The organism is Streptomyces sp. NPDC050422, assembly GCF_044458665.1.
Lineage (GTDB): Bacteria > Actinomycetota > Actinomycetes > Streptomycetales > Streptomycetaceae > Streptomyces.
On record NZ_JBITIE010000001.1, the window covers coordinates 1 to 54,669 of the forward strand.

At 70.9% G+C, this 54,669-nt stretch carries 44 protein-coding genes and 1 pseudogene; 28 read left to right on the forward strand and 17 right to left on the reverse strand.

Translation table 11 applies throughout. From position 1 onward, the window contains the following. Positions 1-103: 103 nt before the first annotated feature. The 8 genes and pseudogenes from ACIBJG_RS00005 to ACIBJG_RS00040 form a co-directional block, all read right to left on the reverse strand. A pseudogene (locus ACIBJG_RS00005) lies at positions 104-499 on the reverse strand (rhodanese-like domain-containing protein); the annotation flags it as partial. Further along, entirely contained in the window at positions 496-1,029 is a 534-nt protein-coding gene (locus ACIBJG_RS00010) for a cysteine dioxygenase (RefSeq protein ID WP_399302225.1), read from the reverse strand. The pseudogene ACIBJG_RS00005 and the gene ACIBJG_RS00010, both read right to left, overlap by 4 nt. A gap of 74 nt (positions 1,030-1,103) precedes the next feature. Beyond that, on the reverse strand, positions 1,104-1,190 hold the full coding sequence (locus ACIBJG_RS00015) for a putative leader peptide (RefSeq protein ID WP_311307652.1): 87 nt from the start codon (positions 1,188-1,190) through the stop codon (positions 1,104-1,106). 32 nt (positions 1,191-1,222) lie between these two features. Further along, positions 1,223-2,836: an FAD-dependent monooxygenase gene (locus ACIBJG_RS00020; RefSeq protein ID WP_399302226.1), complete on the reverse strand. Its 1,614-nt coding sequence runs from the start codon at positions 2,834-2,836 to the stop codon at positions 1,223-1,225. A gap of 239 nt (positions 2,837-3,075) precedes the next feature. Further along, the gene (locus tag ACIBJG_RS00025; protein WP_399302228.1) at positions 3,076-3,966 is read right to left on the reverse strand and encodes an amino acid ABC transporter permease; all 891 of its coding nucleotides are present in this window, start codon (positions 3,964-3,966) and stop codon (positions 3,076-3,078) included. Beyond that, entirely contained in the window at positions 3,963-4,628 is a 666-nt protein-coding gene (locus tag ACIBJG_RS00030; RefSeq protein ID WP_399302230.1) for an amino acid ABC transporter permease, read from the reverse strand. The genes ACIBJG_RS00025 and ACIBJG_RS00030 overlap by 4 nt, the downstream gene beginning before the upstream one ends. Before the next feature lie 74 nt (positions 4,629-4,702). After that, the gene (locus ACIBJG_RS00035; RefSeq protein WP_399302232.1) at positions 4,703-5,545 is read right to left on the reverse strand and encodes a glutamate ABC transporter substrate-binding protein; all 843 of its coding nucleotides are present in this window, start codon (positions 5,543-5,545) and stop codon (positions 4,703-4,705) included. A 69-nt stretch (positions 5,546-5,614) separates the two neighbouring features. Beyond that, entirely contained in the window at positions 5,615-6,403 is a 789-nt protein-coding gene (locus ACIBJG_RS00040) for an amino acid ABC transporter ATP-binding protein (protein ID WP_219571647.1), read from the reverse strand. Positions 6,404-6,718: 315 nt separating this feature from the next. On the opposite strand from ACIBJG_RS00040, the gene ACIBJG_RS00045 reads away from it, so the two are divergent. Together ACIBJG_RS00045 and ACIBJG_RS00050 are read left to right on the forward strand one after the other, a co-directional pair. After that, on the forward strand, positions 6,719-7,411 hold the full coding sequence (locus ACIBJG_RS00045) for a response regulator transcription factor (RefSeq protein ID WP_399302234.1): 693 nt from the start codon (positions 6,719-6,721) through the stop codon (positions 7,409-7,411). 16 nt (positions 7,412-7,427) lie between these two features. Beyond that, positions 7,428-8,822 carry a sensor histidine kinase gene (locus ACIBJG_RS00050; RefSeq protein ID WP_399302236.1) on the forward strand — a complete coding sequence of 465 codons (1,395 nt, stop codon included), beginning with the start codon at positions 7,428-7,430 and terminating at the stop codon, positions 8,820-8,822. Between the two features lie 79 nt (positions 8,823-8,901). Here the strand turns inward: ACIBJG_RS00050 and ACIBJG_RS00055 are convergent, their stop codons facing one another. Continuing rightward, positions 8,902-9,900, reverse strand: coding sequence for a TAXI family TRAP transporter solute-binding subunit (locus tag ACIBJG_RS00055; RefSeq protein WP_399302238.1), 999 nt, complete (start codon positions 9,898-9,900; stop codon positions 8,902-8,904). A 123-nt stretch (positions 9,901-10,023) separates the two neighbouring features. Between ACIBJG_RS00055 and miaB the strand changes: the two genes are divergently transcribed. Together miaB and ACIBJG_RS00065 are read left to right on the forward strand one after the other, a co-directional pair. Continuing rightward, positions 10,024-11,544 (forward strand): tRNA (N6-isopentenyl adenosine(37)-C2)-methylthiotransferase MiaB, encoded by a 1,521-nt coding sequence (gene miaB / locus ACIBJG_RS00060; RefSeq protein WP_399302241.1) that lies wholly within the window; start codon positions 10,024-10,026, stop codon positions 11,542-11,544. A gap of 55 nt (positions 11,545-11,599) precedes the next feature. Beyond that, positions 11,600-12,313: a class III extradiol dioxygenase subunit B-like domain-containing protein gene (locus ACIBJG_RS00065; RefSeq protein WP_399302243.1), complete on the forward strand. Its 714-nt coding sequence runs from the start codon at positions 11,600-11,602 to the stop codon at positions 12,311-12,313. A gap of 118 nt (positions 12,314-12,431) precedes the next feature. On the opposite strand, the gene ACIBJG_RS00070 is transcribed toward ACIBJG_RS00065, so the two are convergent. Beyond that, positions 12,432-12,695 carry an antitoxin gene (locus ACIBJG_RS00070; RefSeq protein ID WP_399302245.1) on the reverse strand — a complete coding sequence of 88 codons (264 nt, stop codon included), beginning with the start codon at positions 12,693-12,695 and terminating at the stop codon, positions 12,432-12,434. Between the two features lie 241 nt (positions 12,696-12,936). On the opposite strand from ACIBJG_RS00070, the gene miaA reads away from it, so the two are divergent. The 6 genes from miaA to hflX all read left to right on the forward strand — a co-directional run bounded on the left by miaA (position 12,937) and on the right by hflX (position 20,915). Then, complete coding sequence (gene miaA / locus ACIBJG_RS00075; RefSeq protein WP_399302247.1) at positions 12,937-13,875, forward strand: tRNA (adenosine(37)-N6)-dimethylallyltransferase MiaA; 939 nt, start codon at positions 12,937-12,939, stop codon at positions 13,873-13,875. Between the two features lie 107 nt (positions 13,876-13,982). After that, positions 13,983-14,423, forward strand: coding sequence for a hypothetical protein (locus ACIBJG_RS00080; protein ID WP_399302249.1), 441 nt, complete (start codon positions 13,983-13,985; stop codon positions 14,421-14,423). A 77-nt stretch (positions 14,424-14,500) separates the two neighbouring features. Continuing rightward, the gene (gene dapF, locus ACIBJG_RS00085; RefSeq protein ID WP_399302251.1) at positions 14,501-15,373 is read left to right on the forward strand and encodes a diaminopimelate epimerase; all 873 of its coding nucleotides are present in this window, start codon (positions 14,501-14,503) and stop codon (positions 15,371-15,373) included. 195 nt (positions 15,374-15,568) lie between these two features. Further along, a complete protein-coding gene (locus ACIBJG_RS00090) occupies positions 15,569-17,701 on the forward strand; it encodes a RelA/SpoT family protein (protein ID WP_399302253.1) in 2,133 nt (710 codons plus the stop codon). A gap of 96 nt (positions 17,702-17,797) precedes the next feature. Next, positions 17,798-19,261, forward strand: a complete 1,464-nt coding sequence (locus ACIBJG_RS00095) for a M1 family metallopeptidase (protein ID WP_399302255.1) — start codon at positions 17,798-17,800, stop codon at positions 19,259-19,261. Positions 19,262-19,394: 133 nt separating this feature from the next. Continuing rightward, the gene (gene hflX, locus ACIBJG_RS00100) at positions 19,395-20,915 is read left to right on the forward strand and encodes a GTPase HflX (protein ID WP_399302257.1); all 1,521 of its coding nucleotides are present in this window, start codon (positions 19,395-19,397) and stop codon (positions 20,913-20,915) included. 72 nt (positions 20,916-20,987) lie between these two features. Here the strand turns inward: hflX and ACIBJG_RS00105 are convergent, their stop codons facing one another. Both ACIBJG_RS00105 and ACIBJG_RS00110 read right to left on the reverse strand, forming a co-directional pair. Further along, the gene (locus tag ACIBJG_RS00105) at positions 20,988-22,157 is read right to left on the reverse strand and encodes a trypsin-like serine peptidase (RefSeq protein ID WP_399302259.1); all 1,170 of its coding nucleotides are present in this window, start codon (positions 22,155-22,157) and stop codon (positions 20,988-20,990) included. Positions 22,158-22,403: 246 nt separating this feature from the next. Further along, positions 22,404-23,633 (reverse strand): trypsin-like serine peptidase, encoded by a 1,230-nt coding sequence (locus ACIBJG_RS00110; protein ID WP_399302261.1) that lies wholly within the window; start codon positions 23,631-23,633, stop codon positions 22,404-22,406. Between the two features lie 361 nt (positions 23,634-23,994). On the opposite strand from ACIBJG_RS00110, the gene ACIBJG_RS00115 reads away from it, so the two are divergent. The 5 genes from ACIBJG_RS00115 to ACIBJG_RS00135 are packed head-to-tail and all read left to right on the forward strand — an operon-like array spanning position 23,995 to position 32,118. Further along, positions 23,995-25,437 carry a diaminobutyrate--2-oxoglutarate transaminase family protein gene (locus ACIBJG_RS00115; RefSeq protein ID WP_399302263.1) on the forward strand — a complete coding sequence of 481 codons (1,443 nt, stop codon included), beginning with the start codon at positions 23,995-23,997 and terminating at the stop codon, positions 25,435-25,437. Positions 25,438-25,466: 29 nt separating this feature from the next. Continuing rightward, the gene (locus tag ACIBJG_RS00120; RefSeq protein ID WP_399302265.1) at positions 25,467-27,356 is read left to right on the forward strand and encodes an IucA/IucC family protein; all 1,890 of its coding nucleotides are present in this window, start codon (positions 25,467-25,469) and stop codon (positions 27,354-27,356) included. Positions 27,357-27,412: 56 nt separating this feature from the next. Next, positions 27,413-28,132 (forward strand): GNAT family N-acetyltransferase, encoded by a 720-nt coding sequence (locus tag ACIBJG_RS00125; RefSeq protein WP_399302267.1) that lies wholly within the window; start codon positions 27,413-27,415, stop codon positions 28,130-28,132. A gap of 60 nt (positions 28,133-28,192) precedes the next feature. Continuing rightward, positions 28,193-30,097 carry an IucA/IucC family protein gene (locus ACIBJG_RS00130; RefSeq protein ID WP_399302269.1) on the forward strand — a complete coding sequence of 635 codons (1,905 nt, stop codon included), beginning with the start codon at positions 28,193-28,195 and terminating at the stop codon, positions 30,095-30,097. Positions 30,098-30,147: 50 nt separating this feature from the next. Beyond that, entirely contained in the window at positions 30,148-32,118 is a 1,971-nt protein-coding gene (locus ACIBJG_RS00135) for an ATP-dependent DNA helicase (protein WP_399302270.1), read from the forward strand. 82 nt (positions 32,119-32,200) lie between these two features. Here the strand turns inward: ACIBJG_RS00135 and lexA are convergent, their stop codons facing one another. Then, positions 32,201-32,995 carry a transcriptional repressor LexA gene (gene lexA, locus ACIBJG_RS00140; protein ID WP_326657450.1) on the reverse strand — a complete coding sequence of 265 codons (795 nt, stop codon included), beginning with the start codon at positions 32,993-32,995 and terminating at the stop codon, positions 32,201-32,203. 576 nt (positions 32,996-33,571) lie between these two features. On the opposite strand from lexA, the gene nrdR reads away from it, so the two are divergent. Both nrdR and ACIBJG_RS00150 read left to right on the forward strand, forming a co-directional pair. Further along, on the forward strand, positions 33,572-34,084 hold the full coding sequence (gene nrdR / locus ACIBJG_RS00145; protein ID WP_148021323.1) for a transcriptional regulator NrdR: 513 nt from the start codon (positions 33,572-33,574) through the stop codon (positions 34,082-34,084). A gap of 165 nt (positions 34,085-34,249) precedes the next feature. After that, a complete protein-coding gene (locus ACIBJG_RS00150; protein WP_399302273.1) occupies positions 34,250-37,150 on the forward strand; it encodes a vitamin B12-dependent ribonucleotide reductase in 2,901 nt (966 codons plus the stop codon). 96 nt (positions 37,151-37,246) lie between these two features. Here ACIBJG_RS00150 and ACIBJG_RS00155 read toward each other — a convergent pair whose 3' ends face one another. Next, positions 37,247-37,783, reverse strand: a complete 537-nt coding sequence (locus tag ACIBJG_RS00155) for a TerD family protein (protein ID WP_399302275.1) — start codon at positions 37,781-37,783, stop codon at positions 37,247-37,249. Positions 37,784-37,912: 129 nt separating this feature from the next. Continuing rightward, the gene (locus ACIBJG_RS00160; RefSeq protein WP_399302277.1) at positions 37,913-38,869 is read right to left on the reverse strand and encodes a DUF1152 domain-containing protein; all 957 of its coding nucleotides are present in this window, start codon (positions 38,867-38,869) and stop codon (positions 37,913-37,915) included. Between the two features lie 90 nt (positions 38,870-38,959). Here ACIBJG_RS00160 and ACIBJG_RS00165 point away from each other — a divergent pair, with 90 nt between their 5' ends. The 4 genes from ACIBJG_RS00165 (at position 38,960) to ACIBJG_RS00180 (ending at position 43,340) form a co-directional block, all read left to right on the forward strand. Beyond that, complete coding sequence (locus ACIBJG_RS00165; protein WP_399302279.1) at positions 38,960-39,565, forward strand: YdbC family protein; 606 nt, start codon at positions 38,960-38,962, stop codon at positions 39,563-39,565. Positions 39,566-39,647: 82 nt separating this feature from the next. Then, positions 39,648-40,307, forward strand: a complete 660-nt coding sequence (locus tag ACIBJG_RS00170) for a histidine phosphatase family protein (RefSeq protein ID WP_399302281.1) — start codon at positions 39,648-39,650, stop codon at positions 40,305-40,307. A gap of 10 nt (positions 40,308-40,317) precedes the next feature. After that, positions 40,318-41,214: an ADP-ribosylglycohydrolase family protein gene (locus ACIBJG_RS00175; protein ID WP_399302283.1), complete on the forward strand. Its 897-nt coding sequence runs from the start codon at positions 40,318-40,320 to the stop codon at positions 41,212-41,214. Between the two features lie 647 nt (positions 41,215-41,861). Next, positions 41,862-43,340, forward strand: a complete 1,479-nt coding sequence (locus ACIBJG_RS00180) for a DUF4153 domain-containing protein (protein WP_399303244.1) — start codon at positions 41,862-41,864, stop codon at positions 43,338-43,340. Between the two features lie 214 nt (positions 43,341-43,554). Here the strand turns inward: ACIBJG_RS00180 and ACIBJG_RS00185 are convergent, their stop codons facing one another. Next, complete coding sequence (locus ACIBJG_RS00185) at positions 43,555-45,108, reverse strand: MFS transporter (RefSeq protein WP_399302285.1); 1,554 nt, start codon at positions 45,106-45,108, stop codon at positions 43,555-43,557. Between the two features lie 253 nt (positions 45,109-45,361). Between ACIBJG_RS00185 and ACIBJG_RS00190 the strand changes: the two genes are divergently transcribed. From ACIBJG_RS00190 to ACIBJG_RS00200, 3 genes are all read left to right on the forward strand, one after another. Then, a complete protein-coding gene (locus ACIBJG_RS00190; protein ID WP_399302287.1) occupies positions 45,362-45,988 on the forward strand; it encodes a TetR/AcrR family transcriptional regulator in 627 nt (208 codons plus the stop codon). Positions 45,989-46,127: 139 nt separating this feature from the next. Then, complete coding sequence (locus ACIBJG_RS00195; RefSeq protein ID WP_399302289.1) at positions 46,128-46,838, forward strand: ribonuclease HII; 711 nt, start codon at positions 46,128-46,130, stop codon at positions 46,836-46,838. A gap of 60 nt (positions 46,839-46,898) precedes the next feature. Beyond that, complete coding sequence (locus ACIBJG_RS00200) at positions 46,899-47,516, forward strand: hypothetical protein (RefSeq protein ID WP_399302291.1); 618 nt, start codon at positions 46,899-46,901, stop codon at positions 47,514-47,516. A gap of 184 nt (positions 47,517-47,700) precedes the next feature. Here the strand turns inward: ACIBJG_RS00200 and ACIBJG_RS00205 are convergent, their stop codons facing one another. Then, a complete protein-coding gene (locus ACIBJG_RS00205) occupies positions 47,701-48,330 on the reverse strand; it encodes a hypothetical protein (RefSeq protein ID WP_399302293.1) in 630 nt (209 codons plus the stop codon). Positions 48,331-48,833: 503 nt separating this feature from the next. On the opposite strand from ACIBJG_RS00205, the gene ACIBJG_RS00210 reads away from it, so the two are divergent. From ACIBJG_RS00210 to ACIBJG_RS00225, 4 genes are all read left to right on the forward strand, one after another. After that, positions 48,834-50,993, forward strand: a complete 2,160-nt coding sequence (locus ACIBJG_RS00210; RefSeq protein WP_399302295.1) for a RecQ family ATP-dependent DNA helicase — start codon at positions 48,834-48,836, stop codon at positions 50,991-50,993. A gap of 71 nt (positions 50,994-51,064) precedes the next feature. Further along, positions 51,065-51,691 carry a TetR/AcrR family transcriptional regulator gene (locus ACIBJG_RS00215; RefSeq protein WP_399302297.1) on the forward strand — a complete coding sequence of 209 codons (627 nt, stop codon included), beginning with the start codon at positions 51,065-51,067 and terminating at the stop codon, positions 51,689-51,691. 618 nt (positions 51,692-52,309) lie between these two features. Continuing rightward, positions 52,310-53,116 carry an SDR family oxidoreductase gene (locus tag ACIBJG_RS00220; RefSeq protein ID WP_399302299.1) on the forward strand — a complete coding sequence of 269 codons (807 nt, stop codon included), beginning with the start codon at positions 52,310-52,312 and terminating at the stop codon, positions 53,114-53,116. A gap of 153 nt (positions 53,117-53,269) precedes the next feature. Further along, positions 53,270-54,589 carry a DUF4192 family protein gene (locus tag ACIBJG_RS00225; RefSeq protein WP_399302301.1) on the forward strand — a complete coding sequence of 440 codons (1,320 nt, stop codon included), beginning with the start codon at positions 53,270-53,272 and terminating at the stop codon, positions 54,587-54,589. The last annotated feature ends 80 nt before the right edge of the window (positions 54,590-54,669 follow it).

The following is a 54,669-nucleotide window of genomic DNA, read 5'->3' on the forward strand; positions in this document are numbered from 1 at the left end:
GGGGGGCCGGGGGGGGCGGCCGGGGGGCCCCCCCCGGGGGGGGGCCCCCCCCGGGGGGGGCGGCCCCCCCCGGGGGGGGGGGGCCCCCGGCCCCCCCCCCCCCGGGCCCCCCCGCCGCACGCCAGGCATGGAAGCCGCCGATGAGGTCCGTCGCCCGGTACAGCCCGAGGCGGTGCAGGGACTCGGCGGCGAGGCTCGACGCGTACCCCTCGTCGCAGATCACCACCACCCGCAGACCGTGGCTCACGGCCTCCGCCGCGCGATGGCTGCCCTGCGGGTCCAGCCGCCATTCCAGTTCGTTGCGTTCGACGACCAGCGCCCCCGGAATCAACCCGTCACGTGCCCGCAGTTCCGCGTAGCGGATGTCCACGAGGAGCGCGCCGTCCTCGGCCGCAGCCTTCGCCTCCTGCGGTCCGAGCCGCTCGTACCCGTCCCGGACCCGCTCCAGGAGCTCGTCGATCCCGACCCGGTCGTCGCCGTCGTGCCGTGCGTCGCTCACTGCCAGTCCTCCGGGCGTTCGGTCTGCTCGAGGCGGAGCACCGCGCCGATGCGGCTGTAGCGCCGGATCTGCGGCAGCGGCGGGTAGTACGCGTGGACGGAGACGGCGTGCTCCGTGGCGGACTCGTTCAGCACCTCGTGGACATGGTGGCGGCCGAATGCCTTGCCCTGGCCTGCCGCCAGTTCCCGTGACCGGTCGATGTCCTCGGCCAGCTCCAGGGTCTTCCAGCCGTCGGTGGGCAGCCGCGCCGCGAGTGAGTGCTCCTTCAGCGTGCCGGCCGCCGTGAGGAAGGCGCCGATCGAGTCGGCGTGGTCGTGCCAGCCGGTGCCGGTGCCGGGCGGCCAGCCGATCAGCCAGGCCTCGCTGCCGCCGGGCCCGTCGAGCCGGATCCAGGTACGGCCCTCGGGGTCGAGGGGGAGCGAGGCGACGAGTGCGGTGTCGGCGGCGGTACGGCGGACGAAGTCGAGCAGTTCCGCAGCGGTCGGACCGGCGGACGTGCGTACAGGCGCAGGGGAGGGGGAAGCAGACACAGGGACCGTCCTGAGAGTTCGCGTGGACGCCCCGGCCGCACGTCACAGCGCGCGGCGGAGCGGAGGAAGGCGATTCAGCAGGACGGGCGACACACGCAGCCCGCATAGCGGAGCAGGTCCATATGGACCCTCCGCCACAGGCGCACATCGGTGTCGGTCATGTTCCGGAGTAGACCATGCGCGCCTGCGTCGGTCAATTGACGTCTGCGGTGCGGTCGGAGCGTACGGAAGCGAGTGCCGCGCCGCCGCGGGCCGCGTCCGCCGCCGCGCGGAGCTCCGCCGGCCGGACCCCGCCGAACGACTCCACGAGATGACCGTCCGGCCTGACCAGCAGCACCGTGTGCGCGGAAGCACCCGGATAGCTCTCGGCGACCAGCAGTTCGGCCTTCACCGGGAGGGCGTCGACCGTCTCGACGAGCCGCGGCATGAGCCCGGCCCGCATCCAGTGCCGCCGGTCCCAGACCCCGGTCCCCGGCGCGACGAGCACCACCAGCAGATGCCCCTGCCCCAGCCGCTCACGTAGCCGTACGGCAGTTCCGTCCGGCGCCGTGACCCGCACATCGGCGACCGGCGCACCGGGGGGCGTACCCACCGAGGTGTGCGCCTCGGCGCGTGGGGGCGCAAGGGGGGAATGGGAGTAGGACGGGGGCGCACCGAGTGGGCCGCAGCCCAGATGTCCGTCGGTCAGCAGTGAATCGTGCCCCCGTGCGCTCCCCGGGACCAGGGTCCGCAGACCTCCGCCGCCCCGCAGTATCGGCAGCGACTGGTCGGCGGCGCGCAGGCGGGAGGCGACGGCGGCCCGGCGTTCGGCCTGGTAGCTGTCGAGGAGCACCTCGGACGCGCCGTGGTGCCAGGCCAGTGCCAGTTTCCACGCCAGGTTCTCGGCGTCCCGCAGCCCCTCGTCGAGCCCCTGGGTGCCGAGAGCGCCCAGCAGATGGGCGGCGTCCCCGGCCAGGAAGGTCCGCTTGACCCGCCACCGCCGGGCGAGCCGGTGGTGGAGCGTGTAGACGCCGGTATCCAGCAGCTCGTACGGGGGCGTCTCGCCGCACCAGCCCTCCAGGGTGTCCCGGACCCGGGTGACCAGCACGTCCGGCGTGACGAGCTCACCGCGCGGCGGCAGCAGCCAGTCCAGGCGCCAGACGCCGTCCGGCAGCGGTCGCGCGGTGACCTCGGCGCCGCCGGTGCGCCAGGGCGGCAGCCGGTGAAGGACGGCTTCCCCCGGCCAGGGGAGCTCGGTGCGCAGCGCGGCGACGGCATGCCGCTCCACCGCCGTACGCCCGGGAAACCGGATGTCGAGGAGCTTGCGCACGGTGGACCGCGCCCCGTCGCAGCCCACCAGGTAACTCCCGCGCCACCAGGTCGAACCGGGTTCCCGGGTGTGCACCGTGACGCCGTCGGGGTCCTGCTCCAGCGTGTCGATCCGGCTGAGCCGCGCCGTCTGTACGAGTTCCTGCGCGGCCACCGCGTCCCGCAGCCCCCGCACCAGAGCGTGCTGCGGAACGTGGACGGGGGCGGCCGGCAAGTCGCCGGCGGGAGAGCGTTCGCCGAGCGGCAACTCGCGTACGAGCTGCCTGCGCCGCATGGAGCGCCAGCCGGACCAGCGAAGGCCCTCGTCCTCGAGCGTCTTGCAGCCGAGCCGTTCCACCAGGTCGGCGGTGTCCTCGCGCAGCACGACCGTGCGGGCCGGACGTGTCTCGTCCTTGCCCGGGTCCTCGTCGAGGAGCACGGAGGGCACGCCCTGCGCCGCGAGGGCGAGCGACAGCACCAGGCCGACCGGCCCGGCCCCGACGACGATCACCGGGTCCACGGCGAGGCCCCCGGAACACCTGTGGCCGGACGCGCGGAGGCGCACGGGAAGGGGGAGGAGGCCGGGACGGCCCCTGAGACGGAGGGCGGCGTCGAAGGAGATGCGGCGGCGGAGGCTCGGGGCGCGATCACAGAACGTATGCAACCTACTGGGGGTGCGTGCGTCAAGTGACACCGGAACGCGGCGAGGGGCGGGGGCTCATGCGCCCCCGCCCCTCGCGGGCATCTGTCGACGAGCCGTCAGGTGGACGCCGAGTCCATGACGAGCACCGGCTCACCGACCGTCGTCGGTGCGCCCTTCTTGCCGTCGCTCTTCTTCCGTTGCCGCAGCCGCCGCTCCAGCCAGCTCGCGAACGAGGTGAGGGTGAAGTTCAGCGCGATGTAGATCACGGCGATGATCGTGAAGCACGCGATGGTGTTCGCGCCGTAGTTCGCGGCCATCGGCCGGACCGACGCCAGCAGCTCGGGGAACGTCATCATCGCGCCGCCCAGGGCGGTGTCCTTCACGATCACCACGAGCTGACTGACGATCGCGGGGAGCATCGCGGTGACCGCCTGAGGCAGCAGCACGAAGACCATGGTCTGGCCCTTGCGCATCCCGATCGCCTTGGCTGCGTCGGTCTGCCCCTGCGGAAGGGTCAGGATGCCCGCCCGCACGATCTCGGCGAGCACCGACGCGTTGTAGAGCACCAGTCCGGTGATCACGGCGTACAACGGACGGGTGTCGGTACTGATGTTCGTGTACTCGGAGTACACCGCGTTCGCGATGATCATCAGGATCAGTACGGGAATGGCCCTGAAGAACTCCACCACCACACCGGACGGCACCCGCATCCACCGGTGGTCCGACAGCCGGCCGATACCGAACAGGGCGCCCAGTGGCAGCGCGATGATCAGCGCGAAGAACGCCGCCTTGAGCGTGTTCCAGAGCCCGGGCCAGATGTACGTCTCCCAGGGCTGGGAGCTGGTGAAGAAGGGCTTCCACTTGATCCAGTCGAGCTGGTGCTTGGAGGCGAGGCCGTCGTACACCCACCACACCACGACCGCGGCGACGAGGACAAACAGGACCGTGTAGAGGATGTTGCGCCGTTTGGCGCGCGGTCCCTGGGCGTCATAGAGGACGGAGCTCATCGCTTCACCGCCACCTTCTTGCTCACCCAGCCGAGAAGGAGGCCGGTGGGGAGGGTCAGAACGATGAATCCGAAGGCGAAGGTGGCCGCGATCAGCAGCAGTTGGGCCTCCGCCTCGATCATGCCCTTCATCAGGTACGAGGCCTCCGCCACGCCGATCGCGGAAGCCACCGTGGTGTTCTTCGTCAGCGCGATCAGCACGTTGGAGAGCGGGTTGACGACCGAACGGAAGGCCTGCGGGAGGATGATCAGCCGCAGTACCTGAGCGAAGCTGAGGCCGAGAGCGCGCGCAGCCTCGGCCTGACCGACCGGCACCGTGTTGATGCCGGAGCGCAGTGCTTCGCAGACGAACGCTGCGGTGTACGCGCTCAGGGCGAGCACCGCGAGCCTGAAGTTGATGTCGGTGAAGTCACTGGCACCGAGCTTGATGTCGAGCGTCTGGAACAGACCCAGCGACGCGAAGATAATGATCACGGTCAGCGGAATGTTCCGGACCACGTTGACGTAGCCGGTCGCGAAGCCGCGCATCAGGGGGACCGGGCTGACCTTCATGCCGGCCAGCAGCGTTCCCCATATGAGGGAGCCGAGGGCGGAGTAGACGGTGAGCTGCACCGTCACCCAGAACGCCCCAAGCAGGTCGTAACCATCAAGAAAGTCGAACACGATCTCCCGCGCTTCCGCGTGTAGGAGGGCACGGCGCGCCGCCCTCAGTGGCGGCGCGCCCGGTCAGCCCTGCTTCACTTGACGACGTTGCCGATCTTCGGGGCCTCTTCGTTCTTGTAGCCCGCCGGACCGAAGTTGGCCGTCACGGCCTTCTCCCAGGAACCGTCCGAGACCATCTTGGTCAGCGCGTCGTTGATCTTCTTCTTGAGGTCGGCGTCGCCCTTCTTCAGGCCGATGCCGTAGTTCTCGTTGGTCATCTTGAAGCCGGCCAGCTTGAACTTGCCCTTGTTGGCATCCTGCGAGGCGTAGCCGGCCAGGATGCTGTCGTCGGTGGTCAGTGCGTCGACGACCTTGTTCTCCAGGCCGGTCAGGCACTCCGAGTAGCCGCCGAACTCCTGGAGCTGGGCCTTCGGGGCAAGCTTGTCCTTCACGTTCTTCGCCGAGGTCGAGCCGGTGACCGAGCAGAGCTTCTTGTTGTTCAGGTCCTCGGGCGACTTGATGGAGGCATCGTCCGCGCGGACCAGGATGTCCTGGTGGGCGAGGAGGTAGGGGCCGGCGAAGTCGACCTTCTGCAGCCGCTCGTCATTGATCGAGTACGAGGCGGCGATGAACTTCACGTCACCGCGCTCGATCGCCGTCTCACGGTCGGCGCTCTTGGTCTCCTTGAACGTGATGTCCCCGGCCGCGTAGCCCAGTTCCTTGGCGACGTACGTGGCGACATCGACGTCGAAGCCGGTGTACTTGCCGTCCGGGGTCTTCAGGCCGATACCCGGCTGGTCGATCTTGATGCCGATCGTGATCTTCTTGCCGCCGCCCGACCCGGCCGAGTCGTCCTTGTCGTCGGAACCACAGGCGGTGGCGGTCAGGGCGAGGGCGAGCACGGCGGCCGAGGCGGCGGTGACCTTACGAAGCTGCATGGTGAAATTCCCTAGAGTTGACGCGATGTGAGTGATCGGCCGGTCCGGAGACCGGCGCCGAAGGCTCCATCAGTGGTGAAGGATCTTCGACAGGAAGTCCTTGGCCCGGTCACTGCGCGGGTTGCTGAAGAACTGGTCGGGCGTGGCCTCTTCGACGATCTTTCCGTCCGCCATGAAGACGACCCGGTTCGCCGCGGAACGGGCGAAACCCATCTCGTGGGTGACGACGACCATGGTCATGCCGTCTCGGGCGAGCTGCTGCATGACCTCCAGCACCTCGTTGATCATCTCCGGGTCGAGCGCGGAGGTCGGCTCGTCGAAGAGCATGACCTTCGGGTCCATCGCCAACGCCCGCGCGATCGCCACACGTTGCTGCTGGCCGCCGGAGAGCTGGGAGGGGTACTTGTCGGCCTGGGTTCCGACGCCCACCCGGTCGAGCAGTGAACGCGCCTTGTCCTCGGCAGCCTTCTTGTCCGTCTTGCGGACCTTGAGCTGGCCGAGCGTCACGTTCTCGAGCACCGTCTTGTGCGCGAAGAGGTTGAACGACTGGAAGACCATGCCGACATCGGCACGCAGCCTCGCCAGCTCCTTGCCCTCCGCGGGCAACGGCTTTCCGTCGATCGAGATCGCGCCCGAGTCGATCGTCTCCAAGCGGTTGATCGTGCGGCACAGCGTGGACTTCCCGGACCCGGAGGGCCCGATGACGACCACGACCTCGCCGCGGGCGATCGTCAGGTCGATGTCCTGGAGCACATGCAGCGCGCCGAAGTGCTTGTTGACGTTGCTCAGCACGACCAGGTCGTCGCCGGCCGCGGGTGCAGCGTCCTCGGCGCCCTTGGTCACTGAAACTCCGCTCATCGGCTTAATGCTCCGTCCTCCTCGGTTGGGAAGGACCTTAGTGACGCAGTGCGACCAGCGTCATTACATCTGAGCGGAAATTGAGCATAACGATCCGGCCGCAACCGGACACTCCGCGTGAACAGGGCGCCTTTCCGGGCCTCGGGGCGTACCGGGTGCATAACGGAAACCCGGATGCAACAGGCGGGCACTTGACTGGCCCCCCGTCATCGGAGTGGATGCTCTGGTACACCCTGACGTGAAACGCCCCGGTACGGGGAAGTAACCCGAGGTGTACGTGACCGTACGAACAACGCGCGTCCGGAGAGGGGGGCCATGAGACTGCTGCTCGTCGAGGACGACAACCACGTCGCCGCCGCCCTGTCCGCGATCCTCGCCCGGCACGGCTTCCAGGTGGTACACGCCCGCAGCGGCGAGGAGGCCCTGCAGGCGCTCCTGCCCGCCGATACGGAACCCTTCGGCGTCGTGCTCCTCGACCTGGGCCTCCCCGACCAGGACGGCAACGAGGTCTGCGGGAAGATCCGCAAGCGCAGCTCCGTACCCGTGATCATGGTGACGGCGAGGGCCGACGTCCGCTCACGGATCCACGGGCTCAACCTCGGCGCCGACGACTACGTGACCAAGCCGTACGACACCGGCGAGCTCCTGGCCCGTATCCACGCCGTCAGCCGGCGCAAGACGGGCACCGAGGACACCGCGCCCACGCCCGTCGCCGCACTGCGCCTGGGACATGTGCACATCGAGCTGCCGACCCGCCGGGTCAGCGTCGACGGGAGCGAGGTCCAGCTCACCCGCAAGGAGTTCGACCTGCTCGCACTGCTCGCCCAGCGGCCCGGTGTGGTGTTCCGCCGGGAGCAGATCATCAGCGAGGTGTGGCGTACGAGCTGGGAGGGGACGGGGCGCACGCTGGAGGTGCATGTCGCTTCCCTTCGCTCCAAGCTGCGGCTGCCCGCCCTGATCGAGACCGTGCGCGGGGTCGGCTACCGCCTCGTCGCGCCGGTCGCGTAGAGGGCGTACGTTCCCGTTGCGCACCCGGCTGCTTCCGCTGCTCATCGTCCTCATGGCGGGCGTCCTGCTCGCGCTCGGCTTCCCGCTGGCCGTCAGTGTGGCGGCGGCCCGGCAGCAGGGTGTGGTCATCGACCGCATCGACGACACGGCACGCTTCGCCGCGCTCGCCCAGTTCATCACCGAACGCACCAGCGGCTACGACGAACGGCGCCGCACACTCCAGACCGAGCTGGAGACGTACGACTCCGTGTACGGCATCAGGGCCGGCGTCTTCTACCGCGACGACTCCGCGATGGCCAAGGCTCCGGGGTCCTGGCGGCTGCCCGTCGAGGGTGAGGGCCGCGAGGCGTTCAAGGAGGCACTGCTCGGCCGCCGCAGCCACGATCCGCCCCAGGTCTGGCCCTGGCAGGACGGCAGGGTCGTCGTCGCCTCGCCCGTCGTGCGGGACGGTGACGTGATCGCCGTCGTCGTCATCGACTCGCCCACCGGCCAGATGCGCGCCGCCACGCTCCGCGGCTGGCTGGTGATCGCCGCGGGTGAGGTGGTCGCGATGCTGGTGGCCGTCGGCGCCGCGAACCGGCTCACCGGCTGGGTGCTGCTCCCCGTGCGGACACTGGACGCCGCCGCCCACGACATCGCCAGCGGCCGGATGCGGTCCCGGGTGGCGGCCTCCGGCGGCCCTCCGGAACTCAGGCGCCTGGCCCGCTCGTTCAACGAGATGGCCGACAACGTCGAGGACGTGCTGGAGCAGCAGCGCGCCTTCGTGGCCGACGCCTCGCACCAGTTGCGCAACCCCCTGGCCGCCCTGCTGCTGCGGATCGAGCTGCTCGCCCTCGAACTCCCCGAGGGCAACGAGGAGATCGCCTCCGTGCGTACGGAGGGCAAGCGCCTCGGCCAGGTCCTCGACGACCTGCTCGACCTGGCACTGGCCGAGCACGCCGACGCCGATCTGCAGCTCACGGACATAGGCGCCCTCAGCGCCGAACGGGTCGCCTCCTGGCGGCCGGTGGCCGAGGAGAAGGGCGTACGGCTGCGGGCGGACGGCATCGGGGCCGTCACCGCCTGGGCGGACCCCATCGCCCTGTCCAGCGCACTCGACGCCATCATCGACAACGCCCTCAAGTTCACCCCCGAGGACGAGGAGGTCCGGATCACGGTCGCCTCCGATGCCGCGTCCGTCACCGTGGTCGTCGCGGACGGCGGACCGGGGCTCACCGAGCAGGAGATGGAGCGCGTCGGCGACCGCTTCTGGCGCAGCTCCCAGCATCAGAACGTACGGGGGTCGGGCCTCGGCCTCTCCATCTCCAAGGCACTCCTCGCCGCGAGTGACGGCTCGCTCTCCTGTGCGCGCAACGATCCGCACGGGCTGCGCGTGACGGTCTCGGTGCCGCGCAACGGGCCGCAGGGCTGAGGAGCCGGGCCTGCGGGGGGAGGTCTCAGGGCTCGGACCGAAGGGGGGCCTGAGGGCTTGGACCGAATGGTGGGGCCCCTCAGGGCTTGACCGAGCGGTAGTAGCGCTTGGCCCCTTCGTGCAGCGGCAGCGGATCCGTGTAGATCGCCGTCCGCAGGTCCACCAACTGCGCGGCGTGCACCTCGCGCCCGATCCGGTCCCGGCTGTCGATCACGGTCCGGGTGAACGCCTCCGTCATCGCCGCGTCGGTACGGTCCGTGGTCACCAGCACGTTGGCGACCGCGACCGTGGGCACGGCCTGCCCCTGCTGCGCGTTGCCGTACGCGTCGGCCGGCATCACGGCCGAACGGTAGAAGCGGGTGGACCCGCCGGCCGCCTGCAGCTGCCTGATGAGCGCGTCCTCCAGCGGAACCAGCCGGATCGAGAACCGGGCGGAGAGATCCGCGACCGCAGTGGTCGGCAGCCCGCCGGACCAGAAGAACGCGTCGAGCCGGCCGTCCTCCAGTAGTTCCGGCATCGTGTCGATGCCCGCCGGAACGGCCGTGACGTCGGCGACGGGGTCCAGCCCCGCAGCCGTCATCAGCCGGTCGGCGACCAGCCGGACCCCGGACCCGGGCTGTCCGACCGCGACCGTCTTGCCGCGCAGATCCGCGACCTTGCGGATGTCCGAGCCCCGCTTCACGACCAGCTGTATGTAGTCGTCGTACAGGCGGACACAGCCGCGCAGCCGGTCGGCACCCGGCTTGTGACCCCGGAGATACGTGGCGACGGCGTCGGTGGTGGCGATGGTGAAATCGGCCTTGCCCGTCGCCACCCGGGCGATGTTCTGCTGCGAGCCCTCGCTGGTCTGCAGCTGTATCGAGACCTTGGGAAGATCCTTGGCGAGTGCGCCCTTGAGCCGCTCGCCGTAGCGCTCGTAGACGCCGCTGCGCACCCCGGTACTGAACTTCAGCGTCCCGGTCGGCGCCGGATCCCCGAGGGGGAGCAGCCACCAGAGCAGCAGTCCGAGCACGACGACGAGGGCGGCGCCCGCACGCAGCGAGCGACGCCGGCCGATTCGGGACAGAGCCGGGAGCATGGCGGCGATCCTGCCAGGTGTTTCCCGGCCCTGGCCAGGGCCGCCGTCGGATCTGCCCACCCGTCCCGGCGGCCGGAAGCCGCCCGCGGCGGGAGGTGTCCGTGCAGCGCCTACCCTTGTCGCATGAGCAGCGGCAACCGGAGCGAAGCAGTGGACGTCAGAAAAAGCTATGAGGTGCGCACCTACGGGTGCCAGATGAACGTCCACGACTCCGAGCGGCTGTCGGGGCTGCTGGAGGACGCCGGCTACGTGCGGGCGCCCGAGGGCTCCGACGGCGACGCCGATGTCGTCGTGTTCAACACCTGCGCGGTGCGGGAGAACGCCGACAACAAGCTCTACGGAAACCTCGGCCGGCTCGCCCCGATGAAGACGAAACGCCCCGGGATGCAGATCGCGGTCGGCGGCTGCCTCGCACAGAAGGACCGCGACACCATCGTCGAACGGGCCCCCTGGGTCGACGTCGTCTTCGGTACGCACAACATCGGCAAGCTGCCCGTGCTGCTGGAGCGCGCCCGTATCCAGGAGGAGGCGCAGATCGAGATCGCCGAGTCCCTGGAGGCGTTCCCCTCGACGCTGCCCACCCGCCGCGAGTCCGCGTACGCTGCCTGGGTCTCGATCTCCGTCGGCTGCAACAACACCTGCACCTTCTGCATCGTCCCGGCGCTGCGCGGCAAGGAGAAGGACCGCCGGACCGGCGACATCCTGGCCGAGATCGAGGCGCTGGTCGCCGAGGGCGTCTCCGAGATCACCCTGCTCGGCCAGAACGTCAACGCGTACGGCTCCGACATCGGCGACCGCGAGGCCTTCTCCAAGCTGCTGCGCGCCTGCGGGCGGATCGAGGGCCTGGAACGGGTCCGCTTCACCTCCCCGCACCCGCGCGACTTCACGGACGACGTGATCGCGGCCATGGCCGAGACGCCGAACGTGATGCCGCAGCTGCACATGCCGATGCAGTCGGGCTCGGACACGGTCCTGAAGGCGATGCGCCGCTCGTACCGGCAGGAACGCTTCCTCGGCATCATCGACAAGGTGCGGGCCGCGATGCCGGACGCCGCGATCTCCACCGACATCATCGTCGGCTTCCCCGGTGAGACCGAGGAGGACTTCGACCAGACCATGCACGCGGTCCGCGAGGCGCGCTTCGCCAACGCCTTCACCTTCCAGTACTCCAAGCGCCCCGGAACCCCCGCAGCCGACATGGACGGGCAGATCCCCAAGGAGGTCGTCCAGGAGCGGTACATGCGCCTGTCCGTCCTCCAGGAGGAGATCTCCTGGTCGGAGAACAAGAAGCAGGTCGGCCGCACGCTGAACGTCATGGTCGCGGAGGGCGAGGGCCGCAAGGACGGTGCCACACACCGGCTGTCCGGCCGCGCCCCCGACAACCGCCTGGTCCACTTCACCAAGCCCGACCAGGACGTACGGCCGGGCGACGTGGTGACCGTCGAGATCAGCTACGCCGCCCCGCACCACCTGCTCGCCGAGGGTGCGCCCCTCGGGGTGCGGCGGACCCGCTCGGGGGACGCCTGGGAGAAGCGCACCGCCGCCGCGGCCGCCAAGCCGGCCGGCGTCATGCTCGGCCTGCCCGGGATCGGCGCCCCGGCGCCGCTGCCCGCCGCCTCGGCACCGGGCTGCGGCTGCGACTGACGGGCGTTGCGGGCTCCCGTACGGGGGCGGGCGGCGGGCCAGTACGCTGCCCCTCATGCTTGTCGCCGCCGCTGTCTGCCCCTGTCCGCCGCTGCTGGTCCCCGACGTCGCCGCCGGTGCCGCGCCCGAGCTCGATGCAGCCAGGACCGCGTGCACCGACGCCCTGGGCGTCCTCGCGGCGTCCCGGCCCGATCTGCTGATCGTGATCGGCCCCGCGGACCTCGCGGGCCGCGGCCCCCATCCCGAGGGCGCCACCGGCGGCTTCCAGGAGTTCGGCGTGGACCTCGACGTACGGCTGGGGCGCGATCTCGGCACGGTCGCCGAGCGCCCGCTCGCCCCGTCGCTCGCGGTCGGCGCGTGGCTGCTGGCCCGCACCGGATGGGCGGGCACCCCGGTCGAGGCGCTCGGGGTGGGGGAGCCGCTGGAGACCGGCCGCTGCACGGAGACGGGGCGTGCGCTGGCCACGCGCGCGGACCGGGTCGCGTTGCTGGTGATGGGCGACGGCAGTGCCTGCCGCACCCTGAAGTCGCCCGGCTACCTGGACGAGCGCGCCGCCGGGTTCGACGCGGAGGCCTCGCGGGCGCTGGGCGCGGCGGACACGGCCGCGCTGATCGCCCTGGACGAGGCGCTGGCGTACGAACTCAAGGCTGCGGGCCGCGCGCCCTGGCAGGTGCTCGCGGGAGCGGCCGAAGGTGCCGGGCTCGACGGGCGGCTGCTGTACGACGACGCGCCGTACGGCGTGGGCTACATGGTCGCGGCCTGGTCCTGACCGCACCCCGGTCGCCTTCACCGGAGGGCCGGCTCCCGCAGGCAGAACAGAACACACGACGGCCGCGGAGCGGCGCCGCTCCACGGCCGTCGTGTGTTCTGTTCTGCCGCTCCGGGTGTCAGGAAGCGGGCGGCGGCGGAGTGCTGCCCGGGGTGGGCGGCGTACCGCCCCCGTCCTTCTGGGACAGCTTGTCCACGGCCTCCTTGGCCTTCTGCGTGCCGGTCACGATCTTGTCGCTGTACTTGCCCTTGGTCTTCGCGTCCACCGTCCGCGCGGCCTTGTCGAGCCCCTGGTCGATCTTGTCCCCGTGCTGCTGCGCGAGGTCGCTCACCTTGTCCTTCGCCGGGCTCAGCTTCGCCTTCAAATTGTCCATGAAGCCCATCGGACACCTTCTCTGCTGGGGGGCTGCGTGCGCGTGCTCTCTCCGGTCCCGATACCCGCCGCGCTGTCCCGTACTCTCCCGGCCGCGGCATCGGCGGTCCTGGAGGACAAACGGCAGAACCATGAGAAACCACCCATATGTAGACGCCATTTTACTAGGCGCCGCGTCACTGTGCGGGCCGCCCCACGGCCCTCTGCGTCGTCCATTCGGGAACGGCCACGAGGTTTGCGAGACTGTGGCAGTGAGAAGTCCAGCTCCCGCACCGCGGGTCATCGCCGTCGTCGGTCCCACCGCAGCCGGAAAGTCCGACCTGGGGGTGTTCCTCGCTCAGCAGCTCGGGGGCGAAGTGGTCAATGCCGACTCCATGCAGCTCTACCGGGGGATGGACATCGGCACCGCCAAGCTGACACTCGCCGAGCGCGACTCCGTGCCCCACCGGTTGCTGGACATCTGGGACGTCACCGAGACCGCCAGCGTCGCGGAGTACCAGCGCCTGGCCCGCACCGAGATCGACCGGTTGCTCGCCGAGGGCCGCACACCCGTCCTGGTGGGCGGTTCCGGTCTGTACGTGAAGGGCGCGATCGACGCCCTGGAGTTCCCCGGTACGGACCCCGGCATCCGGGCCGCGCTGGAGGCGGAGCTGGCCGAGCACGGCTCCGGAGCGCTGCACGAGCGGCTCGCCGCGGCCGACCCCGAGGCGGGCCGCGCGATCCTGCCGAGCAACGGCCGGCGCATCGTGCGGGCCCTCGAGGTCATCGAGATCACCGGCAAACCCTTCACCGCCAACCTCCCCGGTGACGACGCGGTCTACGACGCCGTCCAGATCGGCGTCGACGTGGCGCGCCCCGAGCTCGACGAGCGCATCGCCGTGCGCGTCGACCGGATGTGGGAGGCCGGCCTCGTGGACGAAGTGCGCGACCTGGAGTCGCGCGGGCTGCGGGAAGGCCGCACCGCCTCCCGGGCGCTCGGCTACCAGCAGGTGCTCACCGCCCTCGCCGGGGAGTGCACCGAGGACGAGGCGCGTACCGAGACCGTGCGCGCCACCAAACGCTTCGCGCGCCGCCAGGACTCCTGGTTCCGCCGCGACCCGCGCGTCCAGTGGCTGAACGGTGCCGCGGAGCACCGCGGGGAACTCCCGGGCCGGGCGCTGGCGTTGGTCGAACGAGCGGTTACAGCCTGATCACGTGATGGCATCGGGAAGCCCTGCCCGTCATTTCGGCGACCTGCGGCGTGCCATCATCGAGCATCGATCGACCAGTGGAGTCCGAGTTGGGAGGGCGCGTGGCGATGGAGGCCGGCCCTCGCGACACAGAACAAGACGCACCGGACACGCAGCACGACGCAGGACGCCTGAGCCCCGACGGGCCCGATGAGCTCGCTGTGACCCCCGAGGTCGAGGTCGAGCTCCGTCCCGCCCGTCGGATGCGCATCTGGCAGCTCGCGCCGATCGTCATGCTCGCCGCGCTGGGATCGCTGATGTTCGCCTTCCCGCTCGCCTTCGAGGTGGGCGACGGCGGCCCGGTGGTCGCCATGCTGGGACTGCTGATCAGCTGCTGCGCCGCCGGCTGGGGCATGATGGCCGCCCGCCGCGTCGGGCACACCTGGCCGGGGCTGCCGTCCAGGGGTTCCGGGGAGCGGGCCGACTGGCGTGTGGTCGCGTTGTACGTGGCGGTGTGCGCCGCACTGGTCGCGCTGGCGGTCTGGCGCGTGGCACGACTTCGGGGCTGACGGACAGGTCCGGGCGCCCCTCCGCGTCCGGCGGGCCGGTTCGCCGCGCTGTCGGTGCGGCCTCGTACAGTTGTCCTGTGACCACCTCGCAGATCGCCTTCCTCAAGGGCCACGGCACCGAGAACGACTTCGTGATCGTTCCCGACCCGGACAACGCCCTCGACCTGCCCGCGTCCCTCGTCGCCCGCCTGTGCGACCGCCGCGCGGGCATCGGCGGCGACGGTCTGCTGCACGTCGTGCGGTCCGCCACGCACCCCGAGGCGCAGGCGATGGCGGACGACGCCGAGTGGTTCATGGACTACCGCAACGCCGACGGTTCGGTCGCCGAGATGTGCGGAAACGGCGTGCGGGTCTTCGCCCGCTACCTGCAGCGCGCCGGCGCCGTGGAGGAGGGCGACCTCGCCGTGGCCACCCGCGGTGGCGTGAAGAAGGTGCACCTCGCCAAGAACGGCGACGTCACCGTCTCGATGGGCCGCGCCCTGCTGCCCGGCGACGGGGTCACCGTCACCGTCGGCGGCCGCAGCTGGGAAGCCCGCAACGTGAACATGGGCAATCCGCACGCGATCGCGTTCGTCGACGACCTGGCGCACGCCGGGGATCTGTTCAGCGAGCCCTCGTTCGCCCCTGCCGCCGTCTACCCCGACGGGGTCAACATCGAGTTCGTCGTGGACCGCGGGCCCCGCCATGTCGCGATGCGCGTCCACGAACGCGGTTCCGGCGAGACCCGCTCGTGCGGCACCGGCGCCTGTGCCGTGGCCGTCGCCGCGGCCCGCCGGGACGCGGCGGACCCGGGGGAGACCGGGGCCCCGGTCACGTACACCGTCGATCTGCCGGGCGGCAGCCTGGTGATCACCGAGCACCCGGACGGCGAGATCGAGATGACCGGAGCGGCCGTCATTGTCGCCGAGGGCATGATCGATCCGGTCTGGCTCGAAACGCTGAACGGGTAGGACCCGCCGCCCCCATGTGCCGGTCGGTCCGAAGATCGAAACGCTGAACGGGCAGGGCTTCGCTCGAATGGGTGATCCGTTTCACGCTGGGCGAGAGCCGGACTCCGCCACGTGGTGGGGTCGGTAGCATCAAGCACCGGCCCGGAGGCGCGACCGCACCTTCCCACCGCCGGTCGACGTTGCCGGAGGTGCCCCATGAGCGCAGAGGCCACCAACTCAGGTGCTCCCATCCGCAGGCGGGGCCGTCCCCGGATCGATCTCCGCAGGCTGGGCCGGGTCGCCCTGCTCGGCCCGGTCTCCCGGGACCGGCTGCCGGACGCCATCGGCCATGTCGCCGAGGCGCACCGGGCCCACCACCCCGACGCCGATCTCTCGGTGCTGCACCGGGCCTACGTGCTCGCGGAGAGCTCGCACCGCGGACAGATGCGCAAGAGCGGCGAGCCGTACATCACGCACCCGCTCGCGGTCACCCTCATCCTCGCCGAGCTCGGCGCCGAGACCACCACCCTGACCGCGTCCCTCCTGCATGACACGGTCGAGGACACCGAGGTGACCCTCGACCAGGTGCGGGAGCAGTTCGGCGAGGAGGTCTGCTACCTCGTCGACGGCGTGACCAAGCTGGAGAAGGTCGACTACGGGGCCGCCGCCGAGCCCGAGACCTTCCGCAAGATGCTCGTCGCCACCGGCGACGACGTGCGGGTGATGTCGATCAAGCTCGCCGACCGGCTGCACAACATGCGCACCCTGGGCGTGATGCGCCCCGAGAAGCAGGCCAGGATCGCGAAGGTCACCCGCGACGTGCTGATCCCCCTCGCGGAACGGCTCGGTGTGCAGGCGCTCAAGACCGAGTTGGAGGACCTCGTCTTCGCGATCCTCCATCCCGAGGAGTACGCACACACCTGCGTGGTCATCTCCGCCGCGACCGCTGAGGCGGACCCGCTCACCGCCATCGCGGGCAACGTCGCCTCGGTGCTGCGGGAGGCCGACATCACCGCCGAAGTGGCTGTCAGGCCACGCCACTTCGTCTCCGTGCACCGTGTCCGGATCAAACGCGGCGAACTGCGCGGCAGCGACTTCGGACGCCTGCTGGTGCTCGTGGCCGAGGACGCCGACTGCTACGCCGTCCTCGGTGAGCTCCACACCTGTTTCACCCCGGTGATCTCGGAGTTCAAGGACTTCATCGCCTCACCCAAGTTCAACCTGTACCAGTCGCTGCACACCGCGGTCGTGGGCCCTGAGGGCGAGGTGGCCGAAGTCCTCATCCGCACCCACCGCATGCACAAGGTCGCCGAGGCCGGTGTCATCGCGCTCGGCAATCCGTACGCCGCCGACGGCACGGCACCGAGCACCGAACCCGCCGACGGCGAACGGGCCGACCCCACCCGCCCCGGCTGGCTCTCCCGGCTCCTCCAGTGGCAGCAGTCCGCCCCCGACCCCGACACCTTCTGGACCACCCTGCGCGCCGACCTCGCCCAGGACCGCGAGATCACCGTCTTCCGCACCGACGGCGGCACGCTCGGCCTGCCCGCGGGCGCCAGCTGCGTCGACGCCGCCTACGCGCAGTACGGAGACGCCGCACACAGCTGTATCGGGGCCCGGGTGAACGGCCGGCTGGCCACGCTCAGCACCGTGCTCGGCGACGGCGACACGGTCCAGCCGCTCCTCGCCGAGGACGCCGCGTCCGGGCCCTCGCCCGGCTGGCTCGACCACGCGCGGACGCCCACCGCCCGCATCGCCATCACCGGCTGGCTCGACGCCCATCCCCAGGACACGGAAACCGCCGCCGCAAGCGCGCCCGACGGCAGCGGGCCCGGCCCGCAGCCCGACCGGTCCGCCCGGCCCGCGCGGTCCGTGTCCGCCGGGACGGCCGGCCGCACTGTGAGCGCCGTCGTCGAGCGGCCCGACACCACCGTGCGCCTCGCGGGCTGCTGCACCCCCGTACCCCCCGACGACGTCACCGGGTTCACGGTGCGCGGCGGCGCGGTCACCGTGCACCGGCTGGAGTGTCCGGTCGTGGCCGAGATGGAGGCCGTCGGCCGGGTGCCGGTCGTCGTGAGCTGGGGGGACGTGGCCGAATGCCGGGTGACCCTGGTCGCGGAGTCCTTCGGGCGGCCCCGGCTCCTCGCGGACCTCACCGAGGCGATCGCCGGCGCGGACGCGGCGGTCATCTCCGCCACCGTCGAACCCCCCAGCGAGCAGCGCGTACGCCACACGTACACCCTGCAGCTCCCCGACGCCGCCGGCCTGCCCGCGCTGATGCGCGCCATGCGTGACGTACCGGGGGTGTACGACGTGAGCCGTGCCCAGCACCCGGCCGCCGCGATCTGATCCGTCGCCCCCCACCTCCGCCACGGCGGTTCTCGTTCGGGTGGCGCGGCGCGCGCCGTCCCGGTACGGCGGGGGCCGCGCTGGTAGCCGTAGTCCATGCCGTTCCTCTCCCGCCGTCTGCGGGCCGCCCTGCTGGCCGCCGCGTCGGCCACCCTCGTTGCCGCCACCCTGCCCGCACCGGTGCCCCTCGGCATCGGGGACCCGCTCTTCCCGCACCTCGGCAACCCCGGATACGACGTACTCGCCTACGACATCGGCCTCAGCTACCGGGGCCGCAACACCGAACCGCTGGACGCGGTCACCACCATCGACGCGCGGACGACCGAGCCGCTGGAACGGATCAATCTCGACTTCACCCGCGGAACCGTCCGCTCCGTCGAAGTCAACGGCCTGCGCGCCGACTTCGCGGCCGAGGGCGAGGACCTGATCATCGAGCCGCCGGGCAGCCTCCCCGCAGGAGTGCCGCTGCGCATCACCGTCCGCCACACCAGCGACCCCTCGGGCGAGCAGGACAGCGGGGGCTGGGTGCGGACCGCCGACGGGCTCGCCATGGCCAACCAGGCCGACGCCGGGCACCGCGTCTTCCCCGGCAACGACCACCCCGCGGACAAGGCGTACTTCACCTTCCGCGTCACCGCCCCGCAGGAGCTCACCGTGGTGGCCAACGGTGAGCGGACCGGGCGCGTCCGGCACGGGGACCGCACCACCTGGACCTACCGCACCGGCCACCCCATGGCCACCGAACTGGCCCAGGTCAGCATCGGCCGGTCCACCGTCGTCGAGCGCACCGGTCCGCACGGGCTGCCCGTGCGCGACGTCGTGCCGGCCGCCGACCGGGAGAAGCTGGAACCGTGGCTGAAGAAGACGCCCGGGCAACTGGAGTGGATGGAGAAGCAGGTCGGCCGCTACCCGTTCGAGAACTACGGCGTGCTGATCGCCGACACCGAGACCGGATTCGAGCTGGAGACCCAGACCCTCTCCCTCTTCGAGCGCCGTCTGTTCGCCGACGGCGGCTTCCCCGAGTGGTACGTCGACTCGGTCATGGTCCACGAGCTGGCCCACCAGTGGTTCGGCGACAGCGTCTCGCCGCGGACCTGGTCCGATCTGTGGCTCAACGAGGGACACGCCAGCTGGTACGAGGCGCGCTACGCCGAGGAGCACGCCGGCAAGTCGCTGGAGCGCCGCATGCGCGACGCCTACACCCGCTCGGACGGCTGGCGGGCCGTGGGGGGCCCACCTGCCCGGCCCGCCGCGCCGGCGCCCGGCGAGAAGATCAGTCTGTTCCGGCCCGTGGTGTACGACGGAAGCGCACTGGTCCTGTACGCGCTCCGCCAGCAGATCGGCAGCGGTGCCTTCGAACGGCTGGAGCGGCTCTGGGTGAGGAAGCACCGCGACTCCGACGCCGCCACGGCCGACTTCACCGGCCTGGCGTCCCGGGTGGCCGGACGCGACCTGACCGCGTTCTTCGACGGCTGGCTGTACGGGAAGAAGACACCGGCGATGCCGGGGCATCCGGACTGGCGCACTACGACACCGCGCGGGAGCGGGAAACCCGCGTGACGGGCAGGGCCCGCCGTGCCACTATCGACGGGTCGCCACGCCCGCCGGACCGGAGAAATCCCCCAGAGGGAATCATCCAGGGAGGTCACGCGTTGTGACTGATGTATCCCACTCCTCTCGACGTAAGGATCCAATGACCTCCTCTTCTTCCCTTCCCCAGGACGCGCAGGACGCGCAGAGTGCCACGGAGAACGTCACCGAGAGCCTCACCGAAAGCCTTCGGGCCGACGCCCTGATGGAAGAGGACGTCGCCTGGAGCCACGAGATCGACGGAGCGCGGGACGGCGATCAGCAGGACCGCTCCGACCGCGCCGCACTGCGGCGTGTGGCGGGACTCTCCACCGAACTCGAGGACGTCACCGAGGTCGAGTACCGGCAGCTGCGCCTGGAGCGCGTGGTGCTCGTCGGTGTCTGGACCTCGGGCACGGTGCATGACGCGGAGATCTCCCTCGCCGAGCTGGCGGCACTTGCCGAGACGGCCGGGGCCCAGGTGCTCGACGCCGTCTTCCAGCGCCGCGACAAGCCCGACCCGGCCACCTACATCGGTTCCGGCAAGGCGATCGAGCTGCGCGACATCGTTCTCGAAACTGGGGCGGACACCGTCGTGTGCGACGGTGAGCTCAGCCCCGGCCAGCTGATTCACCTGGAAGACGTCGTCAAGGTCAAGGTGGTCGACAGGACCGCCCTGATCCTCGACATCTTCGCCCAGCACGCCAAGTCCCGTGAGGGCAAGGCGCAGGTCTCGCTGGCGCAGATGCAGTACATGCTGCCGCGCCTGCGCGGCTGGGGTCAGTCGCTGTCCCGTCAGATGGGCGGCGGCGGTTCCAGCGGCGGTGGCGGCATGGCGACCCGTGGTCCCGGTGAGACCAAGATCGAGACGGACCGGCGGCGGATCCGCGAGAAGATGGCGAAGATGCGCCGGGAGATCGCGGAGATGAAGACCGGCCGCGAGATCAAGCGCCAGGAACGCAAGCGCAACAAGGTGCCTTCCGTCGCCATCGCGGGCTACACCAACGCGGGCAAGTCCTCGCTGCTCAACCGGCTGACCGGTGCGGGCGTGCTGGTGGAGAACGCACTGTTCGCCACCCTCGACCCGACCGTGCGCCGGGCCGAGACGCCGAGCGGCCGGATCTACACGCTCGCCGACACCGTCGGGTTCGTGCGGCACCTGCCGCACCACCTGGTCGAGGCGTTCCGTTCCACCATGGAGGAGGTCGGCGAGTCCGATCTCATCCTGCACGTGGTGGACGGCTCGCACCCGGTGCCGGAGGAGCAGCTCGCCGCGGTGCGCGAGGTGATCCGCGAGGTGGGCGCGCTGAACGTGCCGGAGATCGTGGTGATCAACAAGGCGGACGCGGCCGATCCGCTGGTTCTCCAGCGGCTGCTGCGCAACGAGAAGCACGCGATCGCGGTGTCGGCACGGACCGGTGCGGGGATCGACGAGCTGCTCGCGCTCATCGACAGCGAACTGCCGAGGCCGTCGGTCGAGATCGAGGCGCTCGTGCCGTACACCCAGGGCGGACTGGTCTCCCGGGTGCATGCCGAGGGCGAGGTGATCTCCGAGGAGCACACGTCCGAGGGCACCCTGCTCAAGGCACGGGTGCACGAGGAGCTCGCTGCGGACCTCGCCACGTTCGTACCCGCGGCGCACTGAGCGCGGCAGTCATGGACGGAGGGCCCGCACCCCATGGGGTGCGGGCCCTCCGTCCATGACCGGGCGCGGGTGCTACCGGGCTCCGAACTTCTCGCTCATCATCGTGAAGATCTGCTGCGCGCCCTCACCCAGGTGCGGTCCGGCCAGCCAGCCCGCTGTCGCGGGGCCGATGGAGGTGTTGGAGACGAGGGCCAGCTTGCCGTCGGTGGTCTCGCTGAACCAGCCGCCACCGGACGAGCCGCCGGTCATCGTGCAGCCGATGCGGTACATCGTGGGGGTGCCGGGGCTGATGGAGAGCCGCCCGGGAAGGTCGACGCACTTGTGCATGATCAGGCCGTCGTACGGGGGTGCGGCAGGGTATCCCCAGGCGCCCATCGGGTTGCTCGACGCCGCCTCGGGGACGTCGAAGTCGACCGGCAGCGCGTTGCCGACGGTCTCCTCCAGGGACTTGGTGCCGTGCTCCGGCTTCACGTGCAGGACCGCGTAGTCGTACGGAGCGCCTTCGCCGCCGGTGGGACCGCCGTCGGCCAGCCACTCGCCGGAGGTGCTGGCCCAGTCCGCCCAGTAGGCGCCGTACGGGGCGACCTCCTGCGGCTGCGCGTTCTTCAGCGCCGCGGCGTCCTTGCCCTTGTCGTTGTAGGCCGGTACGAAGACGATGTTGCGGTACCAGCCGCCTTTCGCGCCGGCGTGGACGCAGTGGCCGGCCGTCCACACGAGGTTGGACCTGCCCGGGTTCTTCGGGTCCTTGACGACGGTGCCCGAGCAGACCATGGTGCCCTCGGGGGAGTCGAAGAACACCTTGCCTACCGGGGCCGCGTAGTCGTGGTACGGCGTCTTCTCGCGCTCGGCCGTGACCGGCTCCGGCTCCGGGTCGCTGACGCCCTGGCCGCCGGAGAGGTCCCCGGCCGACATCGTCTTGGCCGGGTCCTTCGCCGCCTTCATCCGGTCGGGCTTCCACAGTCCGTCGATGACCGGGTTGACGAAGTCCTTGGCCTCATGCAGCCACTTGTCCTTGTCCCAGTCCTTCCACTCGCCGCTCTTCCACTTGTCCAGGTCGACACCGTGCTTCTTCAGGGTGTCGGCCAGATCGGCGGGCAGGCCGCCGGAGTCGTTGCCGTCGGCGGACGCGGTGGCGGCGGGCTTGTCGGCCGCCGCTTCCTCGCTCGGACCGCAGGCCGTCGCCGTCAGCGCGAGGACGGCGACGAGGCCGGTCGCGGTGAGCAGCGGGCGTATGGATCGCATGAAAAAGATTCCCCCTGAAACCCTTTAATGGCATGAGCCTGTCATGCCGGATGCCGGACTGACCGGCTGTCGGTGATGTGCGGGCACCACCCTATGGCGGCCCGGAAGGTGTCCGTTGCCACCGAAGGGGCAGGCCGCCTGCGGTGAGCGATGCCGGGAGGTCCAGGGGCCCCCGGCGGAAGGTGTTGTTCCGCCGAAGGCCCCTGATATGCCGTCGTCCACACCCGGGCGGACGGCGGTCCGTGCTTACTGACCCGCGTACTTCTTGCTGACGGAGTCGTAGACGCCCTTGGCTTCCTTGCCGAGTCGGGGCCCGGCCAGCCAGCCGGCCGTCACCGGTCCGATCGAGGTGTTGGAGACCAGTGCGGGCTTGCCGTCCTGCCCTGCCGCGACCCAGCCGCCACCGGAGGAACCGCCGGTCATCGAGCAGCCGATGCGGTACATCGTCGGGTCGTCCTTGGTGAGCGAGATCCGGCCCGGCTTGTCCTTGCACTGGAAGAGCTTCTGGCCGTCGTACGGCGGAGCGGCCGGGAAGCCGGTGGCCGTCATGTCGGCGATCTTGGGCACCGCCGGGGCGTTGAACTCGACCGGCAGCGCCGAACCGACCGTCTCCTCCAGGGACTTGCCCGAAGAGCCCTTCTCCGGCGTCACGTGCAGCACGGCGAAGTCGTACGGGGCACCCAGGCCGCCGGCCGAGGCGCCCTGGTCGATCCACTGCTCGGAGGTCTGCGCCCACGAACCCCACCACACGCCGTACGGGGCGACCTTCTCCTTGGGCGGGTCGTTCCGCAGCTCGTCGGTCGACAGCCCGCTGTTGTTGTACGACGGCACGAAGGCGATGTTGCGGTACCAGCCGCCCTTCTTGCCCGCGTGCACACAGTGGCCCGCCGTCCACACCATGTTGGACTTCCCCGGGTGCGCCGGGTCCTTCACCACGGTTGCCGAGCAGACCATCGAACCCTCGGGGCCGTCGAAGAACAGCTTCCCGGACTCGGCGGCGTTGTCGTGGTAGGGCGTCTGTACGCCAACGGCCCGGACCGGGGCGGGTGTCGGGTCCGTCACGCCCTCGTCGCCGGAGATGTCGTTGTCGACCGGCTGCTCGGGCGCCTTGTCGGCGTCCCGCATCCGGTCCGGGTCCCAGAGGCCCTCGATGACGGGGTTGATGTAGTCCTTGGCCTCACGCAGCCACTTGTCCTTGTCCCAGTTCTTCCACTCGCCGCTCTTCCACTGGTCGAGGTCGATCCCGTGTTCCTTGAGCCGGTCCTTCAGATCATCCGGAATGGTGATCTTGTTGTCCGACGTCTGGCCCGCGGAACTGCTGCTCGGCTCGGTGCTCGCGTCGTCCTCGCTCGGCCCGCAGGCCGTCGCGGTGAGGGCGAGGACGGCGGTGACCGCCGCTGTGGCGAGCACGGTGGAAGGGGTGCGGCGAGCGTTCCCCCCGCGGCGTGCGGTGAATCCTGGTCGAATGAGTCGCATCTGGTGATCCCCCTGGGACTTCGTAACCCAACGCTTCTGTACTGCACGTGCGCACTGCTGAACCGCACACGGACCGGCTCCGACGGACGGCCGTCCGCCTGTCTTTCCGGGCAGGCCGAGCTGCCGGGAGGTTGTCCCGGAGCCACGGCACGGTCCCCCACTATGCCGGTGCGGCCGTCGACGGCGTGCGGCAGGGCCCTGGTTCAGGCCCGCAAGGATCTTCGGATATACCCGTGATCCGCCGCGCCCGGCGTCGTTGGTACGTACGGGGGACACGGAGACAGCGTTCACCCCCGCAGTCCGTCCTTGCGGAATCGTGCTGACGTGCAACGCAACTGTTACAGCGGGAGGATCAACAGCCGTGGCCGTGACCGAACCAGCTCCGGCACCACCACTGGGTCCCGTCCGGAGTTCCAGCGCGGACGCCGCGACGCCGCGGGGGAACTCCGGACAGGACCCAGCGCCCCACGAAGGCATCCTGCGCCGCCAGTCGCTGCGTGAATCGGCCGCCCGCACCTATGCGCGGTCGCTGCCGATCGTGCCGGTACGGGCCCGCGGGCTGACCATCGAAGGGGCGGACGGGCGGCGCTATCTCGACTGCCTGTCCGGGGCAGGGACTCTGGCTCTCGGGCACAACCACCCCGTCGTCCTGGAGGCGATCAAGAAGGTCCTCGACTCCGGTGCGCCCCTGCACGTGCTGGACCTGGCCACGCCGGTCAAGGACGCCTTCACCACCGAGCTGTTCGCCACCCTGCCGCGGGAGTTCGCCGACGACGCCCGGATCCAGTTCTGCGGGCCGGCCGGCACCGACGCGGTCGAGGCGGCGTTCACGCTGGTACGCGCCGCCACCGGGCGCAGCGGCCTGCTCGCCTTCACCGGCGCGTACCACGGCATGACGGCGGGCGCCCTCGCCGCATCAGGCGGTGCCGAGGACGTACGGGTGACCCGGCTTCCGTTCCCGCAGGACTACCGCTGCCCCTTCGGCACCGGCGGCGAGCAGGGTGCGGAACTCGCCGCGCGCTGGACCGAGAGCGTGCTGGACGACCCCAAGAGCGGAACACCCGCACCGGCCGGAATGATCGTCGAACCCGTCCAGGGCGAAGGCGGGGTCAACCCCGCCCCCGACGGCTGGATGCGCCGGATGCGGGAGATCACCGCGTCCCGGTCCATCCCCCTGATCGCCGACGAGGTGCAGACCGGCGTCGGCCGGACCGGTGCCTTCTGGGCCGTCGAGCACAGCGGCATCGTGCCCGACGTGATGGTGCTCTCCAAGGCCATCGGAGGCTCCCTCCCGCTCGCCGTGATCGTCTACCGCTCCGAACTCGACACCTGGCAGCCAGGTGCCCACGCAGGCACCTTCCGCGGCAACCAGCTCGCCATGGCCGCCGGCACCGCCACCCTCGCCCACGTACGGGAGAACCGGCTCGCCGAGCGCGCCGCCGACCTCGGCGCCCGGATGCTGGCGAGCCTGCGGTCCCTGGCCACCCACCACCCGTGCATCGGCGACGTCCGCGGGAGGGGCCTGATGATCGGCGTCGAACTCGTCGACCCCGAGGCCGCCCCGGTGGGCGCGGGCGGCGAGGCACCACCGGACCCGGTCCTCGCCACGGCCGTCCAGCAGGAGTGCCTGCGCCGCGGACTCATCGTCGAACTCGGCGGCCGTCACTCCACGGTCGTACGCCTGCTCCCACCCCTCACGCTCACCGACGAACAGGCGACGGCGGTCGTCGACCGCCTCGCCGACGCCCTGGCAGCCGCCGAGCGCTCACCGCACCGACGGACCGTGACCGGGTCGATCCGCTGACCCCGGAAACCATCACAGGAAAGACCGCCGTGAACCCCACCCCCGCGCCCGAGGCCGACGGCCCTCCCTCCAGCAACCACCGGGGAGAGGCCGGAACCTCCGGCCCCCTCGCCGTGGAGGCGTCGACCGTGCCGCGCCAGAAGGAGGTGCCGCACGGTCAGTGGCACGCCCACACGGCGACTGCCCGCCCCGAACCGGCACCCGACCCCCTGGACCACCCGGACCCGCTCCGCGCCGCCGACGTGGCGGGCATCGAGAACCTGCTGCGCTGCTGGGTCCGCGAATGCGACCTGCCCCGCCCGGAAGGGGAGACCCTCCGCATCCCGCTCCCCGCCAGCGGCACCGCCCTGCTCGTCCCCGTCCGCCACTGGTCCGCTACCGGCTGGCACCGCTTCGGTCCGCCTCTCCTGGAACAGGCACCCGAGGGCGCGCCGACCGCCGATGCCGTCACCGTCGCCGCACTCCTGGGGCGCGAGGCCGACCACAACGAGGGCGCCGACATGGTCGCCAGGGTGGCCGACTCGGTACGCCGGACCGCCGGATTCATCGCCGGGCAACGGCGCCGGCCCGCTGCACCCGCCGAGGCGGACCTCTTCCTGACCGCGGAGCAGTCACTCCTCCTCGGCCACCCGCTCCACCCCTCGCCCAAGAGCAGGGAGGGCCTCTCCGACTCCGAGTCCCGCCTCTACTCGCCCGAGTCGCACGGTTCCTTCCCGCTCCACTGGATGGCCGTCGACCGGTCCGTACTGGCCACCGACTCCGCCTGGACCGACCACGGCCGGCCGGTCCCGGCCGTGGAACTCGTGACCCGCCACGCCGAGGGCCTCCGGCTTCCCGCACGCACCGCACCGATCCCGCTCCACCCCTGGCAGGCCCGCGAACTGGCCATGCGGCCCGAAGTCGCGGCCCTCGCCGACTCCGGCCTGCTGCACGACCTCGGTCCCTACGGCGAACGCTGGCACCCCACCTCCTCGGTGCGCACCGTCGGGCGGCCGGGAGTCGACCTCATGCTGAAGCTCTCCCTCGGCGTGCGCATCACCAACTCCCGCCGGGAGAACCTCCGCAAGGAACTCCACCGGGGCGTCGAGGTCCACCGGCTGCTGCGCACCGGACTCGCCCGGCAGTGGCACGCGGTCCACCCCGGATTCGACATCGTCCGCGACCCCGCATGGCTCGCGGTCGACACCCCCGAGGGCGAACACATCCCCGGCCTCGACGTGATGCTGCGCCACAACCCCTTCGACCGCTACGACGACGCGGTCTGCATCGCCGGGCTCACCGCGCCGCGCCCCTGGCCCGACCGGGCGGGCATGCGGTCCCGCCTCGCCGACATCGTCCGCCGCCTCGGCGCCGCCACCGGGCGGACCACGACCGCCGTCGCCGCCGAGTGGTTCCTGCGCTACCTGGACCGCGTGGTGCAACCGGTGCTCTGGCTCGACGGCCACGCGGGGGTCGCCCTCGAAGCACACCAGCAGAACACCCTGGTGCTGCTCGACGCCGAGGGCTGGCCGGTCGGCGGCCGCTACCGCGACAATCAGGGCTACTACTTCCGCGAGTCCCACCGCGCCGCTCTCGACCGCAGGCTCCCCGGCATCGGAGCGGTCAGCGACACCTTCGTCTCCGACGCCGTCACCGACGAACGCTTCGCGTACTACCTCGGCATCAACAACGTGTTCGGACTGATCGGGGCGTTCGGCGCCCAGCAGCTCGCCGACGAACAGGTGCTCCTGGCCGCCTTCCGGCGGTTCCTCGGATCGGCCGCCGCACTCGGCTCCCCGCTCCCCGCACAGTTGCTGGAAACCCCCCGTCTGCGCTGCAAGGCCAACATGCTCACGCGCCTGCGCGGCCTCGACGAGCTCGTCGGACCAGTGGACACCCAGTCCGTGTACGTCACCATCACCAACCCCCTGTGCGGCTGAGGAAACCACCCCGTCCCAGCCGGGACGCCCAACCGTCGAGAGAGGAGAGCGTCACCGTGCCTCCCGCCGATGCGCCCACCGACCCCGGGCCCGCCCGCCAGGCCGGGCCGGGCCCCGAGGACACGCTGGACCTGCGGATCACCGCCGAACTGCTCGCCCTCCTGAGCGAGGAGGCCCCGGCGTACGGGTACGGACCGGCGGACTCCGGTCTGCTCGACGGGCCCGCGGAGTGGAAGCCCGTCACGACCCCGGCCGGCGTGTTCCAGCTCGTCCCCGTGCGGCTGGAGCGCGACCTCGCCGTGATCAGCGGCTGGATGAACGACCCCGCCGTCGCGGCCTTCTGGGAACTTGCCGGAGCCGAGACCGTCACCGCCCGGCACCTGATGCCCCAACTCGACGGCGACGGCCGCAGTGTTCCCTGTCTGGGAGTGCTCTCCGGCGTCCCGATGAGCTACTGGGAGATCTACCGGGCCGACCTGGACCCCCTGGCCCGGCACTGCCCGGTCCGGCCGCACGACACCGGGATCCACCTCCTCATCGGCGACGTGGACCAGCGGGGCCACGGGATCGGGAGCACCCTGCTCAGGGCCGTCTCCGACCTCGTCCTCGACAACCGCCCCCGGTGCACACGGGTCGTCGCCGAGCCGGACCTCCGTAACACCCCATCCGTCTCCGCGTTCCTGCGTGCCGGATTCCGCTACTCCGCCGAGGTCGAACTCCCGGAGAAGCGGGCCGCGCTGATGGTCCGTGACCGAGCCCACCGTGCCCAGCTGTGAACGATCCGCTGTCCTGCCCCCATCGCTCGAACCCCGTCGGTTCCCTCCCGAGGAGTCCCCGTGCCGAAATATCCCCCGAGCAGTGACGCAGCCCAGACGCCCACGCTGCTCAGCACCCCGGAACTGAACCGCGCGGTCTGGGACCGGGCCGCCGCCCGGATGCTCGCCAAGATGCTCGGCGAATTCGCCTACGAGGAAGTCGTCCGGCCCGTTCCGCGATCCGCCGGTGGCGATACGTACACCCTCGTGCTCGACGACGGCGGCAGCCTCGGCTTCACGGCCCGGCGGGGCGTCTACGGGAGCTGGCGCGTGGCGCCCGACTCGATCCGTGAGGCGAGCAGCGCGGCGACGGAGGCGGACGCGGCCGCCGGGGCCGAGAGCGAGGCAGGGGGAGGGGCGCCGGACCGGCGGGGCCCGGTCGCGGGCAGCGTCCCCTTCCGCGATCCGCTGCTGTTCCTCGCCCGTGCCCGCCGCCTCCTCGGGCTCGACGGCGCCACCCTCGGCCATCTGGTCCGGGAACTCACCACCACGCTCACCGCCGACGCCCGCCTCGACCACGGGGCGCTCAGCGCCGCCGAGCTGGCCGAACTCGACTACGCCGAGCTCGAAGGCCACCAGACGGGCCACCCCTGGATCGTCGCCAACAAGGGGCGGCTCGGCTTCTCCGCCACCGACGCGGCCCGCTTCACCCCCGAGGCCCGCACACCGGTCACGCTGCCGTGGATCGCCGTGTCCTCCCGGATCGCCGCCTACCGGGGCGTGAACGCGCTCGCCGACCCCGGCCGGCTCTACGCCCAGGAGCTGGACCCCGCGGTCCGCGAGTCCTTCGCCGCGGCCCTGCGCGGTCGCGGCCTCGACCCGGACGGCTACTACTGCCTGCCCGTCCACCCCTGGCAGTGGGACGAGTGGATCGTGCCCCTGTTCGCCCCGGCCATCGCCGCCGGCGACATCGTCCCCCTGCACGCCGACCCGGACCTGCGGCTGCCGCAGCAGTCCATCCGCACCTTCGCCAACCTGGCACGGCCCGACCGGCACACGGTCAAGCTCCCGCTGTCCATCCTCAACACTCTGGTCTGGCGGGGCCTGCCGACCGAACGCACTCTCGCCGCTCCCGCCGTCACCAGCTGGGTGCAGGGAATGCGCGACAACGACCCGTTCCTGCGCGACACCTGCGGCGTCATCCTCCTCGGCGAGGTCGCCTCGGTCACGGTCGAGCATCCCCTCTACGACCACCTCCCCGAGACGCCGTACCAGTTCAAGGAGATCCTCGGAGCGATCTGGCGCGAGCCGCTCCTGCCGCGCCTGGCCCCCGGTGAGCGCGCCCGCACACTCGCCTCGCTGTTGCACACCGACCCGAAGGGCCGCGCCTTCACCGCCGAGCTGGTCGCCCGCTCCGGTCTCACGCCGACGATCTGGCTCACCCGGCTCTTCGCCGCGCTGCTCCCGCCGCTGCTGCACTTCCTGTACCGCTACGGCACCGTCTTCTCCCCGCACGGCGAGAACGCCATCGTCGTCTTCGACGAGCACGACGTCCCGGTGCGCCTGGCGATCAAGGACTTCGTCGACGACGTGAACGTCAGCGCCCGGCCGCTGCCCGAGCACGACACCATGCCACCGGACGTGCGGCGTGTCCTGCTCACCGAGGAGCCCGCCTTCCTCACCCAGTTCATCCACTCCGGGCTCTTCACCGGGGTCTTCCGCTTCCTGTCCCCGCTCTGCGAGGAACAGCTCGGCGTCCCGGAGAGCGAATTCTGGTCACTCGTCCGGGCGGAGATCCTGCGCCACCACGCCCGCTTCCCGGAGCTGAAGGAGCGGTTCGAGATGTTCGACATGCTGACGCCCCGCATCGAACGCCTCTGTCTGAACCGCAACCGCCTGCATCTGGACGGCTACCGCGACCGGCCCGAGCGGCCGCACGCGGCGGTCCACGGCACGGTGGCCAATCCGCTCCACCCCTCCGCATGAGTCCGGGAGTGACCGTTGTTGTCAGTGGCGCCCCGTAGGCTGGTCCGGCTATGACGAAGCCATCCCTCCCCGAGCTCCTGCACGCCGCCGTGACCGCCGTAGGCGGTACGGAGCGACCCGGTCAGGCCGCCATGGCCGACGCTGTCGCCGAGGCCGTGGACGACCATTCCCACCTGCTCGTGCAGGCGGGCACCGGCACGGGCAAATCGCTCGGCTATCTGGTGCCCGCGCTGGCACACGGCGAGCGCGTCGTGGTGGCCACGGCGACCCTGGCCCTCCAGCGGCAGCTCGTGGAGCGTGATCTTCCGCGTACGGTCGACGCCCTGCATCCGCTGCTGCGACGCCGCCCGCAGTTCGCCATGCTCAAGGGCCGGTCGAACTACCTCTGTCTGCACCGCCTCCACGAGGGCGTGCCGCAGGAGGAGGAAGAGGGGCTCTTCGACCAGTTCGAGGCGGCTGCCCCGTCGAGCAAGCTGGGCCAGGACCTGCTGCGCATGCGGGACTGGGCGGACGAGACGGAGACGGGCGACCGGGACGACCTCACCCCCGGCGTCTCGGACAAGGCCTGGGCGCAGATCTCCGTCTCCTCACGGGAGTGCCTGGGCGCCACCAAGTGCGCGTACGGTGCCGAGTGCTTCGCCGAGCAGGCCCGCGAGCGCGCCAAGCTCGCCGACGTGGTGGTGACGAACCACGCGCTCCTGGCCATCGACGCCATCGAGGGCGCCCCGGTGCTCCCGAGCCACGAGGTGCTGATCGTCGACGAGGCCCATGAGCTGGTCTCCCGGGTCACCGGGGTGGCCACCGGCGAGCTCACCCCCGGCCAGGTCAACCGCGCGGTGCGCCGCGCGGCGAAGCTGGTCAACGAGAAGGCGGCCGACGCCCTGCAGACGGCTTCGGAGGGCTTCGAGCGGGTGATGGAGCTGGCACTGCCCGGCCGGCTTGAGGAGGTCCCGGAGGACCTCGGGTATGCGCTGATGGCGCTGCGCGACGCCGCCCGTACGGTGATCACCGCAATCGGCTCCACCCGCGACAAGTCCGTCCAGGACGAGGACGCGGTCCGCAAGCAGGCGCTGGCCGCGGTCGAGTCGATCCACGGCGTCGCCGAACGCATCACGCAGGGCTCCGAGTACGACGTCGTCTGGTTCGAGCGCCACGACCGCTTCGGCGCCTCCGTGCGGGTAGCCCCGCTCTCGGTCTCCGGGCTGCTGCGGGAGAAGCTCTTCGCCGACCGCTCCGTGGTCCTCACCTCGGCCACCCTCAAGCTCGGTGGGGACTTCAACGGGGTGGGGGCCTCCCTCGGCCTCTCCCCGGAGGGCACCGCGGGTGATGACGTCCCGCAGTGGAAGGGCCTCGACGTCGGCTCGCCCTTCGACTACCCGAAGCAGGGGATCCTGTATGTCGCCCGGCATCTGGCGACCCCCGGCCGGGAGGGTTCCCGCACCGACATGCTCGACGAGCTCGCCGAGCTGGTGGAGGCCGCGGGCGGGCGCACGCTCGGGCTGTTCTCCTCCATGCGGGCGGCCCAGGCGGCCGCCGAGGAGCTGCGGGGCCGGCTGGAGAAGCCGATCCTGCTCCAGGGCGAGGAGACCCTGGGGGAGCTGATCAAGAACTTCGCGGCCGACCCCGAGACGTGTCTGTTCGGCACGCTCTCGCTCTGGCAGGGCGTCGATGTCCCCGGCGCGAGCTGCCAGCTGGTGATCATGGACCGGATTCCGTTCCCTCGGCCCGACGATCCGCTGATGAGCGCGCGGCAGAAGGCTGTCGAGGAGGCTGGGGGCAACGGCTTCATGGCCGTGGCCGCCACGCACGCGGCCCTGCTGATGGCCCAGGGCGCCGGCCGTCTGGTCCGCGCCACCGGGGACAAGGGAGTCGTCGCGGTGCTCGACCCGCGCCTGGCCAATGCCAGGTACGGCAGCTATCTCCGCGCCTCGCTCCCCGACTTCTGGTACACCACCGACCCGAACCAGGCCCGCCGCTCGCTCGCCGCGATCGACGCGGCGGCCAAGGCCGATGCGAAGTAGGCCCGCGAGGCCATGGAGACATGGCTAGGGCCCCTGGATCCGTACTGCGGATCCAGGGGCCCTGCGGGACAGTGGCGGTGCTTCACACCCGCCGCAGCACCGCCACGACCTTGCCGAGGATCGTCGCCTCGTCGCCGGGGATCGGCTGGTACGCGGAGTTGTGCGGGAGCAGCCACACATGGCCGTCCTCGCGCTTGAAGCGCTTGACCGTGGCCTCGCCGTCCAGCATGGCCGCCACGATGTCGCCGTTCTCCGCCACGGGCTGGCGTCGCACGGTGACCCAGTCCCCGTCACAGATCGCGGCTTCGATCATCGAGTCACCGACGACCTTCAGCACGAAGAGCTCTCCGTCCCCGACCAGCTGGCGGGGGAGGGGGAACACGTCCTCGACCGACTCCTCGGCGAGGATCGGCCCACCGGCCGCGATCCGGCCCACCAGCGGCACGTACGACGCCGCGGGCTTCCCGGTGGTGTCCGTGGGCTGCGTGCTGGGCTGGTCCGAGCCGCGCACCTCGTACGCCCGGGGGCGGTGGGGGTCGCGGCGAAGGAAGCCCTTGCGCTCCAGGGCCATCAGCTGGTGTGCGACGGAGGACGTGCTGGAAAGGCCCACCGCCTGCCCGATCTCCCGCATCGACGGCGGGTATCCCCGCCGCTGTACGGAGTCCCGGATGACCTCGATCACGCGCCGCTGCCGGTCGGTGAGCCCCGAGCTGTCCGCCCGGATTCCAGGAGGTCGTCCGGGCAGCGAGCGCGCTGGGCGCGCGGGCTCCGGACCCTCCGTGTTCGTGCCTGAGTCATTCATGGCATGCACCGGCTCGAGTCGGCTCTGGGAGCGGTCCTGGGCAGTGATGATGGCACTGTCTGCGGTGGTGGTCACGTCGGCCCCTCTCGAATGGTCTCCCTAGCTGCACAACGGTAGTAGCTTTCGAAAGGTTGCGCCAAACACACGTTCGAGTGAAAAACGAATAAAAGTCTGCCACGTGTTCAGCGCCGGGTGTATGAGCGGAGCCGGGAGAGGCGTTCCGCCGTCGGCCGGACCTCGGCCCACGCCTGCGGACCGACCGGCAATTCGGACCATTACGCTACCGTCCGCGCCCGCGGCGCGGGCGCGCGGGGTTGCCGTCCGTGTCGCGGGCGGCGACCGAGAGGGTGGCCGGACCGTCGTTCGCGCGGCCCGGAGGTGGTCGCCCCGTACGCGGGGCGCCCTCCCCTTCCCGTACCCTCTTGGTCGGTCGTACGCTGCCTTCCGGCCGCCCGCCATGCGCGACACGCGCTAGGGCCAAATGCGCGACCAAACCCAAGATCTAGTGGTTGGATTGCTACAGCCACCCAGAAGTTGTGGTCCCCGTCCATCGGGGGTGTGGTCATCGCCTATGCTTGAGACCGCTTCGAAGGCCCGTCACCGGGCCTGAAGAGGCTATTCAGTCGTGCTTGTGAAGGAGGGTTGGGAGCCATGCACTGCCCCTTCTGCAGGCACCCCGACAGCCGGGTCGTCGACAGTCGCACCACCGACGACGGGACCTCGATCCGCCGGCGTCGCCAGTGCCCCGACTGCTCCCGCCGTTTCACGACGGTGGAGACCTGCTCGCTCATGGTGGTCAAGCGCAGCGGTGTCACCGAGCCCTTCAGCCGTACCAAGGTCATCTCCGGCGTGCGCAAGGCGTGCCAGGGGCGGCCGGTCACCGAGGACGCCCTCGCCAAACTCGGCCAGCGGGTCGAGGAGGCGGTGCGCGCCACCGGCAGTGCCGAGCTGACCACTCACGACGTGGGTCTGGCCATCCTCGGCCCCCTGCAGGAACTCGACCTCGTCGCGTACCTGCGGTTCGCGTCCGTCTACCGGGCGTTCGACAGCCTCGAAGACTTCGAGGCCGCCATCGTGGAACTCCGCGAGCGGCGGCCTCCCGTACAAGGATGCGGGACCGGCGAGACCCTTGAGGTCCCCGTTCCCGCCGTCGCCGCCGACTGAGCGGCACCCGTCGGCCCCGCTGATCCGAGGATCGGCTGCGGGCCGGCACCTGGACCTGCTCCGGGCGGCGCATGACGTACGCGGCGTCCGAAGCATCAGACACACACTGTGCCCGGGGAAGTTCTCGGCACTTCAGGGCGTTTTTGCCCACATATGGGAGGCGGCATGACAGAGACGGCGAGCGGCCCGGCACGAGGTGCCCGCAAGGGGACCAAGTCGACTGCGACCAAGCAGGGCCTGCGTATCGAGCGCATTCACACCACTCCCGGCGTGCATCCGTACGACGAGGTGGCGTGGGAGCGCCGTGACGTCGTCATGACCAACTGGCGCGACGGCTCGATCAACTTCGAGCAGCGTGGCGTCGAGTTCCCCGACTTCTGGTCGGTGAACGCGGTCAACATCGTCACCAGCAAGTACTTCCGCGGGGCTGTCGGCACCCCTCAGCGCGAGACCGGTCTGCGACAGCTGATCGACCGGATCGTGAAGACGTACCGGAAGGCCGGCGAGGACTACAACTACTTCGCTTCTCCCGCGGACGCCGAGATCTTCGAGCACGAGCTGGCGTACGCCCTCCTGCACCAGATCTTCAGCTTCAACTCGCCGGTCTGGTTCAACGTCGGCACCCCCCAGCCGCAGCAGGTCTCCGCCTGCTTCATCCTGGCCGTCGACGACTCCATGGAGTCGATCCTCGACTGGTACAAGGAAGAGGGGATGATCTTCAAGGGCGGCTCCGGTGCCGGCCTGAACCTCTCCCGTATCCGCTCCTCCAAGGAACTCCTGTCCTCCGGCGGCAACGCCTCCGGACCGGTCTCCTTCATGCGTGGCGCCGACGCGTCCGCCGGAACGATCAAGTCCGGTGGTGCCACCCGTCGCGCGGCCAAGATGGTCATCCTCGACGTCGACCACCCCGACATCGAGAACTTCATCGAGACCAAGGTGAAGGAGGAGGAGAAGATCCGCGCCCTGCGCGACGCGGGCTTCGACATGGACCTGGGCGGCGACGACATCACGTCCGTCCAGTACCAGAACGCCAACAACTCGGTCCGCGTGAACGACGAGTTCATGAAGGCCGTCGAGTCCGGCGGGAAGTTCGGGCTGCGAGCCCGGATGACCGGTGACGTCATCGAAGAGGTCGAGGCCAAGTCCCTCTTCCGCAAGATGGCCGAGGCGGCCTGGGCCTGTGCCGACCCCGGCATCCAGTACGACGACACGATCAACCAGTGGCACACCTGCCCCGAGTCCGGCCGGATCAACGGCTCGAACCCGTGCAGCGAGTACATGCACCTGGACAACACGTCGTGCAACCTCGCCTCGCTGAACCTCATGAAGTTCCTCAAGGACGACGGCAAGGGCAACCAGTCCTTCGAGTCCGAGCGCTTCTCCAAGGTCGTCGAGCTGGTCATCACCGCGATGGACATCTCGATCTGCTTCGCCGACTTCCCGACCGAGAAGATCGGCGACAACACCCGCGCCTTCCGGCAGCTGGGCATCGGCTACGCCAACCTCGGCGCCCTGCTGATGGCGACCGGCCACGCGTACGACAGCGACGGCGGCCGCGCGCTCGCCGGCGCCATCACCTCGCTGATGACCGGCACCTCGTACAAGCGCTCCGCCGAGCTGGCCGCCGTCGTCGGCCCGTACGACGGCTACGCCCGTAACGCCGAGCCGCACCAGCGCGTCATGAAGCAGCACGCCGACGCCAACGCCGTGGCCGTGCACGCCGACCAACTGGACAACACGATCTGGGCCGCCGCGACGGAGGCCTGGCAGGACGTCATCCGCCTCGGCGCCAAGAACGGTTTCCGTAACGCGCAGGCGTCGGTCATCGCGCCCACCGGCACCATCGGTCTCGCGATGTCCTGCGACACCACCGGCCTGGAGCCCGACCTCGCCCTGGTCAAGTTCAAGAAGCTGGTCGGCGGCGGCTCGATGCAGATCGTCAACGGCACCGTCCCGCAGGCCCTGCGCCGCCTGGGCTACCAGGAGGAGCAGATCGAGGCGGTCGTCGCCCACATCGCCGAGAACGGCAACGTGATCGACGCCCCCGGGCTGAAGCCTGAGCACTACGAGGTCTTCGACTGCGCGATGGGTGAGCGTTCCATCTCCGCGATGGGCCACGTGCGCATGATGGCGGCGATCCAGCCGTGGATCTCCGGCGCGCTCTCCAAGACGGTGAACCTGCCGGAGACGGCCACCGTCGAGGACGTCGAAGAGGTCTACTTCGAGGCGTGGAAGATGGGCGTCAAGGCGCTCGCGATCTACCGCGACAACTGCAAGGTCGGCCAGCCCCTCTCCGCGAAGACGAAGGAGAAGGAGAAGGAGGCCGTCACGGCCAAGGCCGAGGACACCATCCGTACCGCGGTCGAGAAGGTCGTCGAGTACCGCCCGGTCCGCAAGCGTCTGCCCAAGGGCCGTCCCGGCATCACCACCTCCTTCACGGTGGGCGGCGCCGAGGGTTACATGACCGCCAACTCCTACCCGGACGACGGTCTCGGTGAGGTCTTCCTGAAGATGTCCAAGCAGGGCTCGACCCTCGCGGGCATGATGGACGCCTTCTCCATCGCCGTCTCGGTCGGTCTGCAGTACGGCGTTCCGCTGGAGACGTACGTCTCGAAGTTCACCAACATGCGCTTCGAGCCGGCCGGCATGACGGACGACCCCGACGTGCGGATGGCGCAGTCGATCGTCGACTACATCTTCCGCCGCCTGGCGCTCGACTTCCTGCCCTTCGAGACCCGCTCGGCCCTCGGCATCCACTCGGCCGAGGAGCGTCAGCGTCACCTGGACACCGGTTCCTACGAGCCGTCGTTCGAGGAGGAGCAGCTGGACGCCGAAAGCCTGGCCCAGTCCGCTCCGGTGCGGACGGAGCCGCTGAAGGCGGTCGCCCCCGTCCAGGAGGCCGCGAAGGCGGAGACGAAGACGGCGCACACCTCGGCGGAGCTCGTCGAGATGCAGCTCGGCATCAGCGCCGACGCCCCGCTCTGCTTCTCCTGCGGTACGAAGATGCAGCGTGCCGGGTCCTGCTACATCTGCGAGGGCTGCGGCTCGACCAGCGGCTGCAGCTGACCGGTCCGATGCCCTGAGGGGCGACGGCCGGCCGAAGGGGGCGGGCGGGACTCCGAACAAGGAGTCCCGCCCGCCCCCTTCCGTCTGCCCCGAGCGTCACGCTCCGGGCAGACGGCTTCCCATCGCCGCGGCGAACGAGTCGGCGTCCCCGTCGAACCCCCGCACCGTGTCGTGGAACTGCCAGACCCCCGAGGAGTCCCGCACGAACTCGGCGACGACGGCGGCCGTCGCCGTGGGCACCGTCGAGAAGTCGCTATCGGCGAGGCTGGTGTACCCCTCACGGATCTGCACGCCGGTGTTCTCTATCGACCCGAACGTCTTGTGGCCCTCGCGCTGCTGAATGGCGACGCCGACGACGACCCGGGAGTACGCCTCCGAGAGCCGGTCGAACTCCAGCGTCATGACCTCGTCGTAGCCCAGGCCCTGCCCGTTCCGGCTGTCGCGGTTGAGCGTGATGGTGCCGTCGGGTGCGCGGCTGTCGAAGTGCACGAGATATGCGGGGCTTCCGTACGGCTCCTCGGCCGCGTAGGTCGCCGCGATGATGTCGAGGTCGTTGGCGGGCTCGCCGTGAGGACTCGGGTCCCATTTGACCCTGACCTCGACCTTCTCGATGTCCTTGTTGGGAGTGCTCATCGGACTTCGCTCCTTCGCGCGGGGCCGTCGGTCCCGGTTCTATCACCCGATCATGTCGGTAACGGCCCGTGGAGCCAACCGGCTTGGGAGTGGGAGGGCGTAATCGGGCCACCGTGGGGGCCGGCTGTCTCAATGCGGGATCCGACGCGGCGGACGCTGTCGCACCTCGTCCCGGAACGCCTCGATCGCACTGCTGACCTGACGCATGAGGTGCGTGTGCTCGATACGGTCGAGATAGAGGCAGTTGCGGGCTATCCCTTCCAGTTCGAAGGCGAAGTAGAGCGACATCAGCGGATTGATGAAGAGCTCGCTGTCGCTGGTGCGCGAGGTGAACCGGACATCCCCGAACTCTCCCCGGACCGCTGCGGCGATGGATCCGTTGACGATGCTCGGATGATCGGGCGTGTGTTCCTGGGCATGGGCCACCGCGTCGACGAACAGCGCCCCCTCGCGGGTCGTACGGGGCACGGAGAACGCGCCGAGGTAGGCGCCGTCGCGTTCGAGGGCGGCGATGTTCTCCAGGACGAGGCCGTGGCTCACGCCGTGGTAGGCGTCGACGCCGAAGCCGATGGAGACGACCAGGCGGTCCGGCCCCTCGATCGCGGCCAGCGCCGCGACGCTGGTCAGGTCCTCCTCCGGGGTGCCCAGGCCGGATTCGTCGCCCCGCATCAGGATGTCCGTACCCCCGTCGACGAGGACGACGGCGTCGATGTCGTACTGCTCGATCAGTGCGCGGTACGCGTCGCGCAGCGGCTGGACGCCCGTACGGGACAGGGCGTGGACGCGGCCCGGGTAGCCGTGCAGGGCGAGCCACTGCGCGAGGGTCCGTTCCGGGAAGTACGGCTGGTGGAGGGAGGTTTCGGGGGTGACGACGGCCAGGTCGGGGGCGAGCCAGGAGTCGAGTGGGAGCCCCTCGAGTGCGCTGAACGACAGATTGGCGAACTGCACCTGCTTGTTCCGGTGGATCAGGGAGAGCGCGAGGGGGAGCCCGGCGTAGATGTCGAAACCCCCGCCCGCACCGGCGACGAGAATCCGTTCCGCCGAATCCAGGCGGTCGAACAGCGGGTTGGTGTGCAGCGAGGTCATGGCGATCATTGTGCGATCACCGGTGACCGGTTCTGACGCACTCCGTCGGAGCGTGACCCACGCCACGTCCATCACCCGTACGATGATGCGGTGCTGGTCAAGTGGATTCGCTGCAGTGTGGGGGACCGTCGCGGTTTCGAGCGGGGGCAGCGCAAGTGGGCGGGGCTGCTGGGTGAGCCGGGGTTCAGGGGGCAGGGCGGCGGCTGGAGCCGCGGTCGGCCGGAGGTGGCCCATGTCTTCGCGTTCTGGGAGAACAGGGTCTTCTACGACTCGTTCATGGCACGCGGGCACGACGCCCTGGCTGCCGCGCAGGTCGGCACGTGCAACGACATCCAGGTCAAGCTGTTCGAGTACCGCTTCGACGTGAAGACCGGCTTCGAACCCCACTTCGGGGACGCGGATGTGGTCAGGGTGGCGCACAGCAGGGTGCACGAGGACCGTGTCGAGCACTTCGCACTGATGCAGGAGCGGGTGTGGAACCCGGCGATGGCCGGATCGCCCGGGATGCTGCGCGGCGTGTTCGGGGAGGCGCCGGGGCACGAGTTCCTGGTCCTGTCGATGTGGCAGTCCAGCGCCGAGCGCGGCAAGTACCGGCCGGCGAGCGTCGAACGGCTCTCGCAGCGGGCGCAGACCGAGGACGACGTGGCCTCGCTCGCCGGTGACGTCGTGCAGCTCGAACCGGCGTGGACCGTGTGACCGGCCGGTTCGGCCACGGTTTCACGGGCGATGTGCACCGTCGGGTTCCGGACAATTGCGGGACAGCCTTTAGGGTCGGTACATGGCAAGACCGCAACGCATTGTCCTCGTCAGGCACGGCGAGTCCGAGGGCAACGCCGACGACACCGTGTACGAGCGCGAGCCCGACCACGCACTGAGGCTCACCCCGACCGGACTGCGGCAGTCCCGCGAGACGGGGGTGCGGCTGCGCGAGCTCTTCGACAGGGAGCGGGTCAGCGTGTACGTCTCGCCCTACCGCCGGACGCACGAGACGTTCAGGTCACTCGGACTGGATCTCGAACGCGTCCGGGTGCGCGAGGAGCCCCGGCTCCGCGAGCAGGACTGGGGGAACTGGCAGGACCGGGACGACGTGCGCCTCCAGAAGGCGTACCGGGACGCCTACGGGCACTTCTTCTACCGCTTCGCGCAGGGTGAGTCCGGTGCCGATGTGTACGACCGGGTGGGCGCCTTCCTGGAGAGCCTGTACCGGAGCTTCGAGGACCCCGACCACCCGCCGAACGTTCTGCTGGTCACGCACGGACTGACCATGCGGCTCTTCTGCATGCGCTGGTTCCACTGGTCCGTGGCCGAGTTCGAATCGCTCTCCAACCCGTGCAACGGGGAGTCCCGGACGCTGGTGCTGGGCAAGGACGGCCGCTACACGCTGGACAGGCCGTTCGAGCGGTGGCGCACCCCTGAGCCGTACGGCATCACCGGATAGAGTGGAAGCGATGACCGAATCCGCTTCCGACCAGCGCTTCGCCCGCGCCCTTGCCAGCCTGCGTGGCCTCTCCGTGGGGGACGCCCTGGGCTCCCAGTTCTTCGTGCCCGCCAACTATCCGCTCCTGAAGGACCGCACTCTGCCCCCCGGGCCGTGGCAGTGGACCGACGACACGGAGATGGCCGCTTCGGTGCTGGCCGTGCTGAGTGAGCACGGCCGTATCGACCAGGACGCTCTCGCCCGCTCCTTCGCGGTGCACCATGACTTCGACCGGGGATACGGCCCTGCCGTGAACCGCCTGCTCAGGCTGGTCCGGGAGGGAGGGGACTGGCGCGAGCTGGCCTCCGCGCTCTTCCAGGGGCAGGGTTCGTGGGGCAACGGCTCGTCGATGCGCATCGCCCCGCTCGGTGCCTGGTACGCGGACGACCCCGAACAGGCCACGCATCAGGCCGAGATCTCCTCGTACACCACGCACCAGCACCGGGAAGCCGTCGTCGGCGCGATGGCGGTCGCGGCGGCCGCCTCGCTCGCGGCCTCGCCCACCGGGCCGCCGACGCCGACGGACCTCCTGGACGGCGTGATCGCGCTCGTGCCGCGCAGCGCGGTCGGCGCGGGGCTGCGCAGGGCCCGCGACATGCTGGACTACAAGGACGCGGGCACGGTCGCCGCCGTCCTCGGCAACGGGCGTCGTACGAGCGCGCACGACACCGTCCCCTTCGCCCTCTGGTCCGCGGCACGCAGCCTCGGCGATTTCGAGCAGGCCTTCTGGGTGACCGCCCAGGCCGGCGGCGACGTCGACACGACCTGCGCGATCGTCGGCGGAGTGGTCGCGGCGGGCACCGCGGGTGCGCCACCGGTGGAGTGGACGGCGCAGACGGAGGACCTGCCCGACTGGATGTCGCGGTAGGGCGCCTTCGGCGCCGACTGTCACGGAACTGCCACAGCGTTGCTCCGTACGGCTGACGGCCGTCACGGGGGGTTACTCTTTCGGCCACGCCGCCCGCGGTGATCATCACGACGGGTGCGCACCGATTGAGACGCCGGGGGGCCGCGCTGCCCAGGGGCTCGCGTGAGCGGACCTCGGTGGGGAGGGGTCCCGTGTCAGATCACATGCCAGAATCACCCCGGCCGGAGCGTACGCCGGAGTCATCGCGGGCGGCGGAGCCGTCGGGAACGGGCCGGCCGGTGCCGGATCCGGCAGAGACCGCGGCACCCGGGCAGGCTTCGGCACCCGGGCAGGCTTCGGCCGGTACGGCGAGCCAGCCCGCCGGGGCCGCGCAGCCATCCGGTCACGCGCAGGAGCCCGAGCAGGCTTCGGCACCCGGGCAGGCTTCGGCCGGTACGGCGAGCCAGCCCGCCGGGGCCGCGCAGCCGCCCGGTCACGCGCAGGAGCCCGGGACAGCCGCGGTCCCGCCGCCGCGCGCCACCGAACCGCAGCCGCCGAAGGTTCCGGCCTACGCGCAGCAGGCGCGGTCGCCGCAGCCCAACCCGTGGGGGCAGACCAAGCAGGCGCCCTCGGAGCTCGCGCGGCTCCGTCCGGTCAAGCCGGGAGCCATCCCGGGCGCCACGCTCTGGGCCGTACTCGCGACCGGACTGCTCAGCGTCCTGCTGCTCGGCGACGGCATCGGCCTGAATCTGCTCCTCGTGACGGTCCCCGCAGCACTCGCGGCCCATTTCGCCGCCCGCGGCGCTTCCCGTCGGCTGCGCCCCTGGACGGTCGTCTGGGCGGTCGGCGGGCTCGCCCTGCTCGCCGTACCGGCACTCCGTGACGCCGGCTGGCCGACTCTGCTCGCCATCGTCTCCGCCTTCGCGCTCGGCTCCCTCGCGCTGCACGGCAGCCGCAGCTGGCTCGGGGTGTTCCTCGGTTCGCTGGGCCTGCTCACCTCCGTCGCCGAATCTCTGGGCTGGGCCGTCCACGGTGTACGCGACCGGATGGCGGGCTCCCGGGGCCGCTGGGGCGTGGTCTTCCGGTCCACGGTCGTGGCCGTCGTCCTTCTCATCGTGTTCGGGGCGCTCTTCGCGAGCGCCGACGCGGCCTTCGCCGATGTCCTCGGCAGCCTGATGCCCGACGTGTCCGTCGGTGACAGCCCGTGGCGGCTCTTCCTCGGACTGCTCGGTCTCGTGGGAGCGCTCGCCGCCGCGTACACCGCCGCCGCCCCCGTGCGCTGGGACGGTCTGACGGTGCGGCCGGGCCCGGCGCGCGGGCGTCTGGAGTGGGCGTTGCCGCTGGTCGTCCTGAACCTGCTCTTCGCCGCCTTCCTCGCCATTCAGCTCACGGTGCTGCTCGGCGGGTACGACAAGGTGATGGCCGAGACCGATCTCAGCTACTCCCAGTACGCCCGCGAGGGATTCTGGCAGCTGCTCTGGGCCACGCTGCTCACCCTGCTGGTGATCGCGCTCGCGCTGCGCTGGGCGCCGCGCGGCGGAGCACGCGACCGTACGCTCGTCCGTGGCGTCCTCGGTACCCTGTGCCTGCTCACGCTCGTCGTCGTCGCCTCCGCGCTGCGGCGCATGGACCTCTACGTCGACGCGTACGGCCTGACCCGGCTGCGGATCTCCGTGGCGGCGGTCGAGCTGTGGCTGGGCGTCGTCCTCGTGCTGATCATGGCCGCCGGTGTCTTCGGCGCGAAGATGCTGCCGCGCGCCGTCGCGGCGAGCGCGGCCGTCGGCGTCCTGGTCTTCGGACTCGTCTCGCCGGACGGCCTGATCGCGGAACAGAACGTCGAGCGCTACAGCCGTCATCACTCGATCGACATCGAGTACCTGCGCGGTCTCTCCGCCGATGCCGTGCCGGCCCTCGACACCCTGCCTGAGCCCCTGCGCTCCTGCGCCCTGGAGGAGATCCAGCGGTCGCTGCGGAACTCGGACGAGCGGTGGTACGCCACGAGTTGGGGTGAGGCCAGGGCCCGGGACATCCTCGGGGACTGGGACCCCGGCTACCGTACGCGTGACTGCCGTGGGCTCGGGTCGGGGGAGAACGGGAGCGAACGCGGCGACGTGGACGATCCGTACGACCCCTACGACCCGTACTGATTGCCGTATTACGAACCGCCGGAAGCGGGCCGTCCCCTCAGGGGCGGTCCGCTTCCGTACGTACCGCTGCCGCCGGTGCCGATGTGGTCGCGAGGGGACCCGTCCGCGCCCGCAAGCCTCCGCACGGCGGTCGTTCGCAGGTCGGGGCCCGTCCCGACCCTGAGCCGCCGCAGGCCCTAGGGCCTCTCGTTTGGATCAGGCCAAACGAAAGGCCCTAGGCGGCCGGTCCTCCCGCTGCCGCCTTTCCGCTCAGCGCCTCCAGATCGCTCTTGCGTACCCGGATCACCAGCAGCGCCGTCAGCAGGGCGAGGCCCGCCATGGCCACCGCGGCGAGGAACGCGGTCGAGATGCCCTGGGAGAGCACCGCGTGGCCCCAGCTCCCGGGCAGTTCGTGCGTCTTGGCGAACTCCGCCTTCTGTTCCGGTGACGCCTGTGCCAGGAACTGCGGAACCTGCTTCTCCGCCTCGTTGCGGCTCGCCGTGCCGAACACGGTGACCAGGATGGAGAGTCCCAGTGAACCGCCCACCTGCTGGCTCGCGTTGAGCAGGCTGGAGGCGGCCCCGGCCTCGTGCTGGGCGACGCCGGAGACCGCCGTCAGCGTGAGGGTCACGAAGTTCAGGCCCATGCCGAAGCCGAACACGAGCATCGGGCCCAGGACCCCGGAAAGGTAGCTGCTGTCGGGGGAGATGAACGTCAGCCAGACCAGGCCCACGCCGGTGAACGCCGAGCCCGTGACCATGAACGGCTTGGGTCCGAGCACCGGAAGGAACCGTTGCGAGAGCCCCGCTCCGACGATGATCGCGACCGTCACCGGCAGGAACGCCAGGCCCGACTCGATGGGGCTGTACGCCAGTACGTTCTGCACGAACAGCACGATGAAGAAGAACATGCCGAACATGGCCGCGGCCAGGCTGAGCATGATGACGTAGGTCCCCGAACGGTTGCGGTCGGCGAACATCCGCAGTGGGGTGATCGGCTCCCTGGCACGCATCTCGATGAGGACGAACGAGGCGAGCAGAATCACCGCCGCGCCGAACGAAGCCAGGGTGAGGGAGTCCCGCCAGCCCGCCTCGGAGGCCCGGATGAATCCGTACACGAGCGAGGCCATGCCGAGGGTCGACGTCAGAGCCCCCGAGATGTCGAAACGACCCGGATGCTTCTCGGACTCGTTGATGTACAGCGGCGCCAGGACCGCGATCAGCACACCGATCGGCACGTTGACGAAGAAGACCCAGCGCCAGTCGAGCCATTCGGTGAGCAGCCCGCCAGCCAGCAGTCCGATCGCCCCGCCGCCCGCGGACACCGCGGCGAAGACACCGAAGGCGCGGTTGCGTTCAGGGCCTTCCGGGAACGTGGTGGTGATCAGGGCCAGCGAGGTCGGTGAGGCGATGGCGCCACCGATGCCCTGGAGGGCGCGGGCCGCGAGCAACTGCCAGGGTTCCTGGGCGAATCCGCCCAGTAGTGAGGCCAGTGTGAAGACCAGGATGCCCGTCATGAAGACGCGGCGGCGGCCCAGGATGTCCCCGGCCCGGCCGCCGAGCAGCAGCAGACCGCCGAAGGTGAGCGTGTAGGCGCTGAGGACCCAGGAGAGATCGGTGGTCGAAAAGCTGAGTGCATCCTGGATGTGTGGCAGGGCGATGTTGACGATCGTGGAATCGAGCACAACCATCAACTGACAGGCGGCGATGACGGCCAGGGCGATCCCCGGGCGGCCCTGCCGTCGTGCCGCGCCCGGTGCGCTCTGTGCTTCTAACTGAGAGGTTGTCACTATGGGTCCCCCACAAGTGAATTAGTGAACGGATCCGTTCACTGTCGCGTCAACGTTAGTGAGTCCCCTTCAGTGAACGCAAGCGTTCACTGAATCCTTGTTGCCGTATCGCGTCCGGATCCACCGTCCCGGCCGGGACCTGCTCAGTTCCGCGCCGACCCGTTGCGACGCCCGTCCTGCCATTGCCCGCCCGGCTCCGGGCACCGGCCGGCCGGCACGGGCGTACCGACCTGTTTCCGATGGAGAGAAGCTCATGGTTACTTCGCGATCGGCAGCCGCCGCCCGGCAGCCGGTGGTGTCCCTGAGGCGCCGCGGACCCGTACTGGAACGCGCGATCCTCGACGCCGCTCTGGAGAGGCTGAGTACGGTCGGCTGGAGCGGGCTGACGATGGAGGGTGTCGCGGCCGGCGCCCAGACCGGAAAGGCCGCGATCTATCGGCGATGGCCCTCGAAGGAGGACCTGGTCGCGGACGCGCTGCGCAGCGCCCTGCCGGCGATCCGTGACGCACCGGACTACGGGAGCATCCGCGAGGACCTCTACCAGCTGTGCTGCGGGCTCCGTGACGCCATGCTCTCCAAGTCGGGCTCGGCGCTCCGCGCAGTCCTTCACGAATGTGATGCGGACACGGCGGAACGGTTCCAGTCGGTGATCCTCAGTGGCGTGATCGGACCGACGACCGCTCTCATCAGGGAGGTTGTGAGCAGGGGTGTCGACCGCGGCGAGGTGCGCTCCGACGCGCTGCGCGGGCTGGCCTTCGACGTCATCCCGGCGATGATGATGTATCGCAGCAAGGTGTGCGGCAGCGAATGGACCGATGGGGACATCGCCGAACTGATCGATCAGGTCGCGGTCCCGTTCTTCCGCGCCGGCCCCGGCTGAGGCTGCGCGCCGAGCCTCGCCGCACACCCTCGTACGAGAGGCCCGGCGTCTGCGTCCGGCGATCCCGCACCGGACGGAGACGGTCAGGTACGCCCCGGGGTGTTCTCGGCGCGTCCACCGGCGTACGCTTGCTGGCGCCATGCCGTACGAACCACCCACACACACCGTCGAGCGCTCACTGCGCGCCACCACCGGTGCCAGGACCGTCGCCGGTGTCGACGAGGTCGGACGCGGAGCGTGGGCGGGACCGGTCACCGTGTGTGCCGCAGTCACCGGCCTCCGCAAGCCTCCCGCCGGACTCACCGACTCCAAGTTGATCAGCCCGAAGCGCCGCGCGGAGCTCGCGCCGCTGCTGGAGCGCTGGGTCACCGCGTATGCCCTCGGCGACGCCTCACCCCAGGAGATCGACGAGCTCGGCATGACCGCCGCGCTCCGGCTCGCCGCCGTGCGGGCCCTGGAAGCGCTGCCGGTGCGGCCCGACGCGGTGATCCTGGACGGCAAGCACGACTACCTGGGCCTGCCCTGGCAGGTGCGTACGGTCATCAAGGGCGACCAGTCCTGCGTCGCGGTCGCCGCGGCCTCGGTGATCGCGAAGGTCCGCAGGGACGCCGTGATGGCCGAACTCGGAGCGGAATCCGGCGAGTACGCGGACTTCGCCTTCGGCGCCAACGCCGGCTATCCGTCCCCTGTGCACAGGGCCGCGCTGGAGGAGCGGGGCCCCACGGCCCACCACCGCCTCTCGTGGTCCTACCTCGACGCGCTGCCCAGGTGGCAGCACCTCAAGAAGGTCCGCTTCTCCGCCGAGGCGGCCGCACTGGAAAGCGGGGGCCAGCTCGGCTTCGATTTCTGATCGCGCACATGTGCCCACCCGCTGACGCCCTGCGCGTCGGCGTTTGATAGACAACCACCCATGCCTCTCAGCCCCGAGGAGCCTCAGATTCACGAGAGCGTCCAGGGTCCCCGCGCCACGCCGGCCACCGGCCGTACCGCGTCGACCCCTCGTCCCGTACCCGGTCCGCGTTCCGCGGCCATGCCGCGCCCCGGTCGTCCGGGTCCCGGCCCCGCGAGGCCCGCGCCCCCGGCGCCGCGCCCGCACTCCACCTCCGGCCGGCCCCAGGAGGCCCTGCCGGAGAATCGTTCCGCACCCCAGCTCCAGGTGATCCCCGCCGGGGCCGACGGTGCGCTCGACGCCGCCGACGAGGCGGTGGACCTGCTGCTCGACTCCGGCCGGGCACCCGGCGACATCCTGGTGCTCACCACCGGTGAGCAGCACCCGTGGGCGACCCACGAGCTCTCCTTCGGTGAGGCCGCCTACTGGGCCCAGCACGAAGCGGGCGACGACGTGTTCTTCGCCGGTGCCGCGGCAGCGGACCGGGTGAAGCCACGGCCTGTGGTGATCATCGCGGTCAACGGTGTCGACGACGACGCGGCGAGTGCGCTGTCGGCGGCGCGGCGCAGTGCCGGAGCCCTGCTGATCGTCTGCGGAGATCCGCAGCGGATCAACGCCTTGCTCGGCGCGGGTGTCTGAGCCGGAACGGATGTGACGGTGCGCGCGGCCGGCGTTCGAGCCGCAGCGGACGGTTGATCCGCTCGGCGCGAACGTCCGAGCCGTGCCTGACCGATCAGGTGCTCGGTCCGTACGCCGGAGCCGCACTGCTGCCGGCCCGTGGTGACCCGGCTGCCCGTGAGGGTGGCCGGGCCCACCGGCCGGATCAGCGAGCCGCTGTGCGGTGCAACGCCTGGACCGCGCCGCCGCCGGTGCGCAGCGGGCCGGACTCCTGGTCCAGCGCGGTGTCGGCGAGCGAGGACGGCTGCGACGTGGAGTTGGGGCGACGGCCGCCGCGGCCCTCCCCGAGCACCTGCCAGCCGCCGCGGGTCAGCGTGATGTACGCGCCGCACCGCAGCCCGTGCAGGGTGCAGGCGTCCCGCAGCCCCCACATCCAGGCCCCGTCCTCCTCCGTCCAACGCTCGTCCCCCTCGCGGCAGTAGAGCAGTACCGCGGTGCGGACGGGAGTACGACGGCGTAGATCGTGCGGGATCACCCGGCGCAGGTGCGCCAGCAGGGCGTTACGGAACTCCCAGCCGTCCGCCGTCACGGAACCACGGGCGAACGAGGCGCTGGCCGTCAGGCGTTCCTCATGGTCGAGCACGGCGACGACCGCGGTTTGCGGGTTCGGCCGGTGCCTTGCGTGCAGACCGCTGACCACCTCCCGGGGGCTGCGCAGCAGCGGTATGCCCGCCGCTGCCCACTCGGCCGGCTCGAGCGTTCGGGAGAGGCGGTTGGTGGAGACGGCGGCAGGCGACATCGAAGTGGCTGCGGACGGAGCGAATCCGAAGGTCACGGTCCTCCCTTCGCATACGCGCCCACGATGCGGGCAGGGTCGGGTGAGGGCGCGCCGCGGCACAGCCCTTCCGGGCCCGCGAAAGGACCGTGCGGGGAGCGTGTCCAATTCTTCCTGGCGTATCGGCAGGCGGCAACGAGCAATTGGCGCAGCTGACGGTAATCAGCCGGAATGACACGGATATCCCTGCCCAGTCCGGCACGGATGACGCCACCTGTCACGTAGGAACCGGCGAGGACCAGCGGAAACACGCCGCCCCCGGTCCTCGCGGCTGTCGGTCCGCCACCGGTGCGGGCCGCTCAGGTCCGGAGACCGCCCCGACGGCGGCCGGCATCGAGGGTGATGGGGGCGATGGGCGGTCTGCCCGGCGGGACGCACACGGTCTTCTTCCGGATCCGTCAGGTGCGCCCCCGGCCGCGATCATGCCCCGCGGACGGTTCGTGAGCCCGCCGTCACGCGGGGTGAAGTCGTCGATTGTCCGAGCCATCGGGTTGCATGGGGGCATGGACAACCTGGAGCTCCGCAACGAAGCCGATGTCATTCTCGCCGAGCTCGTCGGTGCCCCCGGGGGCACGGCACGGCTGCGGGAGGACCAGTGGCAGGCGGTGTCCGCCCTGGTGCAGGAGCGCCGTCGTGCGCTGGTGGTGCAACGGACAGGGTGGGGCAAGTCGGCGGTCTACTTCGTGGCCACCGCACTGCTGCGGCGACGCGGCGCGGGCCCCACGGTGATCATCTCGCCGCTGCTGGCGCTGATGCGCAACCAGGTGGAGTCGGCCGCGCGGGCGGGTATCCAGGCGCGCACCATCAACTCGGCCAACCCGGAGGAGTGGGAGACGATTTACGGGGAGGTCGAGCGCGGCGAGACCGACGTCCTCCTGGTGAGCCCCGAACGCCTCAATTCGGTGGACTTCCGCGATCAGGTGCTGCCGAGGCTGGCGGCCACCACGGGTCTGCTCGTGGTCGACGAGGCGCACTGCATCTCCGACTGGGGCCACGACTTCCGGCCCGACTACCGCAGGCTGCGCGCGATGCTGGCCGAGCTGCCCGCCGGTGTGCCGGTGCTGGCCACCACCGCGACCGCCAACGCGCGCGTGACGGAGGACGTGGCCGAACAGCTGGGCACCGGTGCGGGCGAGGCCCTGGTGCTGCGCGGCCCCCTGGACAGGGAGAGCCTGCGGCTCGGTGTGGTCCAACTGCCGGATGCCCCGCACCGCCTGGCCTGGCTCGCCGAGCACCTGGACGACCTGCCGGGCTCGGGAATCATCTACACCCTCACCGTCGCCGCGGCCGAGGAGGCCACCGCCTTCCTGCGGCAGCGGGGCTTCCACGTCGCGTCGTACACGGGGAAGACGGAGAACGCGGACAGGCTGCAGGCCGAGATCGACCTGCAGGAGAACCGGGTGAAGGCGCTGGTGGCGACGTCGGCGCTGGGCATGGGCTACGACAAGCCGGACCTCGGATTCGTCGTGCACCTGGGTTCGCCCTCCTCGCCCATCGCCTACTACCAGCAGGTGGGGCGAGCGGGGCGCGGTGTGGCCCACGCCGACGTGCTGCTGCTGCCGGGCAGGGAGGACGAGGCCATCTGGCGCTACTTCGCCGATACGGCGTTCCCGCCCGAGACGCAGGTACGCCAGACCCTCGCGGCCCTCGCCGATGCCGGGCGGCCCCTCTCGGTACCGGCCCTGGAGGCGGCGGTGGACCTCCGCCGCAGCCGGCTGGAGTCGATGCTGAAGGTGCTGGACGTCGACGGCGCGGTCAAGCGGGTCAAGGGCGGCTGGACGGCCACCGGCGCCGAGTGGGTGTACGAGGCGGAGCGCTACGCCTGGGTCGCCAAGCAGCGGGCGGCCGAGCAGCAGGCCATGCGCGACTACGCGAGCACGTCCCGGTGCCGGATGGAGTTCCTGCGCCTGCAACTGGACGACGAGGGGGCGGCCCCGTGCGGCCGCTGCGACAACTGCGCGGGAGCCTGGGCCGATCGCTCCGTATCGGCCGAGGCGCTGACGGGGGCGGCGAAGGAACTGGACCGCCCCGGCGTGGAGGTCGAGCCGCGCCGGATGTGGCCGACCGGGATGCCCGCGCTCGGCGTCGAGCTGAAGGGGCGCATCCCGGCCAAGGACCAGTGCGCCACCGGGCGTGCCCTGGGCCGGCTCTCCGACATCGGCTGGGGCAACCGGCTGCGCCCGCTGCTGGCGGAGAACGCACCGGACGGGCCGGTCCCCGACGACGTTCTGCAGGCCGCGGTGGCGGTGCTCGCCGACTGGGCGCGCTCCCCGGGCGGCTGGGCGCCCAACGTCGCGGACGCCACGGCCCGGCCGGTGGGCGTCGTCGCCGTACCGTCCCTGACCCGCCCGCAACTGGTCGGTTCCCTGGCCGACGGCATCGCCGGCATCGGGCGCCTCCCCTTCCTGGGCACGCTGACGCACACCGGACCGGACGGCACCCACGCGGCTCGCCGCAGCAACTCCGCCCAGCGCCTCAAGGCGCTCTCCGGCGCCTTCGCGGTGTCGGAGGACCTGGCCGGCGCCCTGGCAGCCGCTCCCGGCCCGGTGCTGCTCGTGGACGACTCGACGGACTCCGGCTGGACCCTCGCGGTCGCTGCCCGCCTGCTCCGCCAGTCAGGCAGCACGCAGGTGCTTCCGCTGGTCCTCGCCGCAGCGGGCTGATTCCGCAGGCGGCTCCCCACGCTTTCAATCACTGATTGAAAGATTTCATGATGAGTGCTCTCATAGGGGGTATGACCAACGATTCCACCCGGGCGGTGCTGCTCGACGCTGCGGAGCGGCTCTTCCTGGAGAAGGGCTACGAGCAGGTGTCCGTTCGCGGGATCAACGCGGCGGCGGGCATGAACCCGGCCGCCGTCAACTACCACTTCGGCACCAAGCCGGACTTGGCCGCGGCCCTGTTGGAACGGCGGCTCGGCCCGCTGTGGGCGGATCCGCTCGTGGCGATGGAGCGGCAGCTGGCCGAGGGCCGGCCGCCGCGCGTCGAGGAACTGGCCGACCTGCTGGTGAGGCCGCTCGACGAGCTGACGAGGCGGCCGAGGGGCCGCATGCTGATGCACCTGCTCGCCCGCCTCGTACTGCGCCGCCGCGAGCTTCCGGTCGACGCTCACTGGCTGGGGCCCGAGCCGTGGGAGGAGCTGCTGGGCGCCGCGCGGCCCGAGCTGTCCCGGGCGGAGGTCGCGGATCGGCTGCGCATGACCTTCGACCTGCTGCTCCAGGTCTACGGTGAGCCGCAGTCCGACGACGCCGAGCTGGGCCGCGTCCCGCGCCCGCCGGTGGGAGCCGTCACCGCCTTCGTCGCCGGGGGGCTGAACGCCGTCCCTTCGGCGGACGACGGCGCGGTAGCTGAGCGTTCGTGATGGCGCCGGCCCTTCGTCCGACGGTGCCCCGGGGCGGCTTCCGGCCGGCGTTGGCCACACGCACCGGCAGGCCGGCCCTTGCCCGAAGACGGTCGCGGCCAAGGGGCACAGGGGAAGCGCCCGGATCGGCGTACGACCCGAGGCGACACCCGGACCGTCCCGACCGCCCACACGTTCCGACCGCCCGCACCGAGCACGCGGGGAGTGCCGTGACCTGCGCGCGTCTCGAAGGCGCCGGCCCGGCCAGGTGCCACCTCTCGGATGTACGGCGACGGGGCCGGCGATCCGGCGCCACCTGACCTGATCCGCCCGTTCGCCGCGGGTCGCGCGCCGAGCGGATCACCGCTCGCCACACGTCCGCCGGTCCCACTGCACGCAGGCCACCGTGCCCTGCAACCCACTGCGCGCAAGGACGGCTGCTCCTGTACGCGCTGCCTGCCTGCCCGCATGCCGAGCCGCTGCCGCTCACGACGGTCAGTCGCCGGGACTCGCTCCCACGACCACCGGTCGCCGGGGCTCGAACCCCACGACCACCGGTCGCCGGGGCTCGAACCCCACGACCACCAGTCGCCGGGGCTCGAACCCCACCTGAATCAGAACCACTGGGAGAACACCATCATGGGAACCATCGCTGTCACCGGCGCCGCCTCCGGCATGGGCGCCTCCATCGCCGCGCGCCTCACGGAACAAGGACACCGGGTCATCGGTATCGACCTGCGAGGCGCCGACGTCGAGGCCGATCTCGGCACAGCGGCCGGCCGCGCGGCCGCGGCCGCCGAGGTCACCGACCTCGCCGAGGGGCGCCTCGACGGCTTCGTCCCGTTCGCGGGGATCTCGGCCGCCGCCGGCCGGCCCGCGAGCCTGCTCGTCTCCGTCAACTACTTCGGCGCCATCGGGCTGTTGGAGGAACTGCGCCCGGCCCTGGCCGCAGCGGGATCGTCCTCCGTGGTGCTCGCCTCCTCCAACTCCACGACCACACAGCCCGGCTGGAGCCCCGAGCTGGCCGAGGCCTGCCTGGCGGGCGACGAGGACGCGGCGCGTGCCCTCGCCGATTCGCTCAACGATGCCGGCGGGGTCCTCACCTATCCGGCCACCAAGGCGGCCCTTGCCTACTACACCCGTACCCGTGCCGCCGACTACATCGCCGACGGCATCCGCCTCAACGCCATCGCGCCGGGCTTCATCGACACGCCGATGACCCAGGCCGCCCGCAAGGATCCGAAGACGGCTGCGGGCATCGAGGCCTTCCTCAAGTCCATCCCGGCGGGCCGGGCGGGCCTCCCCGACGAGGTCGCGGAGTTGGTGCTCTTTCTGCTGTCCGCCAGGTCCGGCTACTGCGTGGGTACGTTGATGTACTGCGACGGCGGCCTGGACGCCCAGCTGCGCGGCCTGGAATGGCCCAAGGTGTGGACCCCGCAGGCCTGACCTGACGGGGTCCACGGACCCTGGCGGGCCTGGCCGCGGCGTTCCGCCCGCGAGTCGGTGGAAACGCGGACCGAGCACGCAGCCGACGACCCCCTGTGGATAACTTATCCACAGGGGGTCGCGGATTTTGTCCCGCTGCGGGACGGTCATCCCATGAACAAGCACCACGAATCCACCGGCCCGTCCGACGAGCAGCAGATCACCTTGCGTGGGCCCGCCGAGCTGGCCGACGCCCTCCCATATCTCATGGGATTCCATCCGAACGACAGCGTGGTCATGGTCGCGCTGCACGGCGGTCGCGGTCGTTTCGGCGGGCGCCTGAGGCTCGGTATCCCGCAGTCCGCGCACGAGTGGCCATCGGTTGCCGAGCAGCTGGCCGAGTGCCTGATCAAGGGGAGCGAGCGGCGTGGCGGGCGACCCGACGCGATCGTGGTCTTCCTCTGCCAGGACCCGGCCGAAGGGGAAACGGGCAATCAGACCATGGAGCGGCTGCGGCCCCTCGCCCAGCGGCTGCGGACCGCCTGCGGGGCGCTGGACGTACCGGTGCTCGAAGCGCTCTGCATCTCCGGCAACAGGTTCTGGTCCTACGTCTGCCCCGACGCCCGCTGCTGCCCGGCCGAGGGAAATGCGCTGGCCATGCCCGGGACCTCCGTGATGGCCGCCGCGGCGACGTATGCCGGCATTCAGGTGCGGGGGTCGCTGCGCGAGATGGAGGCCAGGCTGGCGCCCCTGCCGAGTGCGGCAGCCCAGGAGCAGCAGCGGGCCCTGGACGCGGCAGGGGCCGCACTGGTGCCGAAGCTCCTCGACGAGGAGAGCCGCAGGAAGGTCGGCGGCACGACTCTGGAACTTGCCCGTCGGCTCATGGAGCGCCTTGGACGGGCTCCTGCGGCGACGCCTTCGCTCTCCGACCTCAACGACGACCGGCTGATCAGCCATGAGGAGGCCGCCGCTGTGATCCTCGGCCTCCAGGACCGGGAGACCCGGGACCGGGCCGCGGAGTGGATGGAAGGGCCCGAGGCGGAGTCCGCGCTGAGACTGTGGCGGGCGCTGGCGCGCCGTTGCGTCGCACCGTACGAGGAGCATGCGGCGGCGCCGCTCACCCTGGCGGGCTGGGTCTCGTGGTCGACCGGTGACGAGCCGGCGGCGAGGGTGGCGCTGGGCCTCGCCCTGCGCCTGGACCCCGGATACACCTTCGCTCAGCTGCTGCACGAGGCCTGCAACCAGGGCCTCGACCCGGAGACACTGCGGCGTTGCCTGCGCGGTGAACGCGGCACGCGGACGGTGCGGCGCGGTGGCGGTACGGGACGGGTCGCGGGGGCCCGTTCCGTACGCTCCGCCCGCTCTGTACGAGCGCAGGCCGCCGGGCGGCGCCGGACACGGCCCGGCGCCGCCCGGCCCGGCACGGCGTCCGGCCGGCGCGGGGTCGGGCAACAGCGTGCTCAGAGCCGGCGCGGGACCAGGACCGGACGATGAGAGAGCGGTGCGGTGCCGGATTCCGGCACCCCCCCCCCCCGCCGCCCCGCGCCCGGCCCCCACCAGCGCGGGGACCACGG

What these genes read in the sequence shown, in the direction of transcription:
- ACIBJG_RS00015 (WP_311307652.1), bottom strand. Translation starts at nt 1,190, where the DNA reads ATGACCGACACCGATGTGCGCCTGTGGCGGAGGGTCCATATGGACCTG.
- ACIBJG_RS00025 (WP_399302228.1), bottom strand. Translation starts at nt 3,966, where the DNA reads ATGAGCTCCGTCCTCTATGACGCCCAGGGACCGCGCGCCAAACGGCGC.
- ACIBJG_RS00035 (WP_399302232.1), bottom strand. Translation starts at nt 5,545, where the DNA reads ATGCAGCTTCGTAAGGTCACCGCCGCCTCGGCCGCCGTGCTCGCCCTC.
- ACIBJG_RS00040 (WP_219571647.1), bottom strand. Translation starts at nt 6,403, where the DNA reads ATGAGCGGAGTTTCAGTGACCAAGGGCGCCGAGGACGCTGCACCCGCG.
- ACIBJG_RS00045 (WP_399302234.1), top strand. Translation starts at nt 6,719, where the DNA reads ATGAGACTGCTGCTCGTCGAGGACGACAACCACGTCGCCGCCGCCCTG.
- ACIBJG_RS00055 (WP_399302238.1), bottom strand. Translation starts at nt 9,900, where the DNA reads ATGCTCCCGGCTCTGTCCCGAATCGGCCGGCGTCGCTCGCTGCGTGCG.
- miaB (WP_399302241.1), top strand. Translation starts at nt 10,024, where the DNA reads ATGAGCAGCGGCAACCGGAGCGAAGCAGTGGACGTCAGAAAAAGCTAT.
- ACIBJG_RS00065 (WP_399302243.1), top strand. Translation starts at nt 11,600, where the DNA reads ATGCTTGTCGCCGCCGCTGTCTGCCCCTGTCCGCCGCTGCTGGTCCCC.
- ACIBJG_RS00070 (WP_399302245.1), bottom strand. Translation starts at nt 12,695, where the DNA reads ATGGGCTTCATGGACAATTTGAAGGCGAAGCTGAGCCCGGCGAAGGAC.
- ACIBJG_RS00080 (WP_399302249.1), top strand. Translation starts at nt 13,983, where the DNA reads ATGGAGGCCGGCCCTCGCGACACAGAACAAGACGCACCGGACACGCAG.
- ACIBJG_RS00090 (WP_399302253.1), top strand. Translation starts at nt 15,569, where the DNA reads ATGAGCGCAGAGGCCACCAACTCAGGTGCTCCCATCCGCAGGCGGGGC.
- ACIBJG_RS00095 (WP_399302255.1), top strand. Translation starts at nt 17,798, where the DNA reads ATGCCGTTCCTCTCCCGCCGTCTGCGGGCCGCCCTGCTGGCCGCCGCG.
- hflX (WP_399302257.1), top strand. Translation starts at nt 19,395, where the DNA reads ATGACCTCCTCTTCTTCCCTTCCCCAGGACGCGCAGGACGCGCAGAGT.
- ACIBJG_RS00105 (WP_399302259.1), bottom strand. Translation starts at nt 22,157, where the DNA reads ATGCGATCCATACGCCCGCTGCTCACCGCGACCGGCCTCGTCGCCGTC.
- ACIBJG_RS00110 (WP_399302261.1), bottom strand. Translation starts at nt 23,633, where the DNA reads ATGCGACTCATTCGACCAGGATTCACCGCACGCCGCGGGGGGAACGCT.
- ACIBJG_RS00135 (WP_399302270.1), top strand. Translation starts at nt 30,148, where the DNA reads ATGACGAAGCCATCCCTCCCCGAGCTCCTGCACGCCGCCGTGACCGCC.
- nrdR (WP_148021323.1), top strand. Translation starts at nt 33,572, where the DNA reads ATGCACTGCCCCTTCTGCAGGCACCCCGACAGCCGGGTCGTCGACAGT.
- ACIBJG_RS00150 (WP_399302273.1), top strand. Translation starts at nt 34,250, where the DNA reads ATGACAGAGACGGCGAGCGGCCCGGCACGAGGTGCCCGCAAGGGGACC.
- ACIBJG_RS00155 (WP_399302275.1), bottom strand. Translation starts at nt 37,783, where the DNA reads ATGAGCACTCCCAACAAGGACATCGAGAAGGTCGAGGTCAGGGTCAAA.
- ACIBJG_RS00160 (WP_399302277.1), bottom strand. Translation starts at nt 38,869, where the DNA reads ATGACCTCGCTGCACACCAACCCGCTGTTCGACCGCCTGGATTCGGCG.
- ACIBJG_RS00170 (WP_399302281.1), top strand. Translation starts at nt 39,648, where the DNA reads ATGGCAAGACCGCAACGCATTGTCCTCGTCAGGCACGGCGAGTCCGAG.
- ACIBJG_RS00175 (WP_399302283.1), top strand. Translation starts at nt 40,318, where the DNA reads ATGACCGAATCCGCTTCCGACCAGCGCTTCGCCCGCGCCCTTGCCAGC.
- ACIBJG_RS00190 (WP_399302287.1), top strand. Translation starts at nt 45,362, where the DNA reads ATGGTTACTTCGCGATCGGCAGCCGCCGCCCGGCAGCCGGTGGTGTCC.
- ACIBJG_RS00195 (WP_399302289.1), top strand. Translation starts at nt 46,128, where the DNA reads ATGCCGTACGAACCACCCACACACACCGTCGAGCGCTCACTGCGCGCC.
- ACIBJG_RS00200 (WP_399302291.1), top strand. Translation starts at nt 46,899, where the DNA reads ATGCCTCTCAGCCCCGAGGAGCCTCAGATTCACGAGAGCGTCCAGGGT.
- ACIBJG_RS00210 (WP_399302295.1), top strand. Translation starts at nt 48,834, where the DNA reads ATGGACAACCTGGAGCTCCGCAACGAAGCCGATGTCATTCTCGCCGAG.
- ACIBJG_RS00215 (WP_399302297.1), top strand. Translation starts at nt 51,065, where the DNA reads ATGACCAACGATTCCACCCGGGCGGTGCTGCTCGACGCTGCGGAGCGG.
- ACIBJG_RS00220 (WP_399302299.1), top strand. Translation starts at nt 52,310, where the DNA reads ATGGGAACCATCGCTGTCACCGGCGCCGCCTCCGGCATGGGCGCCTCC.
- ACIBJG_RS00225 (WP_399302301.1), top strand. Translation starts at nt 53,270, where the DNA reads ATGAACAAGCACCACGAATCCACCGGCCCGTCCGACGAGCAGCAGATC.